Below are 49290 nucleotides of genomic sequence, written 5' to 3'. Positions count from 1 at the left end.
TGACGCCGATCTCGGCGGCGCCCGGCTGGCAGCCGGGACGCGCGCTGGGTGGCGTGGACGGCCGCATCCCCGACCTGGTGCGCTTCTGCGTGGAGCAGGGGACGCTGGCACCCTCCGCCGGCAATCGCCAGCCGTGGCGCTTCTCGTGGGACGGCGAGCGGCTGTGGGTGCTGCACGACCGCGGCCGCTCGGCCTCGCTGCTCGACCCCAACCACCGCGCGGCGCACCTGGCGCTCGGGGCGGCGGTCGAGAACGTGGCCGTGGCCGCCGCGCACCGCGGCATCCGCGCGCGCACCGAGACCTTCCCGCGCCCGCGCGACCCGTCGGTGGCCGCCGCCATCACCTTCGAGGCGGCGGACGAGGGGGTGGACGACGACGCCGCGCTCTTCCCGCTGCTCGCGGAGCGCCTCACCAACCGCCGCGTGGCGCGCCGCGTCCCGCTGAGTGCGGGCGCCATGACGCAGCTGGCCGACGCCGCCCGGGTGCGCGGCGCGCGGCTGGACCTGCTGACGGGCGACGAGGAGCTGGCCGAGCTGGCCCGCGTCGTGGGCGCGGGCGAGCGGATCCGCCACCTCACCCGCGAGCTGCACCGCGAGATGGTGGACGAGCTGCGCTGGAGCCGCGACGAGGCGCTCCGCGCGGGCGACGGCATTCCGGTCGACGCGCTGGAGATGACGGCGCGCGAGCGGGCGGCGCTGAGGGTGGCGGCGCGGCCGGAGGTTGCGGCGGCGCTGCGCGAGCTGGGCGGCGGGCGCGTGTTCCAGGAGCGCACGGAGCGGTCGGTGCTGCGCTCCTCGGCCGTGGGGCTGGTGACGGTGGGCGGCATCGCGCCGGCGTCGGCGCTGCGCGGCGGGCGCGCGGTGGAGCGGGTGTGGCTCACGGCGGCGGGGCTGGGGCTCGCCTTCCAGCCCGTCACGTCGCTGGTCTACATGTTCGAGATGCTGGACGGCAGCGCCGCCACCGTCTTCTCCGCGCGCGAGCGCGAGGAGCTGCGCGGCCTGCGGGCGCGCTTCGACGCGCTCTTCCGGGCGGCGGAGGGAAACACGCGGCTGATGCTCTTCCGCGTGGCGGTGGCCGGAGCGCCCAGCGCCCGCGCGCCACGCTTGCCGCTGGAGTCGGTGCTCACCTGGGGCCGCCCCGCCATGGCGGCCTGACCACGCGCGCCGGCGCGGCAGAACGCCCGCGCGCCGGCTCTGATCGCGATCACATTCGGGCTGATGGCATACATGAGCGAGCCGGACGCGGTGGGCGCGCCCGGCTCGTTCCAGTGGAGATCTGGCGGGACAGGGAGAGGGACGGAAGCGCGGTGGAAGGCGGCTGAAGCCGCATCAACAACTACGGAAAGCCTCGCAAACTGCGCGAGGCTTCAACAGCATATCGGACGGGCGCAGAAGCTCGTGCTCACGCGGATGCCAGCCTGCGCAGCAGGCTTCCCGTGGTTGTTGCCGTGGCTCCAACCGCCCTTGGGATCTCGTGGGCTGTCGAGATCTCCGGGCCTCGAGGAGAACTCGATCTCGGAAACTTCGGGGATCAGGGAATCCCCATCACCTTGTGCGTCTGCACGGACAGGCGCCACGGCGGACCTAGCTCCATCACCGCGCGCACCGTCTCGGCGTAGTTGGGCCCACCGTTGCCGGGGATGTCGATCGGCTGCAGGAAGTAGTGCCCGAAGCGTGTCCCCTCGGCGATGCGGCGCACCGCCTCCACGTTGGGGGTGATGCCGGGTGCGCTGGTGCCGGAGAAGAGCAGCTTCAGCTCGTCTCCCTCCTTCTGCGCGAACCCGGCCTGCTTGGGGCTGATGGTGAGCCAGTCGACGAGCGACCGGTCCACCGGCCGCGAGCCGTTGGATTCCATGGAGATGCGGTAGCCGCGCGCCCGCAGCGCGTCGGAGAGCGGCCGGTCCAGCTGCAGGCTCGGCTCGCCGCCCGTTGCCACGAGCAACAGCCCGGGCCGCTCGCCGCCGAACCCCTCGTCCGCGGCCTGCCGGACCAGCGCCAGCGTGCCCTCCACGTCCTCGGTGTAGACCGCCTTCACCCAGTCGGTGTCGCACCACGGGCACACGTCGTAGCCCAGGTTGCACCCCGCGAAGCGCAGGAAAACCGAGGGCGTCCCGGCCTGCGCGCCCTCGCCCTGCAGGGTGGCGAACACTTCCCTGATCCCGTACCGCTTAGCCATTCGTTTCCGCCACCGAGACCCGAATTCCACTCCGGAACAAGCCGGTTCCTGAAGATACACCCGCCCGAACGCCCACTCCATAGCGCTCCCGGGCGGATTTCGCACCACTTGGAGCCATCTCCCACGACCTGCAACGGGAGATGGGACGCCCATGTCCCATGAGGTGTCCTCCCCAGGTCCCATCGCCCCACCCGTGCCAAGCCCCACAAAAAGCCAAGTCATTGCTGCACAACGAGATGCCATCAGGGGAACGGATGGCCCCGCAGTTGCTTTCTCCCGTAGGCGAAGAACGGGGGGACAGCGTCCGCAGGACCCTGGCAGTATCAAAAACTCGAGAACCCGCAGTACCAGCCCGCCCAGTCTTACCGCAGCACTTCCCCGCCCCCGACGCCCTCGGCGCTGCCCGACCCCCGCTTGAAGGCCCGGAGCCACCCGGCTCCGGGCCTTCCCCTTTGGGGGTGCGAAAGTGCGGCTCCCCCGGCATCCGCGCCGCCCTCTCCCCGCGCCCGAGAGCGCTCGCCCTCTCCCGTACCGGGCGAGGGGGGCTGTCCGGCACGGGCGCACCCTGCAGCCCCTGCTCACGCCAAAGTTTCCCCATGCCGGTGATGCCTGATAGCTACCTCTCCCGGTACGGGAGAGGTGGACGGCCTAAGCCGGCCGGAGAGGGCGCGATGCCGCGGAGACGCGAAGAAGCCCGGGCTCGCACCCGGGCTCCGCATCGCCCCAACCTCGGCATCGCATGACCCCGCAGAGCGGGAGCAGTTCCGTACTCTCGTACTTTCATACTCCCGCACTGCGGTCGATCAGTTCGCCGCGCCGGCACCCGCGGTCTTGGCCGCCCGCGCTTCCGCGCGCTCGGCCTTGCGGCGCGCACGGCCGCTCTCGCGCGTGTCCTCCAGCTCGGCCAGGAACTTCTCGCTCGCCGTGGCGAAGGCACCCTCCTGGCGCAGCTCGGTCAGCAGCACGCCCGTGAACTCCTGCACCGCGCGGCGCAGCGAGCTGTCGCTGGCGTAGCCGCAGGTGTAGGCCACGGAGAGCACCGTCTGGCCGGGGTCGTCCAGCAGCTCGCAGGCAAGGAGCACGCGCATCCAGGCCAGCACGCGGCGTGGCGGCGGCAGGTCCGCCTGCTCGGCCCAGCGCAGCAGCGTGCGCTCGGAAAGGCGCAGGCTGGCGGCCAGGTCGCGCCCGTGGCCGCCCTCGGCCACCACCTCGGCGGCGGCCATCAGCAGCGTCCGCGCGCGCCCGCTCAGCGTGGGCGGCAGCGAGCGCTCCAGCAGGCTCTGCAGCGGCCGCCCCTGCGCCGAGCGAAGGCGGCGGCTGATCGCCTCGAGGGTGTCTTCCTCATCCAGCGCGATCACCTCCTTCACCCCCCACTCGCCCAGCGTGCGCAGGTCGCGCACGCGCTGGCGCTTCACCTCCAGCGCGGCGATCACGGTGGCCGTGGGGTACTCCCACAGCAGCGAGCGCAGGTCGGGCGCGAGCTCGGCCTCGGCGCCGTAGCTGTGGGTGTACGGGTCCACCACCACCAGCGCGGCGGGCGGGGCCTCCTTTAGCGCCGTGCGCAGTCCGTCCCAGTCGTTCACGAACTGGCTCTTGAAGCGCTGGCTCCCGATCCGGCGCAGGCGTTCCTTGAACACCGCGTCGGAGTGGAGGACGATGAGGGGGCGTAGAACGGGCTGCATATCCTGTCGTTCCTGGTTCCGGTCAACGTACCGGTGTCGGGTCGCGTCATACGCGAGACGTACATCAAGCTAACCGATCCGTCCCCCGCAGTCCAGAGCTTTCTCACGGAGAGCGCGGGGGACGGAGATCGCTCGGCGAGGTCCGCCGCGTCTCCGCACCTCCATGTGCGGACCGGGAGCGCCGTCCCGGTCGACAGGCTTGGAGCCGCGTTCCGATGCCCGGGCGAGCACGCGCGTCAGCCGGAAAAGCAGATGTTTTTCGGCGGAGCGTGCGCGCCTCAGAGGACCATCCATTCGCGCCTATCTCGTTGTGGCCACGACGTTTCGTCCCGCGGTGTATTCTGTGTATCAGTTTCCCGCGCGTCCCTTGCACTGTGCCAATCCGCTTGTTATTCTTGCCGACCGCGGCGGAGGGAGGGTGGTTCCCAGCCCCGTTTCCATCGCGCCATCGCAGGTACACCGGCCGCACGGACGCCCGCCGTCCATGCCCACCCCGCCCCGCGGCCGGGTTCCCAGAACGCGAATTCTTTCACGCGGCACTTCCACCCGCCGCCTGCCTCCGCCGTCAGTGGCGGGGATAGCAGAGGTCCATCGATGGCTCCCGATCCGTCTCCGTTCGCCTCGCGTTCCACCCCCGCGCCACCCGCGGCCGCCGATCCGGCGCTCGCCGCGCTGCCGCTGGCCGCCTGGACGCGCGACCTGCGCCCCTCCACCATCGCCGCCATGATGGGGCACATGGCGCGGCCCGGCGTCATCTCCTTCGCCCTGGGCCTTCCCGCGCCGGAGCTCTTTCCGGTCGACGACTACGTGGCCGCGGCGGAGCGCGTCCTCCGCTCCGACACCGGCGCGCTGCAGTACCGCGCGCAGCATCTCCCGCTGAAGGAGCAGGTGGTGGAGCTGATGGCGCGCCGCGGCGTGCGCTGCCGCGCGGAGCAGGTGTTCCTGACCACCGGCGCGCAGCAGGCGCTGGCGCTCCTCGCCCGGCTCTTCCTGGAGCCCCGCGGGCAGGTGATCTGCGAGCGGCTGGTCTACATGGGCTTCCAGCAGGTGATCGAGCCGTACCAGCCGCGCGTCCTCCCCGTTGCCAGCGACCTGGAGACGGGGCTGGACGTGGACCGCGTGGAGAAGCACCTGCGCGACGGCGCGCGGCCGGCGTTCATCTACTGCATCACCGACGGCCACAACCCGCTGGGGGTCAGCGTCAGCCTGGAGAAGCGCATCCGCCTGGCCGAGCTGGCGCGCACGTACCGCGTGCCGGTGATCGAGGACGACGCGTACGGGCTGCTGCACTACGGCGATCCGCTTCCGCCGCTGCGGGCGATGGAGGACCGCTGGGTCTTCCACGTGGGCTCGTTCAGCAAGGTGATGGCGCCCGGCTTCCGCTGCGGCTGGGCCGTGGTCCCCGAGGAGCTGGTGCCGATGCTGGGGTGCGCCAAGGACGGCGCCGACATCGACACCTCCACCTTCGCGCACCGCCTGGTTTCCGAGTACCTGCGCGCCGGCGGCTTCGACGCGCACCTGGAGCGCGTCCGCGGCGCCTACCGCGAGCGGCGCGACGCCATGCTGGCCGCGCTGGCCCGCCACTTCCCCGCGGGCACGCGGTGGAGCGTGCCCCGCCACGGCGCGCTGGTCTGGGCCGAGCTCCCCGAAGGCTTCGACACCGGCGCGCTGCTGATGCCCGCGCTGGAGGGCGAGGACGTGGCCTTCGTTCCCGGCACCGCCTTTTCGTTCGACGGGCGCGGCGGCACGCGGGGGATGCGGCTGAACTTCAGCTTTCCCCCGGTCGCGCAGATCGAGGACGGGATCGCGCGGCTGGGCCGCGTGATCCGCGACCACCGCCCGCGCGCGGCGGCCTGAGCTCTCCCCGCGCCGGGAGATCCGCATCTCCCGGCGCACGCAGTCTCCCCCTCAGCAGGTCCCCACCCGCGGCGCCGCCCACCGGCGCGCGGCCGATGCCCGAGCAGGCCTTTCAGCCCCCCGACGGCCGCCATCCACAACGGCGGGCGCGGCGCGGGCACCCCCGAAACGCCCCCTGCCGACGGATGGCCCGATGACCGCGACCGACCTTTCCACCAGCTGCATCCACCCGCTCTTCGAAACCCGGGCCGCGGCGCACCCCGCCCGCGACGCGCTGCGCTGGCGCGGCGAGACCCTCGCCTACGCGGAGCTGGACGCGCGCGCCAACCGCCTCGCCCACCACCTCCGCGCGCTCGGCGCCGGGCCGGAAGTCGCCGTCGGCGTCTTCCTTCCCCGCACCCCGGACCTCGTGGCCGCCCTCCTCGCCGTGCTGAAGGCGGGGGCGGCGTACGTCCCGCTCGACCCCGCGTATCCCCCGGAACGCGTGGAGTACATGCTGGGCGACACCCGCGTCCCCGTGCTGATCACCACCGCGGCGCTGGCCGAGCGCGTCCCCCACTTCGGCGGCGCGATCGTCCGCGTGGACGCGGACGCGGCGGAGATCGCGGCGCGCCCGGCCGAGTCCCCCGCCGCCGCCGTCCACCCCGAGAACCTGGCCTACGTCATCTACACCTCCGGGTCGACGGGACGGCCCAAGGGGGTGCAGATCGAGCACCGCAACACCGTGCCCGTGCTGCGCTGGCTGAAGGAAACGGTGTCGGACGACGAGCGCGCCTCGGTGCTGGCCTCCACCTCCGTCTGCTTCGACGTCTCCATCGCGGAGATCTTCGGCACGCTCTGCTGGGGCGGCACGCTCGTCCTGGTCGAGAACGCCCTCTCCCTCGCCGCCCTCGGCGAGCCGGTGACGACCGTGGCGATGGTGCCCAGCGCGGCGGCCGAGCTGCTGCGGATGGGCGCGATCCCCGACTGCACGCGCACCTTCCTGCTGGGCGGCGAGCCGCTGCGCAACGAGCTGGCGCAGCGGCTGTACGCGCTGGGCCACGTGGACCGCGTGCTGAACCTCTACGGGCCGACGGAGGACACGACCTACTCCACCTGCAAGGAGGTGGAGACGGGGCGCGAGCGGGCGATGACGGTCGGCCGCCCGGTCCGCGGCACCATGGCGCGCGTGCTGGACGAGGCCATGCGGCCGGTGTGGGACGGGGATACGGGCGAGGTGTGGATGGCCGGCGCCGGCGTCACCCGCGGCTACCTTGGCGCGCCGGCGATGACGGCGGAGCGCTATCGCCCCGACCCGCTGGGCGGCCCCGGCGCGCGGATGTACCGCACCGGCGACCTGGGGCGCGTGCTGCCCGACGGCGACCTGGAGTGCCTGGGGCGGATGGACCACCAGGTGAAGGTGCGCGGCTTCCGCGTGGAGCCGGGAGAGATCGAGACCGCGCTGGCCGCGCACCCCGCCGTGCGCGAGGCCGTGGTCACCGCGTGGGAGGACCGCGGCGAGAAGCGCCTGGCGGCCTACGTGGTTCCCGAGGGCGCCGCGCCGGGGACGGCCGAGCTGCGCGAGCACCTGCGCGGCCGCGTTCCCGAGTACATGGTGCCGGACGCGTTCACCTTCCTCTCGGACCTTCCACACACGCCCAACGGCAAGGTCGACCGGCTGGCGCTCCCCGCGCCGCGGCCCGACCGCGAGGGCTCGGGCGAGTACGTGGCACCGCGCACCCCCGAAGAGGCGGCGCTGGCGCGCATCTGGTGCGAGGTGCTGGGCATCGACCGGGTGGGCGTGCGCGACGACTTCTTCGAGCTGGGCGGCCACTCGCTGCTGGCCACGCAGATCGCCGCGCGGGTGCGGCAGCAGATGCAGCTGGAGCTGCCGCTGGGAACGCTCTTCGCCATGCCCACGGTGGAGGAGCTGGCGCGGCAATTGGCGGACGCGGCGGCGCCGGTCCCGTCCTCGACGCAGATCCCCCGGGCCCCGCGCGACCGGCCGCTCCCGCTGTCGTATCCGCAGGAGACCGTCTGGTTCTTCCAGCACCTGAAGCCGGACATGCGCTCCTACAACTTCCAGGCGACGGTGCGCATCCGCGGCGCGCTGGACGCGGAGGCGCTGCGGGCCGCGCTGGAGGAGATCGTCCGCCGCCACGAGATCTTCCGCACGGTCTTCCCCGCGGTCGACGGCGCCCCCGCGCAGGTCGTCCAGGAGCCGTGGCCCGTCCATCTCCCCGTCGAGGACCTCTCCCATCTCGAAGTGGACGAGCAGCGGGGGGAGATGGAGCGGCGAATGAAGGAGGAGTTCCGCCGCCCGTTCCACATCGACGCGCTGCCGCTGGTGCGGTGGACGCTCTTCAGGATGGACGAAGACGAGCACGTCCTTCTCGCCATCGAGCAGCACCTCGTCCACGACGGGTGGAGCTTCGGCGTCTTCCTGCGCGAGCTCACCGCGCTCTACCCCGCCTTCGCCCGCGGCGAATCTCCCGATCTCGCCCCGCCCGCCGTGCAGTTCGCCGACTACGCGGCCTGGCAGCGCGCATGGATGCAGACCGACGAGGCGCGCGAGCACCTGGAGTGGTGGAAGCACCGGCTCGCGGGCGTGGCGCCCGTGCTGGAGATCCCCGCCGACCGCCCGCGCCCGGCGGAGATGAGCTTCCGCGGCAGCAGCCACCGCGTGCGCCTCCCCAAGGAGCTCTACGAGGCGGCGGACGCGTTCAGCCGGCGGCACGGGGTCACGCTGTTCATGACGCTCTTCGCCGCCTTCGAGGCGCTGATGCACCGCTACACCGGCGAGACGGACTTCTGCGTGGGCAGCGGCGTGGCCGGGCGGCGGCTGCGGGAAACCGAGGACCTGATCGGGATGATGGTCAACACCATCCCCATCCGCGCCGACGTGAGCGGCGACCCCGCGTTCGAGGAGCTGGTGGAGCGCGTCCGCACCGCCGCGGTGGAGACCTACCAGCACCAGGACGTCCCCTTCGTGGAGATCGTGGGCGCCGTGCACCCCGAGCGCTCGCGCGGCCACCTTCCCGTCTTCCAGGTCGCCTTCAACTTCCACCACGCCCCGTACCCCGAGCTGCGGCTGGGAGGCGCGGAGATCGAGATCGAGGAGGGGCTGGGGAACGAGAGCGCCAAGTTCGACCTGAACATCATCGTCATCCCCCGCGCCCACCAGCACGCGGGAAGCGAGGTGGTGATGATCTGGGAGTTCGCCGAGGACCTGTTCGACGCGGCAACCGTGCGGCGGATGATCGGCCACTTCGAGGCCGTGCTGGGATCCGCGCTGGCCGACCCCTCCACCCGCGTCTCGCGGCTCCGCATGCTCCCCGTGGAGGAGGAGCGCGGCGTGCTGGCCCTCGCCGGGCGCGCGGCCCCCTTCCCGCGCGAGGCCACGCTGCACGGGCTGGTCGCCGGGCAGGCGCGGGAGCGGCCCGACGCGGCGGCGATCGAGCACGGCCCCCGCACCGTCACCTACGCCGAGCTGGAGACGGCGGGAGACGGGGTCGCCGCCGCGCTGCGGAAGCTGGGCGTGCGCGCGGAGGACCGCGTGGCCGTGGCCATGGAGCGCTCGGCGGAGCTGGTGATGGGGATCCTGGGCGCGCTGAAGGCGGGCGCCGCCTACGTCCCGCTCGACCCCGAGTACCCGGCGGAGCGGCTGGCCTTCATGCTGGCCGACTCCGGCGCGAAGGCGCTGGTCGTCCGCGACCGCGTTCCCGCCACCCTCGCCGGGTGGAGCGGCCCCGTGGTCTCCCTCGCCGCGCTGGGGAACAGGTCGGGAAAATCCGGCATGTCGCCCGATCTCGATTCGCAGGCGGCCGCGTACGTCGTCTACACCTCCGGGTCCACCGGGAAGCCGAAGGGGAGCGTGATCTCGCACCGCGCGGCCGTGCGCCTGGTCCGCGGCGCCGACTACCTGCAGCCGCGCGCGGGCGACCGGATGGGGCACGCCGCGGCGCCGTCGTTCGACGCGGCCGCGTGGGAGATCTGGGCGCCGCTCGCCAACGGCGGCACCCTGGTCGTCATCGACCGCGACGACCTGCTGTCGCCGCAGCGCCTGGGCGCGCTGATCCGCGCAAGGCGGGTGAACGCGCTGTTCCTGACCACCGCGCTCTTCAGCCAGGTGGCGCACGAGGCGCCCGGCACCTTCGCCCCGCTGCGCGACCTGCTCACCGGCGGCGAGGCGGCCGATCCGGCGGCCTTCCGGCGCGTGCTGGAGGCGTGCCGGGGAACGCGGCTGGTGAACATGTACGGCCCCAGCGAGAACTCCACCTACGCGTCGTGGCACGAGGTGAAGAGCGTCCCCGACGCGGCCGCGTCGGTCCCCATCGGCGGCCCGGTGGCCAACACCACGCTGTACGTGCTGGACGCCTCGCTCCGCCCTGTCCCCTCCGGCGTCCCCGGCGAGCTGTATGTGGGCGGCGAGGGACTGTCGCGCGGCTACCTGGGGCGGCCGGGGCTCACCGCGGCCGTCTTCCTCCCCAACCCGTTCGCCGCCGCGCCGGGCGCGCGGATGTACCGGACCGGCGACCGCGTGCGCTGGCACGGCGGCGCGCTGGAGTTCCTGGGGCGCGCCGACCACCAGGTGAAGATCCGCGGCTTCCGCGTGGAGCCGGGGGAGATCGAGGCGGTGCTGCAGCATCACCCCTCCGTGGGCGAGGCCGTCGTCGTCGCGCGCGAGGACGTGCCCGGCGAGCGCTACCTGGCCGCGTACGTGGCGCCCACGGCGTGGCGGGCCATCTCCGTCCCCGAGCTGCGCGAGCACCTGGGCGGGCGCCTTCCCGCGTGGATGGTTCCCGCGGCCTTCGTGGTGATGGACGCGCTGCCGAAGACGCCGGGCGGCAAGGTGGATCGCCGCGCCCTGCCGATGCCGGACGCCGCCGCCGCGCACGACGAGGGCACCGCCTTCGCCGCCCCGGAGACGGAGACGGAGCGCGCGGTGGCGGAGATCTGGCGCGAGGTGCTGGGGCTGGACCGCGTGGGGGCGACGGACGACTTCTTCGACCTGGGCGGGCACTCGCTGAAGGCCACGCGCATCCTCACCCGCGTGGGCGCGCGCCTCGGCGTGGAGCTCCCCGTCGGCGTGATCTTCGACCACCCCACCGTCCGCGGGATCGCCGCGCTGGTGGACGAGCGCCGCGCCGCCGCCGCCGAGCCCGACGACGAGCTGCTGGCCTGGCTGGAGAACCTGAGCGAGGAAGAAGCCGAGCGCCTGCTGGCCGACCGCGCCGGCGGCGGGTGATTCGGTCGATGGCGGATACGGAGCGGGCGCTTGTACCGGCGTCCTCTCCGTGTCCGTCCTCCCCGCTCCCCGGGCGACGCAAGGCGGCTTCGCATGCGTGCACTTCGTAACCAATTCCGTGGGCGGGCGGGGAGGTTTCAAAAAGCTCGCTAAACGTGTTAGATTGGTCGCCTCCCGCCGCCCCGTCGTGGAAACGGATGGCGGGAGGGAGGAACCGCCGCCGATCTCCCGGCCCGTCCGGGCGTGCGCCCGCCGGACGGGCTTCGCGACCCCTGGACCCCGATGAAGCCAGACGGCACCCCACCCCTGCGCCAGAGCCTCGGCGAGCTGCGCCCCTTCCTGATCGTGTGGGCGGGGCAGCTGGTGAGCGCGCTGGGTTCGGGGCTCACCGCGTTCGCCGTGGCGGTGGTGGTGTACCAGCGCACCGGCTCGGCCGAGGCGTTCGGGCTGCTGATGTTCGCCTGGATCTTCCCGGCGCTGGTCCTTTCCCCGGTGGCGGGAGCGCTGGTGGACCGCTGGGACCGGCGCCGCCTGCTGATCGTGGCCGACACCGGCTCGGGGCTGCTCACGCTGGCCACCGCCGCGCTGGTGCTGAACGGGCACTTCGAGGTCTGGTACCTGTTCGTGACCTCGGCGCTGGCCTCGGCCATCGCCTCGTTCCAGGACCCGGCGCTCACCGCCGCCGTGGCGGCCATCGTGCCGCGCAGCCAGTACGGCCGCGCCATCGGCCTGCTGCAGGTGATGCAGCCGGTGAGCATGATCGTGGCGCCCGTCATCGCCGGCGTGCTGATCGCCACCATCGGGCTGGGCGGGATCATGGCCATCGACGGCGCCACCTACCTGGCCGCCGTCGGCGGGCTGGTCTGGGTTGCCATTCCCTCGCCCCGGCAGGCGCCGTCCACGGAGGACGCGGCCGCCGGAGCGCGCGCGGCGCTGCGGCGCTTCGTGGCCGAGGCGGCGGTGGGGTGGCGCTTCGTGCGCGAGCGACCGGGGCTGCTGGGGTTGCTGGTGTGCATCGCCCTGGTGAACTTCTGGGTCTCGTTCGTGAACCCGCTGCTGGCGCCCATGGTGCTGAGCTTCACCACGCCGGTGCAGTTCGCCGCGGTGCAGGCGTCGGTGGGCGTGGGCGCGGTGCTGGGCGGCATCGCCATGGGCGCGTGGGGCGGCCCGCGCAACCGCATCGCCGGCGTGCTGGCCGCCATCGTGGTCATCGGCGTGACCATGGCGGGGCTGGGGATCCGCTCCATCCCCGTCATCGCCGGGCTCCTTTTCGTGTGGGCCGCGGTGTCGCCGCTGATGCTGACCAGCGGCATGTCGATCTGGATGACCAAGACGCCGCAGGAGCTGATGGGGCGCGTGGCGGCCGTGCGGCGGATGGTGCTGATGTCCATGATCCCCGTGGCGGTGCTGGTGGCCGGGCCGCTGGCCGAGCGCGTGTTCGAGCCGCTGATGATGCCGGGCGCCGCCCTGGCCGCGAGCGCCGGCGCGCTGATCGGCGTGGGGAAGGGGCGCGGCGTGGCGCTGATGTTCATCCTCCTGGGCGTGCTGGTGGTGCTCACCGCCGCCGGGGGATGGCTGGTGCCCTCCATCCGCCACGTGGAGCGCGACGTCCCCGACGCGCCGCACCCGCACCCCGACGGCGAGCCGGTGCCCGAGGCGCCGCCGGTTCCCGAGCTGGCCGCCGCCGACTGACGGCGGCCGCTGATGCAGTTCTCACCCCGATCCATCCGAAACCAGCAGGAGCGCGAGATGAGCGACGAACGCGAGGATACCACCATCTACATGGCGGTGGTGAACGACGAGGAGCAGTACTCCATCTGGCCGGCCGACCGCGAGCTGCCGCTGGGGTGGAAGGACACCGGGAAGCACGGGCTGAAGCCCGAGGTGCTGGCCTGGATCGAGGAAGTGTGGACCGACATGCGTCCCAAGTCGCTCCGCGACAAGATGCAGGCGGCGGGGCTGGAGTAAGCTCCGTGTGCGACGGGCGTTCCGGCCACGAGCCGGACGCCCGCGCGCCCCGCCCGCCCGACGGACTCCAAATCGAACGCAGAACGGAAGAGGAATGTCAGAGAACCAGGCGGCGCCGCGCACCGTGGGTGTGGTGGGCGCCGGGGTGATGGGCGTGGGGGTGGCGCAGAACCTGGCGCAGACCGGCCACCGCGTGATCCTGCTGGACGTGAGCGACGAGGTGCTGGCCCGCGCGCGCGCCGAGATCGAGAAGGGGCTGCGCTTCCACGGGATGTTCACGAAGCAGAAGACGGCCGGCCCCGCGCCCGCCGAGGTGCTGGCGCGCATCGACTTCACCACCAGCTACGACGGCTTCGCCGCGGCGGACTTCGTCATCGAGAACGTCACGGAGAAGTGGGAGCTGAAGAGCCCCGTCTACCCCGTGCTCGACCGCGTCTGCCCGCCGCACGCCTGCTTCGCGGCCAACACCTCCGCGTACTCCATCACCCGCATCGGCTCGCTGACGCAGCGGGCGGACCGGGTGCTGGGGATGCACTTCATGAACCCCGTTCCGCTGAAGCCCACGGTGGAGGTGATCCGCGCCTTCCACACGTCGCAGGCCACCATCGACACCGCGCAGGCGCTGCTCGGGGCCATGGGGAAGGAGGGGATCGTGGTCAACGACATGCCCGGCTTCGTCAGCAACCGCGTGCTGATGCTGACCATCAACGAGGCCGTGTGGCTGGTGCAGGACCAGGTGGCCGCCGCCGAGGACGTGGACCGCATCTTCAAGACCTGCTTCGGGCACAGGATGGGGCCGCTGGAAACGGCGGACCTGATCGGGCTGGACACCATCCTGTACAGCGTCGAGGTGCTCTACGAGAGCTACAACGACAGCAAGTACCGCCCCTGCCCGCTGCTGAAGAAGATGGTCGATGCCGGCCTGCACGGCCGCAAGAACGGCCGCGGCTTCTACGACTACGGTGTCTGAGCCGCGGTCCCCAAATCCCGGCGCGACTGTCGACGCGCCGGGATCGGCCGTGAGCGCCGATGCCGCATACCGAGCGGACCAGCCTCGCGCAGTTTGCGAGGCTTCCCGTAGTTGTTGCTGCGGCTTCAGCCGCCGGTGAGGGGTCCGGCCGCGATCGAATCTGCTCGTCCCGCCGATCGTCCGGGTGGCGGGGGCAACACCACAACACTTCGAGGAATGCAGGATGAACGACGAAGAGATCCGTACGAAGCTGCGCGCGTTCGTGGGCCGCTTCTTTCGCGGGCATGACCTTCAGGACGGGGAAGACTTCTTCGCCAGCGGCTTCGTGAACTCCATGTTCGCCATGCAGCTGGTGCAGTTCGTGGAGAGCGACTTCGGCGTCACGGTCGATTCCGACGATCTGGACATCGACAACTTCCGCTCGATCGACGCGCTCTCGGCGTTCGTGGAGCGCAAGCTGGGCGCGCCCGCGGCGTGACCGCCCTGTCCGCGCCGCCCGTGGACGCCGTCCCCGAGCCCGCGCTCCGCATGGACCTTGGACCCGCGCAGGAGGCGGCGCGCGCGGAGTTCGCCGCGTTCGCCGACGCGCACGTGGCGCCGCACGCCGGCGCGTGGGACCGCGCGGGCATCACCCCGCCCGACGCCATCCGCCGCCTCGCGGAATCCGGCTGGCTGGGCGCCGTCGTCCCGTGCGAGCAGGGCGGCGCGGGGATGGGCTGGGTGACGTTCGGGCTGCTGAACGAGGAGCTGGGCCGCGCCTGCTCGTCGCTGCGCTCGCTGCTGACCGTGCACAGCATGGCCTCGTACGCCGTGCTGCGCTGGGGCTCGCGCGCGCAGAAGGAGCGCTGGCTCGGCCCCCTCGCGCGCGGCGAGGCGATCGGCGCCTTCGCGCTCAGCGAGCCCAACGTGGGCAGCGACGCCTCCGCGGTGGAGACGGTCGCGACGGCGGATGGCGATGGGTACGTGCTGCGCGGCACGAAGAAGTGGACCACGTACGGGCAGATCGCCGACGTCTTCCTCCTCTTCGCCAAGCTGGAGGGGAAGCCCGTCGCCTTCCTGCTGGAGCGCGGCACGCCGGGGTTCCAGACGGTGCCGCTGGAGATCGCCGGGACGCGCGCGTCGATGCTGGCCGAGCTGCGCCTGGACGGCTGCCGCGTGCCCAGGGAGGCGCGCCTCGGCGGCGCCGGCTTCGGACTGGCGATCGCCGTGGCCACGCTGGAGGTGGGGCGCTACAGCGTGGCCTGCGGCTCGGCGGGGATCGTGCGCGCCTGCCTGGATGCGTCGCTGGCGTACGCGGCCACGCGCCAGCAGTTCGGCGCGGCGATCGGCGAGCACCAGCTGGTGCAGCGGATGCTGGCGAACATGACCGCCGATCAGCGCGCCGCGCACTCGCTGTGCATGCGCGCCGGCTGGCTCCGCGACCAGGTCGACCCCGCGGCCGCGCACGAGACCTTCATCGCCAAGTACTTCGCCAGCACGGCGGCCACCCGCGCCGCGCTGGACGCGGTGCAGATCCACGGCGCCAACGGCCTGACGGACGCGTACCCCGTCGAGCGCTACCTGCGCGATTCGCGGGTGATGGAGATCATCGAGGGAAGCACGCAGATCCAGCAGGTCGCCATCGCGCGCGGCGAGCTGGAGATGCACCGCCGCGCACGGTAGCCTCCGGCACGACGCTCACCCGGCGGCGGCGCGGATGCCGGTCGCGCGCCGGGATGCATGAAAGCAGTCCCGCAGGGACTTCGTGCCGTTGTTGCCGCGAATTCATTCGCCCGGCCAGATGCGGGTCCTCGCGACCGTCCTTCGCAGGCGCTGCGTGAGGGATGCGCGCCCGGAGGGCCGGGACCCGCCGCGCGCGCCATGATGCCGCGAATCCGCACCGCCGCCTGGCGCGGCGGGGCCCGGCGCCGTTGGGCAGCGTAGTTTGCTGCCCTACGGCGCGCGCAGCCCGTTTGGGCGTCTCGGCGCCCAACACGCCCAAAACCGCCGTTCGTCCGTTCGACCGAACCAGCACCACACCGAGCCCGGCCAGCCCCGTGACCCATTCGTCCCCGCCGCCCCGACCCGACCGCCCCAGCCCGTGGGTCGTGTTCCCGCGCCCCAACCCCGGCGCGCGGCTGCGGCTGTTCTGCTTTCCGTTCGCCGGCGGCGGCGCCTCGATCTTCGCGCCGTGGGCGCGGCTCCTTCCGCCCGAGGTGGAGCTGGTGGCCGTGCAGCTCCCCGGCCGCGAGAGCCGCCTCTCCGAGCCCGCGTTCAGCGACATCGACGCGCTGACGCCGCGGCTGGGCGCCGAGCTGGCGCCGTTCATGGACCGGCCGTTTGCGCTGTTCGGGCACAGCAACGGCGGGCTGATGGCGTTCGAGCTGGCGCGCCTGCTCCGCCGCGAGGGACGGCGCGGGCTGGTGCACCTGTTCGTTTCCGCGCGCCCGGCGCCGCAGCTGCCGCTCACCGACCCGCCGCTGCACGCGCTCCCGCACGACCAGTTCCTGGACGCGCTGCGGCGCTTCAACGGCACGCCCGAAGAGGTGCTGCAGAACCCGGAGATCATGGAGCTGATCGTCCCCATGCTCCGCGCCGACTTCTCGCTCGGCGAGACCTACCGCTACACCCCCGAGGCGCCGCTGGCCGTCCCGCTCTCCGCGTACGGCGGCGTGCGGGACCTGGAGGTGCCGCCGCACCAGGTGGAGCCCTGGCGCGAGCAGACCAGCGCCGCCTTCCAGCTCCGCATGATCGGCGGCGACCACTTCTTCATCGTGGGCGAGCGGGAGAAGTTCCTCCGCGAGCTGAACCTGGAGCTGCGCGGGGTGCTGGCCCGGCTGGTGGTGCATGCCTGAGCCGGCCTGGGAGCCGGCGCCGCCGCGCCCCGCGCTCGCCGCCGACGAGGTGCACGTCTGGCGCGCCTCCCTCGCCGCGACGCCGGACGAGCTGGCGCGGTACCACGCCGTACTCTCCGCCGACGAGCGCGAGCGCGCCGCGCGCTTCCGCTTCGAGGTGCACCGCGACCGCTTCATCGCCGGGCGCGGCATCCAGCGGCAGGTGCTGGCGCGCTATCTGGGCGCCGACCCGGCCGCGCTCCGCTACCGCCTGGCCGAGCACGGCAAGCCCGCGCTCGACGGCCCCGAGGCGGCGGGCGGCCTGCGCTTCAACGTCTCCAACTCCGGCGACGGGCTGCTGATCGCCCTTGCCCTCGGCCGCGAGCTGGGCGTGGACCTGGAGGCCGTCCTCCCCGTCGGCGACCGCGACGCCGTGGCCCGCCGCTTCTTCTCCGTCCCCGAGAACCAGGTCTACGACTCCATCCCCGACGAGGCGCGCGACCTGGCCTTCTTCACCTGCTGGACGCGCAAGGAAGCGTACATCAAGGCCATCGGCGAGGGGCTCACCATGCCGCTCGACCGCTTCGACGTCACCCTGCGCCCCGGCGAGCCCGCGCACCTGCTCTGCACCCGCGGCACCCCGGACGAGGCCGCGCGCTGGACGCTGCGCGAGCTGGACCCCGGCCCCGGCTGGCTCGGCGCCCTTGCCGTCGAGGGCGGCGGCTGGTCGCTCCGCCTCTTCGACTGGGACCCCGCCCGCCCGCTCGTCGTCTCCGAACGGCGGTAGAACGGCGGAACGACGGAACGCGGGTGTGGGCGTGTCCCTCCGCTGCGCTCCGGGCCGGCTGCGCGCGCGGTAGGCAACGATACGACCGTTGCCAACCGCGCCAGGCCCCCGCCGCGCCGGGCATCTTCCCGATCCCCCCGACCGTCCCCGCACGCGCGTCGGGTTCCCGGCCCTTCGGGCGCGCATCCCTCACGCATCCGCGCCCGCGCGCACCACACCTGTCGCGCGCGCACGACACATCCCCCGACACCATTTTCCACTCGCGGCCTCCGTGGACAGCCCGGCGCTCCCGTTCGGTATGCGACTCTTTTGCGACTTTCTTGGAGATTCTGGCGGTGGACGGACCGGCTGAAACGGACGCGGGGCCGAGCGCCCTCGCTCAGCCCCGCGGCTTCCGCCTGGCCTTCCGCCGGGTTCGCCGGCCCTCGTCGAACGCCTTCTGCTTCCAGGTTTCCTTCCCCCAGTTCTTCACCTCCGCCAGCTCGTCCAGGAACCGCCGCGCGGCGGCCGAGAACGCGCCCTCGCGGCGCAGCACGGTGGGCACCGTGCCCAGGAAGTCCTGCATCGCGCGCCGCAGGCTGCTGTCCGACGAGTAGCCGCACGCGTAGGCCACGCTCAGCACCGTGCGTCCGGGGTCGTCCAGCAGCGACGCGGCCAGCAGGATGCGCATCCACGCCATCAGCCGCCGCGGCGGCGGCAGCGCGGCGCGCTCGGACCAGCGCAGCACGGTGCGTTCGGAGAGGTGCATCGCCTTGGCCAGGTCCCGCCCCCGCCCCCCCATCGACACCACCTCGGCCGCCGTCATCAACAGCGTCCGCGCCCGGCCGGACATCGCCTGCGGCAGGCAGCGCTGCAGCAGGTTCTGCAGCGGCCGCCCCTGCGCCGACCGCAGCCGCCGCGTGATCGCCTCCTGCGTGTCCTCCTCGCCGATGGAGATGATGTCGGTGACGCCCCACTCGCCCAGCGTACGCACGTCGTGCGAGCGCCCCGGCCGCAGCTCCATGGCCGCCACCACCGTGGCCGAGGGGAACTCCCACAGCAGCGCCCGCAGCTCCTGCGCGAGCTGCAGCCCGTCCTTGCTCCCCGACGAGTACGGGTCCACCAGCAGCAGCGCCGCGGGCGGCGCGTCCGGCAGCGCGGCGCGCAGCGACTCCCAGTCGGCAAGAAAACTGCAGTCGAATGTCGCGCTCGTGTACCGCCGGACGTGCTCCCGGAACGCACCATTCGAGTGCATCACGATGAGCGGCCGCGGGCTGGTGACCATGGGTGGCGTGAATTATACGGTGTGAGGGGAAAGGAGGATGGGCGCGCGGGCGGCGATGTCGCCATCATTCACCGCGCGTGGACGCTGTCTACGTCCGTCAACTCGAGGTTCTCCCCCCACAAACTGGAACACCCATGAAGACCGCCCGGTTCCTCCTGGCCTGCGCTGCCGTTTCCGTGCTCGCCGCCTGCGGCAGCCAGACGATCACCGCTCCGGTCGAGCCCCCCGCCCGCCCTCACGCCGACGAAGCCGCCTGCGTGAAGGTTACCGTTCTCAACCCGGACGGCACCACCACCGAAGTCTGCGCCAGCACCAACAACAGCGGCATGATGGGTAGCGGATCGTAACCGCTCTGTCGATAGCAAGCAAATGGCCGGCCGGGGTGTCCAACCCCGGCCGGCCATTCGTATTCAACTCAACTCAGACACCGGCGTATGACTCGAGCGAACGCACCATCTCGTGCGCCAGCGAGTCAGCCTGGTCCGCTCCCCGGCCGGCACGCGCGGCAACCGCCTTCTCGACCGAGCGCCCGTTCCGGATCGACTCCAGGATCCCTTCACCGCGCACGAGCACGGTCGGCTCATTACGCTCCGTCGCCACGTCGAGTGCACGCTCCGCGACCTGCTCGGCGCGATCCCACTCACCCATGCTCGCCGCGCCGCGCGCCATCTCGAGCAGCGAGTCAGCCAGAACGGGAATCGCCGCGGCCTCACGGGTGAGCTTCATCGCTTCATTCCACGTCTTGCGGAACCTCTCGCGGTCCCCGGACCCACCTGCGGAGCGGATGATGTTCGCGCGGACCATCAGTTGGTGCTGCATGTCCGAGAAGAGCGGAAGCAGCGCCTCGAACACCTGCAGCGCGCGCGCGAAGTAGCCCTGGTTCATCCACGAGTACGCAATGTCGTGCGCCAGCGCCGGAAGCCGTTGGTGGTCAGGACCGTAAGCCCGGAACGCCTGCCGTGCAAAGTGCTCGGCCTGCTCGGTACGACCGGTTTCTGTGGCGATCACGAACAGATCGTGCGAAGCTCGGCCGACGATCTGCGCGATACCCTTTCGCTTCCCAGAGCGCAGCGCCTTGATGTGCATCCGCTGAGCCATGGGGAAGTTGCCGCGGTCGCGCGCCATGTTGCCGAGCGCCAGGTACGCGCGCCCATACGAGTCCCAGTCGCCGATCTGCCGGGCGATCATGATGGCGTGGCGGAACCAGGTCTCGGCACGGGGCATCTCGCCGCGCTGGCGGGCCTGCTGCCCCACGGCCAGCGCGAGCGTCGCGCTGCGCGGGGCGCCGAGGGCAGCGGTCTGGGTGAAGGCGAGCGAGGTGGCGTCGTAGCCCTGCTGCTCGGCCCATTCGGCGATGGTGCGGCACGCTTCGGCGAGCGTGTCGCCGTTCGTGGCCTCGGGGGCACCGAGGAGGCGGCCCACCGCGACCAGGGCGTCCACGATCCCGCTGGGAACGTCGGCCGAGAGGAGGTCCTCCAGCCGGCGCTGGCCCGCGTCCGCCGCGAAGAGCTTGCCGCGCTCCTGCGGCTCGGCGGTGGCCCAGAACATCACGTTCCGGTACGCCTGCCAGAGCAGCACGCCGGTTTCGCCCGGAACTTCGCGGAGGATCTCCATCCCCTCGAGGGTCTCGGCGGAACCGCGGATGAGCGGGGGCGGGGTGCGCCAGCGGCGGGGCGCGCGGGGTTGCGCGCTGCGGGTACGGGTGGCCTTCATCTATCGTCTCCTCGGGTCAGTCGATGCCAAATGCGGACCGGTTCTGTGCACTTTCTGTATACTATATGCGACCGGTGGGCAAAACGCCAACATTTTCGTGCGTCTGCTCCGGCCAGGAGTAGCAGGAACGGTGCCGTTTCCGCCACACCTCCGAACAATCGAGCACTCCTGCACTATTCTGGTATCGATCCGGCAGCGATCCTCTGCGGCCTCACCGCGACCGAGACCAGTCTACACTTCTTCGCCGCTTCCGGCAACTATGTCCACGCGGCGGGGCTGGGAGCGGAGCACAAGGCGGCCCTCCTCCACCTTCACCGTAACCGTCCCCCCGTGCTCGAGGCTGCCGAAGAGGATCTCGTCGCCGAGGGGGCGCAGGATCTGGTCCTGGATCAGGCGCGCGAGCGGGCGGGCACCCATCAGCGGATCCAGTCCCCGCTCGGCCAGCCAGGCCCGTGCTCCCTCGCCCAGTATCAGATTGACGCTCCGGGCGGCCAGCCGGTCACTCGTCTCGCCGACCAGGCGGTCGACGATGCGCTCCATCACCGGCAGCGACAGCGGGGCGAAGGCGATGCGGGCGTCCAGCCGGTTGCGGAACTCGGGGGGGAAGGTGCGCTCGAACGCCCGCTCGTCATCCCCACCCGTGGTGCCGGGGGTGAAGCCGGCGCGGCGGCGCGAGAGCTCCTCGGCACCCACGTTGCTGGTCATCACCAGGACCACGTTGCGGAAGTCGGCGTGCTTTCCGTTGTTGTCGGTCAGCTTCCCGTAGTCCATCACCTGCAGCAGCAGGTTGAAGACGTCGGGGTGCGCCTTCTCCACCTCGTCGAGCAGAAGGACGGCGTGCGGGGTGCGGGTGACGGCGTCGGTGAGGAGCCCGGCCTGGTCGAAGCCCACGTATCCCGGTGGCGCGCCGATCAGCCGCGAGACGGTGTGGCGCTCCATGTACTCGCTCATGTCGAAGCGGATCAGCTCGATCCCCATCACCTCGGCCAGCGAGCGGGCGACCTCCGTCTTCCCCACCCCCGTGGGCCCGGTGAAGAGGAAGGAGCCGATCGGCTTGCGCGGCTCGCGGAGCCCCGCGCGGGAAAGCTTGATGGCGGCGGCCAGCTGCTCCAGCGCGGCGTCCTGCCCGAAGACGCGGCGCTTCAGCTCCGCCTCCAGCGTCCGCAGCCGCTCGCGGTCGCTCCCCGCCACGGTCTTGGGGGGGATCTGCGCCATGGAGGCCAGGATGCGCTCCACCACCTCCTCGCCCACGGACGGCCAGTTATCGCCCTCGTCCGTCGTGGAGAGCCGGACGTCGGCGCCTGCCTCGTCGAGGACGTCGATGGCCTTGTCCGGCAGCCGGCGGTCGTGCAGGTAGCGCGCGGACAGCTCGGCGGCGGCGCGGACGGACTCGGGCGTGTAGCGGACGCGGTGGAACTCCTCGTAGCGGCCGCGGAGCCCGTCCAGGATGCGCACCGTCTCCTCGGCCGAGGGCTCGGGGACGTCGATCTTCTGGAAGCGGCGGGCGAGGGCGCGGTCCTTCTCGAAGTGCGAGCGGTGCTCCTCGTACGTGGTCGACCCGATGCAGCGCAGCCCCGCGGCCAGCGCGGGCTTCAGCAGGTTGGATGCGTCCATGCTGCCGCCCGAGGTGCTTCCCGCGCCGACGATGGTGTGGATCTCGTCGATGAAGAGGATGGCGCCCTCGCGCTCCTGCAGCTCGGCCAGCACGCCCTTCAGCCGCTCCTCGAAGTCGCCGCGGTAGCGCGTGCCGGCGAGGAGGGCGCCCATGTCCAGCGCGTAGATCTCGGCGCGGCGCAGGATGGAGGGCACGTCGCCGCCGTGGATCTTCAGCGCGAGCCCCTCCGCGAGCGCCGTCTTGCCAACGCCGGGGTCGCCGACGAAGAGCGGGTTGTTCTTGCGGCGGCGGGCCAGGACGTGGATGGCGCGGCCGATCTCCTTCTCCCTGCCGATCAGCGGGTCGAGCTTCCCCTCCGCGGCCTGGCGGGTGAGGGAGAGGGTGAAGCGCTTCAGCGCCTCGCCGGGCTCGCTGCGCTCCTCGTCTTCCTCGGCCACCTCGTCGTCCGCGCCGACCTCGACGCGGCGGGCGATGCCGGTGGAGGGGCGGCCGGGGCCGTGCGCGGCGGCGCGCATCATGGCCAGCCGGTCGACGCCTTCCTCCTGCAGGAAGTGCACGGCGAAGGACTCGTCCTCGGCGAAGAGGGCGACCAGCACGTTGGTGCCGGTGACCTCGTCGCGGCCCGAGCGGAGCACGTGCAGCGCGGCCTGCTGCACCACGCGGCGGAAGGCGAGCGTGGGGGTGGCGGAGTCCTGCGGGGCGTCGTGCGCGGCCTTCACCTGTTCGGCGAGGAAGCCGTCGACGCGCCGCTTCAGCCGCTCCACGTCGGCGCCCGCCGCGGAGACGGCGGCGGCGGTGGACTCGTCGTGGAGAAGCGCGAAGAGCAGGTGCTCCAGGCCGGCGTAGGCGTGCCCGCGGCGGGCCGCCTCCAGGACGGCCAGGTGCAGGCTGATTTCCAGCTCGGGGCGTAGCGCGGGGCTCGACATCGTTTGCAGGTCAGGTACAATACGGTCCGGAAACGAGCCGGTCTGTAGGAATTATTCCGGCTCCATCGTAAGCAGGAGCGGAAACCCGGCGGCCTCGGCCTCGGCGGTCACGCGCTCGATGCGGGTCTCGGCCTCGTCGCGCGTGAAGGTGCCGGCCACGCCCACGCCCAGGTGGTGCACCTGCAGCATCACGCGGGTGGCGTCGGTCGCCGTCAGGTCGAAGAAGCGCGTCAGCATCTCGACCACGAACTCCATGGTCGTGTAGTCGTCGTTGTGCAGAAGCACGCGGTACAGCGACGGCTTCTTCGTCTTCGGCCGCTCGGCCAGCGCGACGCCTTCCTCGCGCTCCGTCTCCCGGCCGCCGTCTTCCCGGCGCGGCGGCGGGGGCGGATCGCCCTCCCGCCGCGCGGCTCCGGAGGGATGATACACCGGCATCGGATGAACGTGGCTCATGCGGTGGCGGCTTCCGTCCGGCCCGCGCGGGCGCGCTCCACCTCCCAGTAGTGCTCCTCGGCCCAGCGGCAGAGGGCCGAGAGCGGCTCCACCAGCGTCTCGCCCAGCGGGCTTAGCGAATACTCCACGCGCGGGGGGATGACGGCGAAGACCTTCCGCTCCACCAGCCCGTCGCGCTCCAGCCCGCGCAGCGTCTGCGTCAGCATCTTCTGCGACACGCCCTCCACGCCGCGCTGCAGCTCTCCGAAGCGGCGGGTACCGCCGGACAGCACATAGATCACGATCACCGCCCACTTGTCGGCGATCAGGTCCAGCACCTGGCGCGAGCCGCACATCTCGCTGCACACGTTCCCGCGTGCGTCGGTCGATCCCATGGTTACCAGATGGTGGGTATAGAACGATCGGGTGCTTACTTGCTCACCCGCACCTTGCAGTATAACCATTCGCCACGCGCCGGCGGAAGGGTTCGCGCCGGGCGCAGCATCCACGGCGACGAATGGAGGGGCGGATGATCCTGGTGACGGGGGCCACGGGGAAGGTGGGGAGCGAGGTGGCGAGGCAGCTGGCCGCGAAGGGCGAGGCGGTGCGGGTGCTGGCGCGCTCGCCGGAGAAGGCGCGGGCGCTGTTCCCCGCCGGGGTGGAGATCGCGCGCGGCGACCTGACCGACGCGGCGTCGCTGGACGCGGCGCTCGCGGGCGCGGACCGGCTCTTCCTGCTGGCGCCGACGGACCGCGAGCAGGTGGCGATGGAGGTGAACGCGATCGAGGCGGCGAAGCGCGCGGGGGTGAAGCGCGTGGTGAAGCTCTCCGTCCTGGGCGCGGACGAGGAGTCGCCGGTGATCCTGGCGCGCTGGCACCGCGAGGTCGAGAAGGTGCTGGCGGGCTCGGGGATTCCCTTCACGCTGCTGCAGCCGACCTTCTTCATGCAGAACTTCCTGGGGTCGGCGGGGACCATCCAGGCGCAGGGGGCGATCTACGCGCCGGTGCGGGGGCGCACGTCGTTCGTGGATGCGCGCGACATCGCGTCGGTGGCGGTGGCGGCGCTGACGGAGGAGGGGCACGAGGGGAAGACGTACGTCGTCACCGGGCCGGAGGCGATCACCTACGGCCAGGCGGCGGAGCGGATCTCGGCGGTGATCGGGAATTCGGTCGGCTACGTGGAGGTGCCGGCGGAGGCGGCGCGGAGCGGGATGATCGAGGCGGGGATCCCGGACTGGTACGCCGACGACCTGATCGCCCTGTTCGGCATCATCAACGCCGGGTGGACGGAGGAGGTGGTGGACACCGTCCGGACCGTGGCGAAGAAGGAGCCCATCACCTTCGACCAGTTCGCGCGCGACCACGCGCAGGTGTTCGCGGGAACGGGCGAGCTCGCAGGCGTGTGACGCGAAGGGTGCCGCGCGCAGTGACTGAATGAATTCGCTCGCGTGAAAGAAGCGGCCCCGTCCAGCGATTGGACGGGGCCGCCTCGTTCGTCAGCCCGGGGGAGGGTACGGATCCTGTCCGTAGGTGCGCTCGTCCTCGATGGTGCCGTCGCGGCGCCTGATGATGAGCTGGCTCGGCTGGTTCGCCTTTGCCAGCTCCACTCCGCGATCGATCGCATCGGACTTCCTGTCCCACAGGCTGTCTGCCCGCTCCGCGCCTCGCTTCTTGACGCCCCATCGGTCACCGCTGGGGTAGACCTCATAGACGGTTCGCGCCATCCGATCCTCCTCGGGTGAAAGGTTCCATCACGATCCACCGTGGGACGGACCCGACCCGGGCATTTCCCAACTGAACGCGGCCCCGCTCCGGGATGGGAGCGAGGCCACGCGTGCATGGTCCTGCGAGGAAATTGCTTTACTGCGGCGGCAGCGGCGGGGGGACGGCGCCGAAGAGCTGCGACAGCTCGTCCACCTGGCCGGCGGGGGACCACGCGGCCATCCCCTGCTTCCACACCAGCGTCTCGCGGGTCAGGGCGCCGGAGCCGGCCTGCTGGCGGAGCGCGTCGAGGCCGTGCGGTCCGCTCTGCTGGCCGTTCACCGCGACGAAGTACGCGCCCTGCTGCGGGAGCGGCGGCGGCCCGCCGGCGGCCTGTGGCTGCGCGCCGCCCTGGCCCATGGCGTTGGCCATCTGCTGCGCCATCGCGAAGCCCATCCCCATGCCCATCCCCGCGCCGGCGGTGCCACCCGGGTTCTGCGCGGCCAGCGGGATGGACTCGGCGGTCTGGAACTGCGTGTACGCGCCCAGGTCGCCGATCACCCCCATGCTGCTGCGGCGGTCGAGCGCCTTCTCCACCTCTTCCGGAAGGGCGATGCTCTCGATCAGGAACTGCGTGAGCTCCAATCCCCAGGCCGCGAAGTCCGGCACCATCTTCTCGCGGATCAGCCCGCCGATCTCGTCGTAGCGGCTGGCCAGGTCCAGCATGGGGATCTTCGCCTCGCCCAGCGCGTCGATGAAGCGCGAGGTGACCAGCGAGCGCAGCTGCTCGCCGATGTCGCCGGTGGTGAAGACGCCGTTGGTGCCCACGATCTGCGCGATGAACTTGGCGGGCTCGACCACGCGCACCACGTAGGTGCCGAAGGCGCGCAGCCGCACCGGCCCGAACTCGGGGTCGCGCAGCATGATGGGCGCCTTGGTGCCCCACTTCTGGTCGGTGAACTGCTTGGTGGCGACGAAGAAGACCTCGGCCTTGAAGGGCGAGTTGAACCCGTACTTCCACCCGAGGATCGTCGACAGGATCGGCAGGTTCTCGGTGCGCAGCTCGTGGCGGCCGGGGCCGAAGACGTCGGCCACCTGCCCCTGGTTCACGAACACCGCGGCCTGGCCGGGGCGGACGATGAGCTGCGCGCCGTTCTTGATCTCGTTGTCGTGGCCGTCGAACCGGTGCACCATGGTGTCGCCGGTGTCGTCCAGCCACTGGATGATGTCGATCAGCTCGGTCTTGACGAAGTCCCAGAGGCCCATGGGGCGTCTCTCGTTCCGGAGGGGTTCGGGGCGGAGGGTCGCTCTCAAATACGCGCCGCCGCATCGTTTGCGCAAGCATCAGCGCCGCGCGGGAGAGTGGTACGGGCGGACGGGGGGTCCGGTTTCGGGCGCGGGATGGAAAGACGGACGCCCGGCCTTTGGGGGCCGGGCGCCCGAGCACCTTCCGCCGGGGTGCGAGCCCGCGGGTCAGTGCGTGCCGGGAGCGCGCGAGGTGCCGCCGTCGGCCACGTACTTCCAGGCGCCGTTCGGCTGGCGCTGCCAGATGGTGATGTACTTGCTGAAGCTGGCGCCGGCGGGCGAGCCGTCGGGGTTCAGCAGCTGCGTCTTCGCGTAGCCGATGGTGTAGCCCAGGTCGCCGCTGCCGGCGATGCCGCCCGCCACCGGGCCCCAGCTCAGCACGAAGCCGCCGCCGTCGCCGAAGCCCGCGCCGATGGCCTCGGGGCCGTAGTCCGGCGTCGCCACGGCGATGGCCGTGGGCGCGGCGAAGGTCACGAACGCGGTCTTCGCGTTCTGCGCCACCGACATCGCCGCGAAGTCGCGGTCGGCCTGCAGCACGTCGTCCACCGTGGCCGCCGACGCGGCGGCGCCCTGCACGCCGTTGTCGGTGGGGGTGCCGAAGCCGGCGGGGACCTCGCCCGCCGCGGGGACGGTGTAGAGCGCCGGGGTGCTGGCCTTCACCTTCCACGACCCGTCCGCCTGCTTCACCCAGTACGAGATGAGGCGCAGGTAGACGGTGGCGCCGTTGTCGCGCCGCGTGGTGGTGCCGTAGCCGATGGTGTAGCCCGCGCTGCCGTCGGCCGACACGTCGGCGCGGATGGTGGTCCACCGCATGGAGCCGATGAGCACCGCGGTCTGCAGGTAGTCGCGCGCGGCGGGGATGCCGACCAGCACGTCCACGCGCGAGGGAAGGAACTCGCCGTCCTCGGTCATCCAGCTGGTGTACCCGTTCACCACGTCGGCGGCGGTGGCCTGCTCGCGGGCGGCGTCGGCGGCCAGCAGCTCCTGCCGCGCCTGCTTCAGGTTCACGCGCCACGCGCTGGCGCTGGGCTGCGCGGCCACGGCCACGGGGGACTGCGACGCGTCGGCGCAACCGGCGGCCGCCACCAGGATCATCGCCATCACGGCATTCTTCTTCATCGTCGCCTCGCTCGCTCCATCTTGGGTGGATCGGGAACCTGCGCCGTCTCCGGCGCCGCGGGCATCTCCCGCGCTGGTCGCAGATGGAACGACGATGCTCCGGCGGATGTTGCGGACCGGCAGCGACCTGCGGGGATTTTGCGGCGGGATGCGGCGGCGGTGCGGCGAACGGTGGAGGAGATGGAGATTCGGCGGGGTGGCGAAGGGGCCAAGGGCGGCTGAAGCCGCAGCGCCGCAGCAACAACAACGGAAAGCCTCGCAAACTGCGCGAGGGTTCACCTGCAACAGCCGTGGGCGCAAACCGGAACCCCGTCTCGCACCGATGCCAGTCCGAGCGGTCCTATCTCAGCGCCGCTTCAATGATCTCCGCCGCACGCTCCAAGGTCTGGAGATCCGTATCGGGGAGCGCGGCGAGGCGGGCGGCGAGGTCGGTGATGCGGCGGGTGCGGGCGTCGGCGAGGATGCGGCGGCCCTTGTCCGTGGCGCGGACGCGGGCGATGCGGCGGTCGGCAGCGTCGGTCTCGCGCTCGACCAGGCCGTCCGCCTCCAGGTTGCGGACGATGCGCGTCATCGACGGCGGCGTCACCTGCTCCGCCGCGGCCAGCTCGCCCAGCGTCCGCGCGCCGCCGAACACGAGCACGGACAGCGCGGAGAGATGCGGCGCCGTCACCCCGCTCTCGTCGTCCTGGCGGCGGACGCGGCGCAGCAGGTGGATGCTGGCGGAGTGCAGCCGGTCCGCCACGCGCTCGACCCGCTCCCGATCCGAGTCTCCAATCATCATGCTTGACAATTTAGTTAGTCAAACTAAATAATCAAGGAAGATGATGGAGATGGGGCTTCTCACGCGGAGGTGGAGATGAGCGGCATGGGGATCGGGATCACGGACGTGGGGCAGATCGCCGTCAACGTCCACGACGTGCAGCGGGCGATCGGATTCTACCGCGACGTACTGGGGCTGCCGCTGCTGTTCGAGATCCCCAACGCGGCGTTCTTCCAGGCCGGCTCCGTGCGTCTGTATCTGGCGAAACCGGAGAAGCCGGAGCACGACCACCCTTCCTCCATCCTCTACTACAAGGTGCCGGACATCCGCGCCGCGTTCGAGTCGATCCGCACCGCCGGCGCGCAGGTGGAGGGCGAGCCGCACCTGCTCGCGCGGATGCCGGACCACGAGCTGTGGATGGCCTTCTTCCGCGACAGCGAGGGGAACATGGCCGCGCTGATGAGCGAGGTCCGCGACAGCTGAATCTCACGCGGAGACGCAGAGAACTCCGTTCGAGCGGTGAGTTCTCTGCGTCTCCGCGTCTCCGCGTGAGCCATCAGGACGGCCCGATCCGGCGCGGATGCTAGTGCGCCACTGCAATGGTGCGTAGGATGTCACGCTCGCGCCTCGCACTCACCCAGATTCGCACCGGATGCTGATCTCGCCCATCACGCTCGAGGGCCGCCACGTGCGCCTGGTGCCGCTCACGATCGAGCACGTTCCCGCGCTCTGGGCGGTGGCGGACGACGACGACATCTGGCGGTGGACGCTCAGCCATCCACGCTCCGAGGAGGACATGCGCCGCTACGTGCAGGCGGCGCTGGACGCGGAGGAGGAGGGCGCCGCGCTTCCGTTCGCCACGCTGGACGCGGCGTCGGGGCGGGTGATCGGGAGCACGCGCTACCACAACGTGGAGCCGCGGCACCGGCGTGTGGAGATCGGCTACACCTGGCTGGCGCGGCCCTGGCAGCGAACGCCGGCGAACACCGAGGCGAAGTATCTCATGCTCCGCCACGCCTTCGAATCGCTGGGCTGCGTGCGCGTGGAGCTGCGCACCGACGCGCTGAACGAGCGCAGCCGCAACGCCATCGCCCGCATTGGCGGAGTGCAGGAGGGCATCCTGCGCCGCCACATGGCCACGGACGACGGCCGCTTCCGCGATACCGTGTACTACAGCATTCTCGACGACGAATGGCCCGGGGTGAAGCAGCGCCTCGAGGCCCGGCTCGCGCGCCCCTGGACCCCGGCCGCCCCATGACGATGCATCTCCCGAAGCGCATCTCCACCCTGCTGTTCGCCCCCGCGCTCGCGTCGTGCGCGGCCGCGGCGGCGAGCACGCCTCCGCCCGCCCCGGCGCCGGCGCCCGTCCCCGCGCGGACGGGATTCGCGGCGGCGCTGGACTCCATCTTCGGCGACACCACCTTCGCGGGCGCCAACTGGGGCGTGGTGGTGAAGTCGCTGGAGACGGGCGCCACGCTGTACGAGCGCAACGGCGGGAAGATGTTCGTCCCCGCAAGCAACATGAAGCTGGTGACGGGGAGCACGGCGCTGGAGACGCTGGGGCCCGACTTCCGCTACCGCACCGTGGTCGCCGCCACGGGCCCGGTCGCGAACGGCGAGCTGCGCGGCGACCTGGTGGTGGTCGGCAGCGGGGATCCGACCATCGCCGCCGACTTCCACGGCGGCGACGCGCGCGCCGTGTTCCGCGCGTGGGCGGACTCGCTGCGCGCGCACGGCGTCCGCCGCATCACCGGCCGCGTGATCGGCGACGACGACGTGTTCGACGACGTGCCGTACGGCCGCGGCTGGGCGTGGGACGACATGAATGACGACTACTCGGCCGAGATCGGCGGGCTGGAGTTCAACCTCGGCGTCGCCGGCGTCACGGTCGCCCGCGGCGCGGCACCGGGCACGGCACCCGTCGTCACGCTCGACCCGGCGACGGCGTACATCCCCGCGACGGTGGCCGCGCGCACCGCCGCCCCCGGCGCGATGGAGCAGATCGAGGTGACGCGGCAGGACACCGGCCCCGGCATCGTCATCTCCGGCGAGATCCCCGCGGACACGCCGGCAGTGCGAACGCTCGTCGCCATCCGCAACAACACTGCGTACTTCTCCACCGTGCTGCGGGAGACGCTGATCGCCTCCGGCATCGCGGTCGGCGGCGCGGCGGTGGACCAGGACGAGCTGGCGCCGGCGATGCGGCCGTCTTCGCGCCAGACGCTGTTCACGCAGACGTCGCCGCCGCTCAGCGAGATCCTGCACGGATTTCTGAAGCCCAGCCAGAACCAGATCGGCGAGCTGCTGCTGAAGACGGAGGGCCGCGTGCTGCGCGGGCAGGGCACGGCGAGCGCGGGGATCGCCGCGGTGGACAGCGCCACGCGGGCGTGGGGTCTCCCGCCGCGGCGCCTGGCGCAGGCGGACGGGTCGGGGCTCTCGCGCTACAACCTGGTGGCGCCGTGGTTCCTGATCGGCATCCTGGAGCACATGCGCCGCAGCCCCAACTTCCAGACCTTCTACGACGCCCTCCCCGTAGCCGGAGTGGACGGAACGCTGGCGGGGCGGATGAAGGGGACGCCGCTGCAGGGCAACGTCCACGCGAAGACGGGCACGGTCAGCAACGTGCGCTCGCTCAGCGGCTACATGACCACGGCCGCGGGCGAGCCGATGGTGTTCAGCATGATCGTGAACCACCACACCGTCACCTCGCGCGACGCCGACCGCCTGGCCGAAGCCGCGCTGCTGCGCCTGTACAACCTGCCGCGCACGCGCTGACCGGGCGATTCCTATACGTCCGTCGATCTCACGCGGAGACGCGAAGGCGCGGAGAGCTCCCTCCGGGCGATGAGTTCTCTGCGTCTCCGCGTCTCCGCGTGAGATCCCTGGTGAGCTTGTAAAACGCGGGCGCGGCGCGTACCATGCGTTCCCGATCTCCATCCTCCCGAAGCACCGACCGCCGCCGATCCCCTCGCCGGAGCGCGCGATGCCCGACCCCATGCCCGACCGTCGTCCGCAGCCCGCGCTGGACTGGCCCGCGATCGAGGCGGAGCCCGCGTTCCGCGACCTGGTGGCGGCCAAGCGCCGGTTCATGATCCCCGCCACGGTGTTCTTCGTCGTCTACTACTTCGCCCTTCCCATCCTGGTGGGCTACTTCCCGCGGGTGATGGAGCGGGACGTGATCGGCAAGATCAACCTGGCGTATCTCTTCGCGCTGTCGCAGTTCGTGATGGCGTGGGTGCTGATGGCGATGTACGTCCGCCGCGCGCGCGACTTCGACGCACGCGAGCACGAGATCGTGTCGCGCCACACCGGGAGGCCGTCGTGAACACCGCGCTCGTGATGTTCATCGGCTTCATCGCCGTCACGCTGGTCATCACCTACTGGGCGTCGCGCCGGACGAAGACGACGGCCGAGTTCTACAGCGCCGGGCGCAGCATCACCGGCTTCCAGAACGGGTGGGCGGTGGCGGGCGACTACATGTCGGCCGCGTCGTTCCTGGGGATCGCGGGGCTGATCGCGTTCTACGGCTACGACGGGTTCATGTACTCGGTCGGCTGGCTGGTCGCCTATCTCACGGTCCTGCTCCTGGTGGCCGAGCCGCTCCGCAACACGGGGCGGTACACGATGGCCGACGTGCTGGCCTTCCGCTTCCGCCAGCCCGCGGTGCGCACCGTCGCCGCCATCAGCACGCTCGTCGTCTCGCTGGTCTACATGATCGCGCAGATGGTGGGCGCGGGATCGATCGTCTCGCTGCTGATCCCGCAGATCGGCTTCAGCACCGCCATCGTCATCGTGGGCGTGCTGATGCTGGTGTACGTGATCTTCGGGGGGATGCTGGCGACCACGTGGGTGCAGATCATCAAGGCGGCGCTGCTGATGGGCGGCACCATCCTGCTGTCGATCCTGGTGCTGGCGAAGTTCGGCTTCTCGCTGACGGAGTTCTTCGCCGCGGTGGCGAAGGTGACGGGGAAGTACTGCGAGGTGGGAACGCTGAAGGACGGCGCCTGCCCGGGCGGCGCGGCGCCGGTGGCGCGCGACTTCACGCAGCCGGGGCTGTACTACCACGGGAAGTGGGGCGCGCTCTCGCTGATGTCGCTGGGGGTGGCGCTGATCTTCGGCACCGCGGGGCTGCCGCACATCCTGGTGCGCTTCTACACCGTGCCCGACAGCAAGGCCGCGCGCAAGTCGGTGGTCTGGGCGATGATCCTGATCGGCGCGTTCTACATCATGACCACGTTCCTCGGCTTCGGCGCCGCTACGCTGGTGGGCAAGGGGAACATCGGGGTGATGAAGGACGGCGCGCTGGTGCCCAACCAGAACCTGGCCGCGCCGCTGCTGGCCGAGAAGCTGGGCGGAGAGGTGTTCCTCTCCTTCGTCGCGGCGATCGCGTTCGCCACGATCCTGGCCGTCGTCGCGGGACTGACCATCGCCAGCTCGTCGGCGTTCGCGCACGACATCTGGTTCAACGTGGTGAAGCGCGGCCGCGCCGTGGTGGACCGCGAGCAGGTGCTGGTGGCCCGCATCGCCGCCGCGGGGATCGGCGCGCTGTCGATCGTGCTGGCGATCTCGCTCAGGACGCTGAACGTGGCCTTCCTCGTGGGCCTCGCCTTCGCGGTCGCGGCGAGCGCCAACGTCCCCGCGATCCTGCTGACGCTGTACTGGCGCCGCTTCAACACCAACGGCATGGTCGCGGGGATGGTGGTCGGCCTGCTCGCGTCGGTGATCCTGATCATCCTGAGCCCCGCCGTGATGGGGATCGACGCACCGACCGCGGCGACGAAGCACCTGATCCAGGCCGCCCCCATCTTCCCGCTCGACAACCCGGCGATCGTCTCGGTGCCGCTCGGCTTCCTCGCCGCGATCCTCGGCTCGCTCCTCACCCGCGCCCGCGCCGACGGCGAGCAGCTGTACAGCGAGCTCAACGTCCGCGCGAACACGGGGCTGGGGGCGGTGTGAAGTGTCGGCCGACGGGTTCCAAGTGGGCTAGAAGTGGCCGTGAACCGCGAAGAACGGGTGCAAGACGCGCTGTCGAGTGGCGCGGCTCAGGACGTTCGGATCGGTCGTGCGGTTCTGTGAGTCGAGGCCGGGGATTGCGCTGATCTCCGATGCGTACGCACCTCCGAATGTTAGCCGGAACCATTCCAGGCCGATGGTGATTCCCCCCAGGAGGTCGGTCGAGTTCTCGATCTGGCTGAGGTCCTTCACGCCGACTCCGAAGGTGGGGCCCAGCGTGACCGTCCCTCCCGGGTGCCACAGATAGCTCAGAAAGAGGGACGGTGGCACCGACAGGTCGTGCACGGTGTCGGCCTGCACTCGCAGCGTATCACCGGTCAGCTTCGAGACGCTGAAGTTCGCGCGATCTCCGAACACGAAGGCAAGGCCAGTGGAGAACTCGAATCCGTGCGCAACGGGCTTGATCACGGCGAGCGCGATGCCTTCCGTCGATGTGGGCCGGAGAGGCGTGTAAGCGTCGCCGAGCCGGTTTTGTATGCGCAGGCGGATCAGCTCATCAGTTCCGCTGTTGTAATTGTAGACCCGGGTAATCGGACCGAGGTACAGTCGCTCCAACTCGTGCCAGAAACGCACGACGCCGCCGGCTGCGTCGCGGACGGCCTTGTAGCGCGCCTGCTGGTCCGGCGTTGGCGACGTGATCGCCTGGAATCGGGCGTCCAGCTCTGCGATAAGCGCCGCATCCGATGCCAGGAACGGACGAATGGGGTTTTCGACGCCCCTCAGGGTTTCGCGAATGCTGTTGGTGACCTCACGTCCCTCTTCCGCAGTCGTACCGTTGAAGAGGTCGGTTTCGCGAATGAGGGCCAGCAGAAGCTCGGCGGCGCTTTCGATTCCGCCAGCGAAGCAGGTGAAATCCGCAGTGGGATCTCCCCTGCGCGCCTCGCACGTCTCTCTCGCTTCCCGGGCAGCCGCGAGAGTGGGATGCTGCACCTGAGCGGGGGCAGCTGACCGAAGCGCGAACAAGGTGCGAAAGGCGTCTCGCGCACTCTGGTCCTCGACAAATTGCTCGCCAGTCAGGTCATAGCTGTAGATGAGCGGATTCGCGTCCAGCACCGTCACGCGCAGCGTTTCCTTGGGATACAACGCGGTCGTGTGGCGACGCCGCAAGTCCCAGTGACATAACTGAACCACGTCCGCATCCGTCCGTGGGGCGCAATCGCCCGACGACGAACTCCCGGAGCCGTTCTGCTGCTGTTGCTGCTGCTGTCGGTTCCGCTGCTGAGCTCCTCCCTTGGAGGAATTGGCGAAGCTCGTCACGCACAGCAGCAATACCAGGGGGAGGCGGCGCATCATGGCAGGAACTCCAGAGCACGTGGAAAACGATCATGGAGATGGCGGCACAAAGAAGCATTCCCACTATTGGATGGACTAAACCGGAGGATTTACATCCATAAAACGAATGGAGACGCTCCCGCTGATCCGCGGGACGCCTCCACTCAGGTTGCATTTTTCCTTGGCGGTGGGACTTACCCCTTACGCGCCATGGCGCCGATCTTTCAGACCACGTAGTCGCTCAGCTCTAGCGGTCCTCCATCGGCTCCTTGGCCCGGGCTACCGGCTTTCCGCTTTCTTCTTGAGCGTCTCCAGATACGCCGCCAGCGTGCTCGTGAGGTGATTGAAGCCGTCCGCTCCGCCGCCCAGCAAGCCCGCGGTGAGCAGGACGTCGAGCGCAATCCAGTGGCGCGGAATCGGCGAGCCGAACTTCACGATGATCCCCAGCATCCGGGCACCGGCGAGCGCAACGAGCAGCCCCAGGCTTCCGCCGAGCAGAAACGCGACTCGCGTCTTCATCTCCTTGATGTCCGCGGCCTTGTCGCTCGCTTCCTGAAGCTGGGTCTTCGCCGCGTGGCGAAGCGCAGCCGGTTCACCCGCCTCGTGCTTCAGAAGCGCGGCGGCCGCGTTCCGGCTCGCGACGGTGTCTTCCGCGTCGAGCGTGGCCAATGCCACCCGCGCCCGTTCCGCCTGCATGTCGAGGGCATGCTCTTCGGGTTCGATCCAGAGACCAAAGAACACCTGGATTGTCCGCTCGATCAGGACGGCAATCACGAGGAATGGGGCCAGCTTGGTCCCGATCGTGGCCGGAGTGAGGTCGGGCTGGAAGACGATCGGTCCGGGCAGTTCGGTGGTTTTCCAGAACAGAAGCGCATAAAGCGTCCAGAGCCCTGCAGCCAGCAGCGCGACCATTCCGATCGTTCTCGTATTTTTTTCCTGCTGCGCGATGTCCATGGCGGCCTCCTGTAACTTGGGGTGGGTGATCGAAAGGTTGAGCCACGCTCTAATTCGAGTGTGAAGGTGTCAGGATATGAGTTGGACGAGTGATGCCGTTTTACACGTCGCAAGCGACAGCTAAAAGAGCGCCCCTGTGCAGGAGCGCCCTTCCGTAGTGGACCGCGTGTCAACGTCAGCCCTCCCGCGCCTCGTACTCCCCCTTCAGCCGCGCCACCACGCTCGGGTCCGCGAGCGTCGTCGTATCCCCCAGTGCCCGGCCCTCCGCGATGTCCTTCAGCAACCGCCGCATGATCTTGCCGCTTCTCGTCTTCGGCAGGTCGCCGGCGAAGAGGATGGCGTCGGGGCGGGCGATGGCGCCGATCTTCTTCACCACGTGGTCGCTCAGCTCGCGCTTCAGCTCCTCCGTGGGCTCCTGGCCCTCCTTCAGCGTGACGAACGCGGCGACGGCCTGGCCCTTCAGCTCGTGCGCCTTGCCCACCACCGCGGCCTCGGCCACGGCGGGGTGGTCGACGAGGGCCGACTCGACCTCCATGGTGCCGATGCGGTGGCCTGCCACGTTCAGCACGTCGTCGATGCGCCCGATCACCCAGTAGTAGCCGCGCTCGTCGCGCTTGGCCCCGTCGCCGGGGAAGTAGACGCTCTCGCCGGGCTGCTCGTCGTCGCCCGAACTGACCGTCTTCCCCTCCCACTTGGTCCAGTAGGTGTTGCGGTAGCGCTCGGGGTCGCCCCAGATGCCGCGCAGCATCGACGGCCAGGGGCGGCGGATGGCCAGGAATCCCCCGCCCCGCGGCACCACCTGGCCGTCCAGCGTCAGGATCTCGGCGCGGATGCCGGGGAACGGCGTGGTGGCGGAGCCCGGCACCGTCTCGGTGATGCCGGGGAGCGGGGTGATCATGATCGCCCCCGTCTCCGTCTGCCACCACGTGTCCACGATGGGGCAGTGCTCGTGGCCGATGGTCTTGTGATACCAGACCCACGCCTCGGGGTTGATGGGCTCGCCCACCGTGCCCAGGAGGCGGAGCGAAGAAAGGTCGTGCTGCGCGGGGAACTCCGTTCCCCACTTCATGAACGCGCGGATCGCGGTGGGCGCGGTGTAGAAGATGGTGACGCGGTAGTCCTCGATCAGCTTCCAGAAGCGCGCGCGGTCCGGCCAGTCCGGGGCGCCCTCGTACATCAGCACGGTGGCGCCGTTGGCCAGCGGGCCGTAGACGATGTACGAGTGCCCCGTCACCCAGCCGACGTCGGCGGTGCACCAGTAGACGTCGTCGTCCTTCAGGTCGAACACCAGCTTCGTGGTCGCGTAGCACTGCGTGAGGTAGCCGCCGGTGGTGTGCATGATCCCCTTCGGCTTCCCCGTGGTCCCCGAGGTGTAGAGGATGTAGAGCAGATCCTCGCTCTCCATCTCCTCCGCGGGGCACTCGCCGGGCTCGCCGTCCACCAGGTCGTGCCACCAGACGTCGCGGCCCTCCGCCATCCTCGCATCGCCCAGCGTCTCGCCGTCCGCGCCGTGGCGGCGGACGACGACCACGTGGGCGATGGTGGGGCAGCCGCCTTCCTCCTCAATGGCCTCGTCGGCCGCGCGCTTGAGCGCCACGGTGCCGCCACGCCGGTATCCCGCGTCGGCGGTGATCAGCACGCGGGCCTCGGCGTCGCGGATGCGGTCGCGCAGGCTCTCGGCGCTGAATCCCCCGAACACCACGCTGTGCGCGGCGCCGATGCGGGCGCAGGCGAGCATGGCGACGGCCGCCTCGGGGATCATCGGCAGATAGATCGCGACGCGGTCGCCCTTCTTCACCCCCAGCTTCTTCAGCGCGTTGGCGGCGCGGCCGACCTCGGATTGAAGCTCGGCGTAGGTGAAGGCGCGCTTGTCCCCGGGCTCGCCCTCCCACAGCATCGCGGTCTTGCCGCCGCGGCCGGCCTCGACGTGGCGGTCCAGGCAGTTGTACGCGGCGTTCAGCTTTCCGCCGGTGAACCACCTGCTGTACGGCGGCTCCCACTCGAGAACCCGGTCCCACTTGCGGAACCAGTGGAGCTGCTCGGCCCACCCGGCCCAGTACGCCTCGGGGTCCCGGTCCGCCTGCGCGTAGATGCCGGGGTCGCGCGCGTTGGCCTGCGCGGCGAACCCGGCCGGCGGCGCAAAGGTGCGGTCTTCCTGGAGCAGGGAGTCGAGCGTGGGTTCGGTCGATGCCATCCGTGGATTCTCCTGCGGCCGGGCGCGTGGCGAATGGGCGTTCGTTCGGGATTCAGGGGGACGGATGATGCGTCCCGCGCGAGCCACGCCGCAAGTCCCCGGCCCGGGCCGGGACAAGGATCAGGAGATAGCGGCGGAGCGGGATGAGGATTGAGATGGGGATGGAGGATGGGGGATGCAGATGGTGGGGAAGATGCCACTGAAGTGGGGGCTACAACGGCACGCAGTCCGCCTTCGCGGCGCCTTCGCGGACTTCATATCGGCGCGGGAGAGCTCCGGTGCGCCACCCCACGCCTGTCATCTCGAGTGCCGCCGGGCATCTGCGCGAGACTTCCCGGCCTGATCAATCCGCGAAGGTGCGGAAGAAGTCATCGAGGCGACGGCGGCCGTAGGATGGTGCGACGCAGTCGACCTGGCTGACTGCGGCGCCGAAGGCGAGGAGCGCGGCCATGCGGCGGTTGAACGGGCGCATCACCGTGGCGGAGGCGCGGAAGATGGCTGGCGGAACGCGCGTCAGCCGCGGCTCGCGGCCGAAGGCGCGGAAGGCGAGCTCGACGATCTGCGCGCGCGTCATCACGTCCGGGCCGCCGACGGAGATCTCGCGCGCGTCACCGGCGACAGCGGCGGCGCAGACCTCGGCCAGGTCGGCCTCGTGGATGGGGTTCGTGTACGCCTCGCCGGTGCCGATCACGATGCCGCGGCCCTGCTTCGCCATCTTCGCGATCTCGCCGAAGAAGGAGAAGAAGCCGGTCGGGCGGATGATGGCGTGGTCCATCCCCGACGTTTTCAGCTCGTCCGCGATGCGCTCGTGGGCGTCGGCGTACTCCAGCCCGCGCATCCCCCGCGCGCCGAAGACGGAGACGTACACGAACTTGCGCGCGCCGGCGCCGCGCGCCGCCGCCAGCAGGTTGCGGTTGCCGCCCCAGTCCACCTCCAGCGGGCCGCGGCGGTCGCGCAGGCTGCTCAGGCTCATGGATGCGCCCGCGCAGGAGAACACGACGTCCGCGCCCGCGCACGCGGCGGCGAGCGACGGCGGGTCGAGCAGGTCGCTACGGACCGTCTCGTCCGCGGCGCCAACGGAGCGCGCGGGGTCGCGCACCAGCGCGCGGACGCGGTAGCCGCGCGCCCTCAGCTCCGTCACCACGCATCGCCCGAGATGCCCTGACGCTCCCGCCACCAGCACCGTCTCCATCTCCGTCTCCCGTCGTCGTCGGTTGGGTGATCTCGATCCCGGCGCGAATCTCAAGTCGATGACGAGCGTGGATGATCAGAAGATCCCCGCATCTCCATCGCCCCTTCTCCCGACCCGTTCGTGGGGAGATGCCGGACGCGCGGGACTCGCGGGCCGCGCATCGCCCGCCTACCTTGCGCGACCGATCTTCATCCACCGAACGACGGAATCCCATGCCCGACGCCGTGACCGTCCGCCCCGCCACGCCCGCGGACGGCGACACCTGGCTGGCGCTGGTCGACGCGCTGGCCGACTACGAGAAGCTGGACCGCCCCACGCCCGACGCGCGCGGGCGCCTGCTGAACGACGCGTTCGGCCCCGATCCGCACCGCATCCAGGTGTACATCGCCGAGGTGGACGGGCGCGCCGTGGCGTACGCCATCACCTGCGAGACGTACTCGTCGTTCCTGGCGCTGCCAACGCTGTACCTGGAGGACATTTTCGTGCTCCCCGACGCGCGGCGGCACGGCATCGGCCGCACGATGTTCCGCTACCTCGCCGGCGAGGCGGTGCGGCGCGGGTGCGGGCGGATGGAGTGGGTGGTGCTCGACTGGAACCAGCTCGCGATCGACTTCTACGACAAGCTGGGCGCCCGGCGGATGACGGAGTGGTACACGTATCGGCTGACGGCGGAGCAGCTTCGGGAGGTCGCAGAGGGATAGGTGCGGAAGTGCGTGAGTGCGGAAGTGCGGAAGTGCGGAAAGGTGTGTACGATGGCCGATGGCGATGGTGGTGGTGGCGGCGAAAATGCGGCTGAAGCCGCGGCTACAACGGCGCACACTCCGCCTGCGCGGAGTTCGTGGCGAGGAACCGCACGTGCGCCGGAACGCGCGCCGATGAAGTCCGCGAAGGCGTCGCGAAGGCGGGCTGCGTGATGTTGTAGCCGCGAGCTCACTCGCATTTTTCGCGCACCCATCTCCGCCGCCCGCAACACCATTCCCTTGTCGCGCACCGCCCATCTCCGCATCACTCACAGATCGGTCGCGCCGGTGTCCCGAATCGGGCGTCCGCGAACCGGCGGGAGGTGCGGGGGTAATCAGCGGGTGAGCGATGGGGATGACGAACCACCAGCGATGACGACGATGCCCGCGACGACCTTCGACCGTATGCCCGACGACGCCCGGCTGTTTGTGTTCGCCGCGCCGCGCCCGCTGAACGACGGCGAGGCGGCCGCGCTGCTGCAGCGCGTGGACGGCTTCCTGGAGCGCTGGGCCGCGCACGGTGCGCCGGTGCTGGGCGCGCGCGACTTCCGCGACGGACGCTTCCTCCTGGTGGCCGCGGACGAGCGGGCGACCGGCGTCTCCGGGTGCAGCATCGACTCGCTGCAGCACGCGCTGGCCGACGCCGAGGGCGTGCTGGGCACCGACCTCCGCCGCGGCGCGTCGCTCGTCTACTGGCGCGACGCGTCGGGCGAGGTGAAGTCGGCCGAGCGCGGGGAATTCCGGCGCCTGGCCCAGGCCGGCGAGGTCGCCGACGACACCGTCGTCTTCGACAACACCGTCACCGATGTCGGCGCCATCCGCGCCGGGCGCTGGGAGACGCGCCTCCGCGATGCCTGGCACGCGCGGGCCTTCCCCATCGGCGCCGCCGCCGCCGGCTGACGATTCGCATCGCCCCAACACGGCGCCCCTTCCGATCGCGATCGGAGGGGGCGTTCTGCTTCGTTCGGAGTGAATCCGCGGCTGACGTGCTGGACCGGTTATGGATCCTTCGGCCTGCAACCGTCTGCGCAGGCAAAGCTTACCGCGTGGTCGGCCTCAGGATGACGTCTTTCTCTGGGGACGGACGTGGTGTCCCGTCGATGATCAACGGCGGGCGGCGCGGGCGGCGAAGTAGATGAGCGCGGCGGCGGCGAGGACGCCGGCCACGACGGCCCACTCGAGCGGCTTCACGGACGTGACCATGTAGGCGATGGCGGCGAGGGCGAGGAACGGCACCACGCCCGCCGCGGGGACGCGGAAGGGGATGCCGCCCGCGCGCACGTCGCGGCGGCGGAGCTCCCACGCGGCCAGGCAGCACCCCGCGTACAGCAGCAGCGTGGACAGGTTCGCCAGGATCGCCAGCTTCTCGAAGCCGCTGGTGACGGCGAGGATGCACACGATCACCCCCTGCACCACGATGGCCACCCACGGCGTGTGCCAGCGCGGGTGCACCGCCGCCAGCTGCCTCGGCAGAAAGCCGTCGCGGCCCAGCGCGAAGAGCGCGCGCGGCACCGCCAGCGTCATCCCACCCACGTAGCCGAACATCGACACGGCGGCGCCGGCCAGCATCATCGCGCGGCCGGCGGGGCCGAGCGCGACGGCCGCCGCGTCCGCCAGCGGCGTGCTGGACGTGGCCAGCGCGTCGCCCAGCAGCCCCTGCGACACCAGGTGCAGGCCGATGTACAGCAGCGTGATCCCGATCATCGCCAGCGCGATGGCGCGGGGGATGGTCCGGGCCACGTCGCGCACCTCGCCGCTCGGCACCAGTGCCGTCTCGATCCCCGCGAACGCGAAGATCAGCAGCACCGACGTCCGCGCCACCTGGCCGCCCGACGGAGCGCCGTGCCACGCCAGGTTCCCCGCCTTCACCGCGAACGCGCCGGCGACCAGCAACAGGAGCAGAGGCAGGAGCTTGGCGATGGTGAAGACGACGTTCACCGCCGTCCCCTGCCGCACACCGCGCACGTTCACCGCCGACAGCAGCGCGAAGGTGGCCACGAGCACCGCCGCGCGCGCCGCCGGTCCGCCCAGCGCCGGCACCAGCGCGCCGACCGCGTCCGCGAAGAGCGTCGCCACCGCGGCGAGGGCGAGCGTGCCGACGGCCCACAGCAGCACGCCGGAGAGGAAGCCCGCCAGCGATCCGAACGCGACTTCCACGTACGCGTACGGCCCGCCGGTGAGGGCCACGCGGCTTCCCGCCTCGGCGAAGCAGAGGACGATCAGTCCCATCGCCACCGCGCACACGAGGTAGGCGATCGGCGCGGCCGAGCCGAGCTGCCCCGCCACGAACGCGGGGAGCCGGAAGATGCCGCCGCCCACCGTGATGTTGACGATGCTCGCGGCCAGGCCCCAGATCCCCACCACGCGAACCAGGCGGCTGTCCGCGGCGGGCGCTTCTTCAGGAATCATCGTGGGGCGGGAGATCGAGGGGCGGCGGAGGGATGACCGGGAGCGCGCGAAGGATCGTCCCCGCGCATCGACTCCGCAAGCGCGGCGTGCGCCCGCGGCGTGCGATGCGGTTCGGCCATGCGGAAAGTCTTACCTTTCACGACTGTGCTTGCGATCAAATCAAACGCTCATCATCTTCATAGTCCCACATGCGCCGTGGTGTTCGGGCGCGCGGACACGCTGGACTCCGGAGGACTTCATGAGGCACGGAAGACGGTGGATGGGCGCGATCGTGCTGGCCGCCATGGCCGGTGCGTGCGGCGAAGGCGCGGGCACGCGGAACGGCGGGCTCAGTCCCACCGCGCCGCGGCTCTCCGGCGCGACCACGCACGTGGCGGTGAGCTGCCCGGTGAAGATGGACTTCGGCGCGTCGGCTACGTGCGCCGCGTACGGCTACGACTCGAACAACGTGTTCACCAACAGCGGCGTCACGTCGTGGTCGTCCTCGAACACCTCGCTCGCGACCATCACCTCCGGCGGCACGGTGACGGCGGGCTCCACCGGCGGAACGGTGACCATCACCGCCGTGATCGACGGCATCCCGGGGTCGACGACCATCCAGATCGTGCCACCGCTCTCCGTGAGCATCGGCGGCCGCAGCACGGTGCGCACGAACGCGGAGTGCTACTTCTGGGCGACCCCGTCCGGCGGAACGGCCCCGTACACGTACACGTGGAGCCAGACGTGGGGGACTGGCTACAGCGACGGCTTCGACGGCTACTACGCGCGGAGCTCCACCAGCTACACGCTGTACGTGACCGTCCACGACGCCAACAACGTCACCGCGACGGCCGCCAAGAACGTGACGGTGAGCTCCAGCGCCGCGCTCTGCCCGTTTTGACCTCTCCGCGGCACGGCCGAACGCCCCGGACGCGAACTGCGTCCGGGGCGTTCGTGTCAGCCGGTCCGCGCCTACTCCGGCGGACGCACCTTCTTCACGCGGTAGCGCGGCTTGATGCGCTTGTTCAGGTACCGGCCGAGCGATTCGGACCGGCGCAGGCGCTCGGCCTCGGTGGCGGGAACGTCCAGGTAGTCGTACACCCCGCCGTTGATGAACTCCACCTCGAGCGTGTGGCTGCTTTCTTCATAGCCCACGCTGCGGACGCTGCTGGAATCGACACGCTGCCTGTCCACGAATCACCTCCTCCATTCAGATCATCCCTTGCTTTTGCGCCCGTAAACGGTGTACACTAATCGTGCCATAGTAAACGTAGTTAATGACGAGACGGCAAGACGGCGGATCTGGCAGGTCACGCGAACCCTGCCAGGGCCCCTGCCGATGCTTCGGCACCTCGGCGATGCCCGCGGCCGCAGTCCCGCAGGGACTTTGTGCAGTTGTTGCCCCCGAATTCATTCGGGGCCGGAGCGAGGGATTGGAGGGTAGACCGATGGGGAAGATGAAGATGAAGATGAAGATGAAGGAGGATCCCGCCGCATGAGCTCGCCCGACCCCGTTGCCGAGGAGCACGCGCCGCTGGAGGCGTGGGACGATGCCGCGGATGCGTGGGCCGCCGCCGTCCGCGGCGGCACCGACCCGCGCCGCGCGCTGACCGACCGCGCCATCCTCGACCTGGTGCGCCAGGTGCCCACCGGCCCGGTGCTGGACCTGGGCTGCGGCGAGGGGTGGCTGGCGCGCGAGCTGGCGTCGCGGCGGCACGAGGTCACCGCGCTGGACGGCTCCGCGCGGATGATCGCGCTGGCCGAGGCCGCGGGCGGCAAGATCGAGTACGGGCATACCCCCTTCGCCGAGGCGGGCGAGAACCCGCGCAAGCTGCGGGGCGCCTACGGCACCATCATCTTCAACTTCTCGCTGCTGGACGCGCGCATCACCCCCGTCCTGGCCGCGGCGGGGGCGGTGCTCTTCCCCTACGGCCGCATCCTCATCCAGGCCGCGCACCCGGCCGCCATGATCGGCGACGCCTCCGGCTACCGCGACGGCTGGCGGATGATGGAGGAGGCCGCGCCCGGGGTGAAGCTCATCCGCCCCATCCCCTGGTACTTCCGCACCTTCACCACCTGGGTGCTGGAGCTGCGCCGCGCCGGCCTCCTGCTCGTGGAAACGTACGAGCCGCTGGATCCCGAGACCGGCCGCCCCGTCTCGCTCCTCCTGCACGTCACCATCCCCGAGCGGCGGCCGAAGCGGAGTGCGGAACCGCGATAATGCGGAAGTGCGGGAGTGCGGAAGTGCGGGAGTGCGCTGGTTCAGCGCGAGCAACGAAATCGGGGCGGCGTCCCGGCGTGGACCCTCACCCGAAAAGATGAAGGGCGAGACAGAACTGCCGTCTCGCCCTTCATCTTTTCGCCCTCTCCCGACAGCAGGAGAGGTGGACGGCAACAGCAGTTCAGCGCACGCGAAGTCGCAGTTCCCCCTCTCCCAGCCGGTTTTGGGAGAGGGGTGGCGAGCGGAGCGAGCCGGGGAGAGGGCCGGGAAACTTTCGCTCCCCGCCGGCGTACTGTGGCGGGGCCGGGCGGCTTGTGGAAGCACGCCGCGCGGCGGATATTCGTACGGCCCGCACCCACCCCTCCAGAGTGCCGCACGGCAGGCCCGGACGCCTGCTCGATGGCCGGGCCGCATCCACCGCACGCGTGAGCACAGTGCCGACCTCTCAGACCCGGGCGGGGGCTCGCTCCAGGGCCGCCGCCAAGGACAAGCCGGACGCGAAGAAGAAGAACGAGACGCTCGAATGGATCAAGTCCATCGGGGCGGCCGTCGTGCTTTTCCTCATCATCCGCACCTTCCTGGTCCAGGCGTACAACATCCCCTCCAACAGCATGGAGCAGACGCTGCTGGTGGGCGACTACCTGATGGCCAACAACGCGGTGTTCGGCGCGCACATCCCGTTCACCGGGTGGCGCGTGCCCGGATTCCGCGACCCGCGCCACGGCGAGATCGTCGTCTTCCGCCCCACCTATAACCGCCCCGAGGAAGACGTGGTGAAGCGGGTGATCGGGCTTCCCGGCGACACGCTGCAGGGGCGCGACGGGGCCGTGTACCGCAACGGGAAGAAGCTGGACGAGCCGTACGTGCAGCACAGCGGGCGGCAGGCCGACGGCCCCATCGGCTTCGACGGCTCGCAGGGCGGCCCGCCGCCGGAGACGGACCCGGCGCGCTACGGCTACCACAACCACATCCCCGCGCTGCTGCCGGCCGTCAACCGGGCCACCTACCAGCCCACGCGCGACAACTGGGGCCCGCTCGTCGTCCCCAAAGGCAGCTACTGGGTGATGGGCGACAACCGCGACGAGTCGCTGGACTCGCGCTTCATGGGCTTCATCCCCCGCGACGTGATCCGCGGCAAGCCGCTGTTCATCTACTTCAGCGTGGACCAGGAGAAGGATTCGCCCTTCCCGCACTTCCTGACCGCCGCGCGCTGGGGCCGCATCGGCACCGGCATCCACTCCTGCTGCGAGAAGTAGCCGCGTGAGCACCGGGGCCGCTTCCCGCGCGGGGGCCGGCCCCGCCGCCCTCCCCGAGCCGCCCGGCCCGGGGCGCGGCCTCCCCTTCAGGCAGCTGGCGGACTTCCGCCGCGACCCGCTGGCCTTCCTAGAGCGCGTCCACCGCCGCTGGGGCGACGTGGCGCGCTTTCGCTTCGGCCCGCGCAGCGTGTACCTCCTCGCGCACCCCGACCAGATCCGCGACGTGCTGGTCACCCGGCACCGCAACTTCATCAAGAGCCGCGCGCTGCAGCGCGCCCGCGTCATCCTGGGCGAGGGGCTGCTGACCAGCGAGGGCGAGCACCACCTCCGCCAGCGGCGGCTGGCGCAGCCCGCCTTCCACCGCGAGCGCATCGCCGCGCTGGGCCGCACCATGGTGCGGTACGCCGCGCGGACGGCGGGCGAGTGGCAGGGCGGGCGGGAGATGGAGGTCACGCGGGAGATGAACCGCCTGACGCTGGCCATCGCCGGGAAGACGCTCTTCGGCGCCGACGTCGAGGCCGAGGCGGACGAGATCGGCGGCGCGCTGAGCACGGCGCTGCTGGCGTTCAAGCGGCTGACGAATCCGCTCGGCCCCATCCTGGACCGCCTTCCGCTGCCGCAGACGATCCGCGTGCGCCGCGCGGCGGAGCGGCTGGACGCCACCATCTACCGCATGATCGACGAGCGGCGCCGGAGCGGCGAGGACCGCGGCGACCTGCTGTCCATGCTCCTGGCCGCGCGCGACGAGGAAGGCGACGGCGGGGGGATGACGGACCTGCAGCTGCGCGACGAGGCGCTCACGCTCTTCCTGGCCGGGCACGAGACCACGGCCAACGCGCTGGCGTGGACCTGGCATCTGCTGGCGCGGAACCCGGAGGCCGAGGCCGCGCTCCACGCCGAGCTGGACGCCGCGCTCGCCGGCCGCGCCCCCGCGGTGAACGACCTGCCGCGCCTCCCGTACACCCGCGCCGTCCTGGCAGAGTCGATGCGCATGCGCCCGCCCGCGTGGGTCATCGGCCGCGAGCCGAAGGAGGACTTCGAGGCGGGGGGATTCCGCATCCGCGCGCGGTCGGTGGTGATGCTGAGCCCGTGGATCACGCACCACGACCCGCGCTGGTGGCCCGAGCCCGAGCGCTTCGACCCCGCCCGATGGACGCCGGAGATGGAGGCGGCGCTCCCGCGCTTCGCCTACTTTCCCTTCGGCGGCGGCCCGCGCAAGTGCATCGGCGAGGGCTTCGCGTGGACGGAAGGCATCCTCGTGCTGGCCACGCTGGCCCAGCGCTGGCGCCTCCGCCCCGCCCCCGGCGCCGAGGTGGGCCGCGAGCCCCTCATCACCCTGCGCCCCACGGGCCTCCGGATGATCGCGGAGCCGCGGTAGGGCACGAGTTTCGGTATCCCGGAGGAGGGCTACCAACCCTTTTCCGGATCGGGATCGAATCCTCGATTCGCCGCATGGATGCGGACTTGACGTTCGGGACAGGCGTGGCTAACTTGAACAGAGCAACGCGCAACTTGGAGACGAACATGGATCCCTACCGACGCACACCGGAACTCTCGCCGGAAGGAACGCGGGAGATTCTGGAGGAGATGGCGAATCCTCCCAAGGACACGCCCGAGCGCCGCGCGACCTTCGAGCGGGGACGCTTGATGGCCGAAGTGAGAAAGCGGTCCAACGTTTCCACTGAGGCGCTGGAGAAATTGTTGAAGTGATCGAGTGAACGACGCTGTTGTGCAAACAAGGCGGGTCGACTGGCGGCCCGCCTCTTTCTTTGCCCATCAACCTCGTCGCGTGGATGCCTGCCTCCCCGGAATTCCCTCTGGACGAGCTGGTGGTCCGGGCCATGGATGGATCTCCCGACAGCGGATTCGACTGCGGCCGCGCGGACCAGACGGATTTCCTTTACGAGCGCGCCTGGGAAGATCACCAGGCGCAGCTCTCCGTCACCTACCTGTACTACTTCGGCGGAATCCTGGCCGCCTACGCCACGGTCGGCATGGACGCGCTTCCGCTCGCCCGGAGCGAGCGCGATCCTGCCATGCGGTACCGGGATGTCAGCGCAATGAAGCTGGCGCAGCTCGGGGTGCACCGACCTTTTCAGGGAATGGGACTCGGGAGAGTCGTGGTCGGCGACATCGTCGAGCTCGCGCGCGACGAAGCATTGCGTGTGGGGTGCAGATACCTCACGCTGGATGCGCAGCCGGACCTCGTCGGATGGTACGAATCGATGGGCTTCGAGCGTAACGTGCTTCGGCAGGCTCAACGGATCCGGGACGCCATCGAGCACCGCCGCGATCCCGACACCATCGCGGTCAGCATGCGGTTCGATCTTCGCAAGCACATCCGAGGCTGAGGACTGCGCCTGCCTAACGAATCTCGGGAGATGGGAGATGGAAGCCGACCGTGAATACTTCGTCGACACGCTGGGCGCGCTCGTCCGCATCAACTCGATCAACCCGGCGTTCAGCGACGGGTCGACGAACGAAAGCGAGGCCGCCGGGTGGACGGCGAAGGAGATGGAGCGGCTGGGGATGAGCGTGCGGCGCTTCGAGGCGGAGCCGGGGCGGGCGAGCGTGGTCGGCGTGCTTCCCGGCTCCGGCGGCGGGCGCTCGCTGATGCTGTACGCGCACCTCGACACCGTGGGGATCGAGGGGATGCCTGAGCCGTTCGCGGCCGAGGTGCGCGACGGGAAGATGTACGGCCGCGGCGCCTACGACATGAAGGCCGGCCTGGCCGCGGCGCTCGCGGCGGTGAAGGCACTGCGCGACGCCGGCGCGAGCCTCGCCGGCGACGTGCTGATCGCCGCGGTGGCGGACGAGGAGGTGGCGAGCATCGGGATGCAGGAGGTGCTGCGCCACGTGACCGCCGACGCGGCGATCGTGACCGAGCCGACGGAGTTGGAAGTCGGCCTGGCACACAAGGGGTTCAGCTGGATCGAGGTGGAGACGTTCGGACGCGCAGCGCACGGGAGCCAGTTCGGGGTGGGGATCGACGCGAACCTGCGGATGGGGCGGTTCCTGGCGCGGCTGGACGCGCTGGAGCAGGAGCTGCGCAACTCCGAGCCGCACCCGCTGGTCGGCCCGCCGTCGCTGCACGCCGCGGTGCTGAACGGCGGCACCGGCGCCAGCACCTACGCCGCGCACTGCAGGCTGACCGTCGAGCGGCGGATGGTTCCCGGGGAGACGGAGGAGCTCGTCGTCGGCCAGCTCCGGGCCATCGCCGACGCGCTGGCGGAGGAGGACTCGACCTTCCGCGCCGAGGTCCGCGCCACGCTCACCCGCGACTCGTTCGAGGTGCCCGCGGACGCGGCGATCGTGCGCAGGGTGCTCGCCGCCGCTGCGGAGGTGCTCGGCCGCACGCCGGTGACGCGCGGATTTCCGTTCTGGATGGACGCCGCCTTCCTCGCCGCCGCCGGCGTGGAGACGGTGGTGATCGGCGGCTCCGGCGCGGGCGCGCACGAGACCGAGGAGTGGGTCGACATCGAATCGCACGTGCAGCTCGCCACCATCCTCGCCCGCACCGCCGCATCCTACTGCGCGGCGGGGTGATGGAGATGCGGGGCGAAGGCTCGCATCGGCTGTCTCCGTGTCTGACGTGCGGGACCGGCAATAGATCCTTGATAGCAATCTTTTTCGTTGACATCAGGAAAGAGGCACCAGTTGGAAGCTGGCTTTCCGCGCGTTGCTCCAGACGCGCTCGAAGTCGTCGGGGTTGAGGCGCTTCGAGTGACGCAGCCGCAGGAGATGGTC

Annotated in this window: 42 protein-coding genes and 1 pseudogene; 26 read left to right on the top strand and 17 right to left on the bottom strand. The window is 70.9% G+C overall.

All coding sequences use genetic code 11. The features are described from left to right. Positions 1 to 1154: pseudogene (locus tag VLK66_RS10345) on the top strand (hypothetical protein); the annotation flags it as partial. 376 nt (positions 1155 to 1530) lie between these two features. Here VLK66_RS10345 and VLK66_RS10340 read toward each other — a convergent pair. Continuing rightward, complete coding sequence (locus VLK66_RS10340; protein WP_325309328.1) at positions 1531 to 2175, bottom strand: hypothetical protein; 645 nt, start codon at positions 2173 to 2175, stop codon at positions 1531 to 1533. A gap of 803 nt (positions 2176 to 2978) precedes the next feature. Further along, positions 2979 to 3857 carry a helix-turn-helix domain-containing protein gene (locus VLK66_RS10335; protein WP_325309327.1) on the bottom strand — a complete coding sequence of 293 codons (879 nt, stop codon included), beginning with the start codon at positions 3855 to 3857 and terminating at the stop codon, positions 2979 to 2981. Positions 3858 to 4451: 594 nt separating this feature from the next. On the opposite strand from VLK66_RS10335, the gene VLK66_RS10330 reads away from it, so the two are divergent. The 9 genes from VLK66_RS10330 (at position 4452) to VLK66_RS10290 (ending at position 17479) form a co-directional block, all read left to right on the top strand. Next, on the top strand, positions 4452 to 5714 hold the full coding sequence (locus VLK66_RS10330) for a PLP-dependent aminotransferase family protein (protein WP_325309326.1): 1263 nt from the start codon (positions 4452 to 4454) through the stop codon (positions 5712 to 5714). A 193-nt stretch (positions 5715 to 5907) separates the two neighbouring features. After that, positions 5908 to 10941 carry a non-ribosomal peptide synthetase gene (locus VLK66_RS10325; protein WP_325309325.1) on the top strand — a complete coding sequence of 1678 codons (5034 nt, stop codon included), beginning with the start codon at positions 5908 to 5910 and terminating at the stop codon, positions 10939 to 10941. A 282-nt stretch (positions 10942 to 11223) separates the two neighbouring features. Then, the gene (locus VLK66_RS10320; RefSeq protein ID WP_325309324.1) at positions 11224 to 12633 is read left to right on the top strand and encodes an MFS transporter; all 1410 of its coding nucleotides are present in this window, start codon (positions 11224 to 11226) and stop codon (positions 12631 to 12633) included. 57 nt (positions 12634 to 12690) lie between these two features. Next, entirely contained in the window at positions 12691 to 12909 is a 219-nt protein-coding gene (locus VLK66_RS10315; RefSeq protein ID WP_325309323.1) for an MbtH family protein, read from the top strand. A 94-nt stretch (positions 12910 to 13003) separates the two neighbouring features. After that, the gene (locus tag VLK66_RS10310) at positions 13004 to 13879 is read left to right on the top strand and encodes a 3-hydroxyacyl-CoA dehydrogenase family protein (RefSeq protein WP_325309322.1); all 876 of its coding nucleotides are present in this window, start codon (positions 13004 to 13006) and stop codon (positions 13877 to 13879) included. A gap of 223 nt (positions 13880 to 14102) precedes the next feature. Beyond that, positions 14103 to 14357 (top strand): acyl carrier protein, encoded by a 255-nt coding sequence (locus tag VLK66_RS10305; RefSeq protein WP_325309321.1) that lies wholly within the window; start codon positions 14103 to 14105, stop codon positions 14355 to 14357. Further along, positions 14354 to 15541 (top strand): acyl-CoA dehydrogenase family protein, encoded by a 1188-nt coding sequence (locus tag VLK66_RS10300; RefSeq protein WP_325309320.1) that lies wholly within the window; start codon positions 14354 to 14356, stop codon positions 15539 to 15541. Before VLK66_RS10305 ends, VLK66_RS10300 begins: the two co-directional genes overlap by 4 nt. 374 nt (positions 15542 to 15915) lie before the next feature. Further along, complete coding sequence (locus tag VLK66_RS10295) at positions 15916 to 16713, top strand: thioesterase II family protein (RefSeq protein ID WP_325309319.1); 798 nt, start codon at positions 15916 to 15918, stop codon at positions 16711 to 16713. Beyond that, the gene (locus tag VLK66_RS10290) at positions 16706 to 17479 is read left to right on the top strand and encodes a 4'-phosphopantetheinyl transferase family protein (RefSeq protein ID WP_325309318.1); all 774 of its coding nucleotides are present in this window, start codon (positions 16706 to 16708) and stop codon (positions 17477 to 17479) included. Before VLK66_RS10295 ends, VLK66_RS10290 begins: the two co-directional genes overlap by 8 nt. A 379-nt stretch (positions 17480 to 17858) precedes the next feature. Here VLK66_RS10290 and VLK66_RS10285 read toward each other — a convergent pair whose 3' ends face one another. Beyond that, positions 17859 to 18743, bottom strand: a complete 885-nt coding sequence (locus VLK66_RS10285) for a helix-turn-helix domain-containing protein (protein ID WP_325309317.1) — start codon at positions 18741 to 18743, stop codon at positions 17859 to 17861. Between the two features lie 134 nt (positions 18744 to 18877). On the opposite strand from VLK66_RS10285, the gene VLK66_RS10280 reads away from it, so the two are divergent. Next, the gene (locus VLK66_RS10280) at positions 18878 to 19090 is read left to right on the top strand and encodes a hypothetical protein (RefSeq protein WP_325309316.1); all 213 of its coding nucleotides are present in this window, start codon (positions 18878 to 18880) and stop codon (positions 19088 to 19090) included. Between the two features lie 73 nt (positions 19091 to 19163). Here the strand turns inward: VLK66_RS10280 and VLK66_RS10275 are convergent, their stop codons facing one another. From VLK66_RS10275 to VLK66_RS10260, 4 genes are all read right to left on the bottom strand, one after another. Then, positions 19164 to 20456, bottom strand: a complete 1293-nt coding sequence (locus tag VLK66_RS10275; RefSeq protein WP_325309315.1) for a tetratricopeptide repeat protein — start codon at positions 20454 to 20456, stop codon at positions 19164 to 19166. 231 nt (positions 20457 to 20687) lie between these two features. Then, the gene (gene clpA, locus VLK66_RS10270; protein ID WP_325309314.1) at positions 20688 to 22997 is read right to left on the bottom strand and encodes an ATP-dependent Clp protease ATP-binding subunit ClpA; all 2310 of its coding nucleotides are present in this window, start codon (positions 22995 to 22997) and stop codon (positions 20688 to 20690) included. Positions 22998 to 23048: 51 nt separating this feature from the next. Further along, complete coding sequence (locus VLK66_RS10265) at positions 23049 to 23450, bottom strand: ATP-dependent Clp protease adaptor ClpS (RefSeq protein WP_325309313.1); 402 nt, start codon at positions 23448 to 23450, stop codon at positions 23049 to 23051. Continuing rightward, positions 23447 to 23824 carry a helix-turn-helix domain-containing protein gene (locus tag VLK66_RS10260; RefSeq protein ID WP_325309312.1) on the bottom strand — a complete coding sequence of 126 codons (378 nt, stop codon included), beginning with the start codon at positions 23822 to 23824 and terminating at the stop codon, positions 23447 to 23449. Before VLK66_RS10260 ends, VLK66_RS10265 begins: the two co-directional genes overlap by 4 nt. A 134-nt stretch (positions 23825 to 23958) precedes the next feature. Here VLK66_RS10260 and VLK66_RS10255 point away from each other — a divergent pair, with 134 nt between their 5' ends. Then, the gene (locus VLK66_RS10255; RefSeq protein ID WP_325309311.1) at positions 23959 to 24834 is read left to right on the top strand and encodes an SDR family oxidoreductase; all 876 of its coding nucleotides are present in this window, start codon (positions 23959 to 23961) and stop codon (positions 24832 to 24834) included. A gap of 90 nt (positions 24835 to 24924) precedes the next feature. Here the strand turns inward: VLK66_RS10255 and VLK66_RS10250 are convergent, their stop codons facing one another. The 4 genes from VLK66_RS10250 to VLK66_RS10235 all read right to left on the bottom strand — a co-directional run bounded on the left by VLK66_RS10250 (position 24925) and on the right by VLK66_RS10235 (position 28334). After that, positions 24925 to 25152, bottom strand: a complete 228-nt coding sequence (locus tag VLK66_RS10250; RefSeq protein WP_325309310.1) for a DUF2188 domain-containing protein — start codon at positions 25150 to 25152, stop codon at positions 24925 to 24927. Positions 25153 to 25288: 136 nt separating this feature from the next. Continuing rightward, a complete protein-coding gene (locus VLK66_RS10245; protein ID WP_325309309.1) occupies positions 25289 to 26395 on the bottom strand; it encodes an SPFH domain-containing protein in 1107 nt (368 codons plus the stop codon). Between the two features lie 207 nt (positions 26396 to 26602). Continuing rightward, positions 26603 to 27553 carry a DUF4440 domain-containing protein gene (locus VLK66_RS10240; RefSeq protein WP_325309308.1) on the bottom strand — a complete coding sequence of 317 codons (951 nt, stop codon included), beginning with the start codon at positions 27551 to 27553 and terminating at the stop codon, positions 26603 to 26605. A gap of 340 nt (positions 27554 to 27893) precedes the next feature. After that, a complete protein-coding gene (locus tag VLK66_RS10235) occupies positions 27894 to 28334 on the bottom strand; it encodes a MarR family winged helix-turn-helix transcriptional regulator (protein ID WP_325309307.1) in 441 nt (146 codons plus the stop codon). Positions 28335 to 28409: 75 nt separating this feature from the next. Here VLK66_RS10235 and VLK66_RS10230 point away from each other — a divergent pair, with 75 nt between their 5' ends. From VLK66_RS10230 to VLK66_RS10210, 5 genes are all read left to right on the top strand, one after another. After that, entirely contained in the window at positions 28410 to 28796 is a 387-nt protein-coding gene (locus tag VLK66_RS10230) for a VOC family protein (RefSeq protein WP_325309306.1), read from the top strand. Between the two features lie 169 nt (positions 28797 to 28965). Next, positions 28966 to 29571 (top strand): GNAT family protein, encoded by a 606-nt coding sequence (locus VLK66_RS10225; RefSeq protein ID WP_325309305.1) that lies wholly within the window; start codon positions 28966 to 28968, stop codon positions 29569 to 29571. Beyond that, positions 29568 to 31088: a D-alanyl-D-alanine carboxypeptidase/D-alanyl-D-alanine endopeptidase gene (dacB, locus tag VLK66_RS10220; protein ID WP_325309304.1), complete on the top strand. Its 1521-nt coding sequence runs from the start codon at positions 29568 to 29570 to the stop codon at positions 31086 to 31088. The genes VLK66_RS10225 and dacB overlap by 4 nt, the downstream gene beginning before the upstream one ends. A gap of 208 nt (positions 31089 to 31296) precedes the next feature. Then, positions 31297 to 31638, top strand: coding sequence for a DUF485 domain-containing protein (locus tag VLK66_RS10215; protein ID WP_325309303.1), 342 nt, complete (start codon positions 31297 to 31299; stop codon positions 31636 to 31638). Positions 31639 to 31652: 14 nt separating this feature from the next. Continuing rightward, entirely contained in the window at positions 31653 to 33269 is a 1617-nt protein-coding gene (locus tag VLK66_RS10210) for a solute symporter family protein (protein WP_414676465.1), read from the top strand. 27 nt (positions 33270 to 33296) lie between these two features. On the opposite strand, the gene VLK66_RS10205 is transcribed toward VLK66_RS10210, so the two are convergent. From VLK66_RS10205 to VLK66_RS10190, 4 genes are all read right to left on the bottom strand, one after another. After that, complete coding sequence (locus VLK66_RS10205; RefSeq protein ID WP_325309301.1) at positions 33297 to 34619, bottom strand: hypothetical protein; 1323 nt, start codon at positions 34617 to 34619, stop codon at positions 33297 to 33299. Positions 34620 to 34877: 258 nt separating this feature from the next. Continuing rightward, positions 34878 to 35552, bottom strand: coding sequence for a hypothetical protein (locus VLK66_RS10200; RefSeq protein WP_325309300.1), 675 nt, complete (start codon positions 35550 to 35552; stop codon positions 34878 to 34880). 175 nt (positions 35553 to 35727) lie between these two features. Continuing rightward, complete coding sequence (gene acs / locus VLK66_RS10195) at positions 35728 to 37746, bottom strand: acetate--CoA ligase (protein ID WP_325309299.1); 2019 nt, start codon at positions 37744 to 37746, stop codon at positions 35728 to 35730. A gap of 343 nt (positions 37747 to 38089) precedes the next feature. Further along, positions 38090 to 38887 carry an SDR family oxidoreductase gene (locus tag VLK66_RS10190; RefSeq protein ID WP_414676464.1) on the bottom strand — a complete coding sequence of 266 codons (798 nt, stop codon included), beginning with the start codon at positions 38885 to 38887 and terminating at the stop codon, positions 38090 to 38092. 263 nt (positions 38888 to 39150) lie between these two features. Between VLK66_RS10190 and VLK66_RS10185 the strand changes: the two genes are divergently transcribed. Then, a complete protein-coding gene (locus VLK66_RS10185) occupies positions 39151 to 39639 on the top strand; it encodes a GNAT family N-acetyltransferase (protein ID WP_325309297.1) in 489 nt (162 codons plus the stop codon). A gap of 411 nt (positions 39640 to 40050) precedes the next feature. Further along, entirely contained in the window at positions 40051 to 40578 is a 528-nt protein-coding gene (locus VLK66_RS10180; protein WP_325309296.1) for a hypothetical protein, read from the top strand. Between the two features lie 204 nt (positions 40579 to 40782). Here VLK66_RS10180 and VLK66_RS10175 read toward each other — a convergent pair whose 3' ends face one another. Then, positions 40783 to 42087 (bottom strand): APC family permease, encoded by a 1305-nt coding sequence (locus VLK66_RS10175; RefSeq protein WP_325309295.1) that lies wholly within the window; start codon positions 42085 to 42087, stop codon positions 40783 to 40785. 238 nt (positions 42088 to 42325) lie between these two features. Between VLK66_RS10175 and VLK66_RS10170 the strand changes: the two genes are divergently transcribed. Further along, on the top strand, positions 42326 to 42967 hold the full coding sequence (locus VLK66_RS10170) for an Ig-like domain-containing protein (RefSeq protein ID WP_325309294.1): 642 nt from the start codon (positions 42326 to 42328) through the stop codon (positions 42965 to 42967). Positions 42968 to 43038: 71 nt separating this feature from the next. Here the strand turns inward: VLK66_RS10170 and VLK66_RS10165 are convergent, their stop codons facing one another. Continuing rightward, the gene (locus VLK66_RS10165) at positions 43039 to 43260 is read right to left on the bottom strand and encodes a KTSC domain-containing protein (protein ID WP_325309293.1); all 222 of its coding nucleotides are present in this window, start codon (positions 43258 to 43260) and stop codon (positions 43039 to 43041) included. 301 nt (positions 43261 to 43561) lie between these two features. Here VLK66_RS10165 and VLK66_RS10160 point away from each other — a divergent pair, with 301 nt between their 5' ends. The 6 genes from VLK66_RS10160 (at position 43562) to VLK66_RS10135 (ending at position 49089) form a co-directional block, all read left to right on the top strand. Next, positions 43562 to 44287 (top strand): class I SAM-dependent methyltransferase, encoded by a 726-nt coding sequence (locus VLK66_RS10160; protein WP_325309292.1) that lies wholly within the window; start codon positions 43562 to 43564, stop codon positions 44285 to 44287. Between the two features lie 434 nt (positions 44288 to 44721). After that, positions 44722 to 45543 carry a signal peptidase I gene (gene lepB / locus VLK66_RS10155; protein WP_325309291.1) on the top strand — a complete coding sequence of 274 codons (822 nt, stop codon included), beginning with the start codon at positions 44722 to 44724 and terminating at the stop codon, positions 45541 to 45543. 4 nt (positions 45544 to 45547) lie between these two features. Then, complete coding sequence (locus tag VLK66_RS10150) at positions 45548 to 46921, top strand: cytochrome P450 (RefSeq protein WP_325309290.1); 1374 nt, start codon at positions 45548 to 45550, stop codon at positions 46919 to 46921. A gap of 146 nt (positions 46922 to 47067) precedes the next feature. Then, positions 47068 to 47253 (top strand): hypothetical protein, encoded by a 186-nt coding sequence (locus VLK66_RS10145; protein ID WP_325309289.1) that lies wholly within the window; start codon positions 47068 to 47070, stop codon positions 47251 to 47253. Positions 47254 to 47312: 59 nt separating this feature from the next. After that, a complete protein-coding gene (locus VLK66_RS10140; RefSeq protein ID WP_325309288.1) occupies positions 47313 to 47894 on the top strand; it encodes a GNAT family N-acetyltransferase in 582 nt (193 codons plus the stop codon). Positions 47895 to 47931: 37 nt separating this feature from the next. Continuing rightward, on the top strand, positions 47932 to 49089 hold the full coding sequence (locus VLK66_RS10135) for a M20/M25/M40 family metallo-hydrolase (RefSeq protein ID WP_325309287.1): 1158 nt from the start codon (positions 47932 to 47934) through the stop codon (positions 49087 to 49089). The last annotated feature ends 201 nt before the right edge of the window (positions 49090 to 49290 follow it).

It is taken from the genome of Longimicrobium sp. (genome assembly GCF_035474595.1).
Lineage (GTDB): Bacteria > Gemmatimonadota > Gemmatimonadetes > Longimicrobiales > Longimicrobiaceae > Longimicrobium.
This window is presented reverse-complemented; position numbering and strand designations above follow the sequence as displayed.

What these genes read in the sequence shown, in the direction of transcription:
- dacB (WP_325309304.1), top strand. Translation starts at nt 29,568, where the DNA reads ATGACGATGCATCTCCCGAAGCGCATCTCCACCCTGCTGTTCGCCCCC.
- VLK66_RS10180 (WP_325309296.1), top strand. Translation starts at nt 40,051, where the DNA reads ATGACGACGATGCCCGCGACGACCTTCGACCGTATGCCCGACGACGCC.
- VLK66_RS10285 (WP_325309317.1), bottom strand. Translation starts at nt 18,743, where the DNA reads ATGGTCACCAGCCCGCGGCCGCTCATCGTGATGCACTCGAATGGTGCG.
- VLK66_RS10290 (WP_325309318.1), top strand. Translation starts at nt 16,706, where the DNA reads ATGCCTGAGCCGGCCTGGGAGCCGGCGCCGCCGCGCCCCGCGCTCGCC.
- VLK66_RS10145 (WP_325309289.1), top strand. Translation starts at nt 47,068, where the DNA reads ATGGATCCCTACCGACGCACACCGGAACTCTCGCCGGAAGGAACGCGG.
- VLK66_RS10280 (WP_325309316.1), top strand. Translation starts at nt 18,878, where the DNA reads ATGAAGACCGCCCGGTTCCTCCTGGCCTGCGCTGCCGTTTCCGTGCTC.
- VLK66_RS10210 (WP_414676465.1), top strand. Translation starts at nt 31,653, where the DNA reads ATGTTCATCGGCTTCATCGCCGTCACGCTGGTCATCACCTACTGGGCG.
- VLK66_RS10175 (WP_325309295.1), bottom strand. Translation starts at nt 42,087, where the DNA reads ATGATTCCTGAAGAAGCGCCCGCCGCGGACAGCCGCCTGGTTCGCGTG.
- clpA (WP_325309314.1), bottom strand. Translation starts at nt 22,997, where the DNA reads ATGTCGAGCCCCGCGCTACGCCCCGAGCTGGAAATCAGCCTGCACCTG.
- VLK66_RS10275 (WP_325309315.1), bottom strand. Translation starts at nt 20,456, where the DNA reads ATGAAGGCCACCCGTACCCGCAGCGCGCAACCCCGCGCGCCCCGCCGC.
- VLK66_RS10325 (WP_325309325.1), top strand. Translation starts at nt 5,908, where the DNA reads ATGACCGCGACCGACCTTTCCACCAGCTGCATCCACCCGCTCTTCGAA.
- VLK66_RS10230 (WP_325309306.1), top strand. Translation starts at nt 28,410, where the DNA reads ATGAGCGGCATGGGGATCGGGATCACGGACGTGGGGCAGATCGCCGTC.
- VLK66_RS10260 (WP_325309312.1), bottom strand. Translation starts at nt 23,824, where the DNA reads ATGGGATCGACCGACGCACGCGGGAACGTGTGCAGCGAGATGTGCGGC.
- VLK66_RS10315 (WP_325309323.1), top strand. Translation starts at nt 12,691, where the DNA reads ATGAGCGACGAACGCGAGGATACCACCATCTACATGGCGGTGGTGAAC.
- VLK66_RS10215 (WP_325309303.1), top strand. Translation starts at nt 31,297, where the DNA reads ATGCCCGACCCCATGCCCGACCGTCGTCCGCAGCCCGCGCTGGACTGG.
- VLK66_RS10265 (WP_325309313.1), bottom strand. Translation starts at nt 23,450, where the DNA reads ATGAGCCACGTTCATCCGATGCCGGTGTATCATCCCTCCGGAGCCGCG.
- VLK66_RS10160 (WP_325309292.1), top strand. Translation starts at nt 43,562, where the DNA reads ATGAGCTCGCCCGACCCCGTTGCCGAGGAGCACGCGCCGCTGGAGGCG.
- VLK66_RS10185 (WP_325309297.1), top strand. Translation starts at nt 39,151, where the DNA reads ATGCCCGACGCCGTGACCGTCCGCCCCGCCACGCCCGCGGACGGCGAC.
- acs (WP_325309299.1), bottom strand. Translation starts at nt 37,746, where the DNA reads ATGGCATCGACCGAACCCACGCTCGACTCCCTGCTCCAGGAAGACCGC.
- VLK66_RS10135 (WP_325309287.1), top strand. Translation starts at nt 47,932, where the DNA reads ATGGAAGCCGACCGTGAATACTTCGTCGACACGCTGGGCGCGCTCGTC.
- VLK66_RS10235 (WP_325309307.1), bottom strand. Translation starts at nt 28,334, where the DNA reads ATGATGATTGGAGACTCGGATCGGGAGCGGGTCGAGCGCGTGGCGGAC.
- VLK66_RS10335 (WP_325309327.1), bottom strand. Translation starts at nt 3,857, where the DNA reads ATGCAGCCCGTTCTACGCCCCCTCATCGTCCTCCACTCCGACGCGGTG.
- VLK66_RS10240 (WP_325309308.1), bottom strand. Translation starts at nt 27,553, where the DNA reads ATGAAGAAGAATGCCGTGATGGCGATGATCCTGGTGGCGGCCGCCGGT.
- VLK66_RS10255 (WP_325309311.1), top strand. Translation starts at nt 23,959, where the DNA reads ATGATCCTGGTGACGGGGGCCACGGGGAAGGTGGGGAGCGAGGTGGCG.
- VLK66_RS10225 (WP_325309305.1), top strand. Translation starts at nt 28,966, where the DNA reads ATGCTGATCTCGCCCATCACGCTCGAGGGCCGCCACGTGCGCCTGGTG.
- VLK66_RS10205 (WP_325309301.1), bottom strand. Translation starts at nt 34,619, where the DNA reads ATGATGCGCCGCCTCCCCCTGGTATTGCTGCTGTGCGTGACGAGCTTC.
- VLK66_RS10320 (WP_325309324.1), top strand. Translation starts at nt 11,224, where the DNA reads ATGAAGCCAGACGGCACCCCACCCCTGCGCCAGAGCCTCGGCGAGCTG.
- VLK66_RS10305 (WP_325309321.1), top strand. Translation starts at nt 14,103, where the DNA reads ATGAACGACGAAGAGATCCGTACGAAGCTGCGCGCGTTCGTGGGCCGC.
- VLK66_RS10310 (WP_325309322.1), top strand. Translation starts at nt 13,004, where the DNA reads ATGTCAGAGAACCAGGCGGCGCCGCGCACCGTGGGTGTGGTGGGCGCC.
- VLK66_RS10245 (WP_325309309.1), bottom strand. Translation starts at nt 26,395, where the DNA reads ATGGGCCTCTGGGACTTCGTCAAGACCGAGCTGATCGACATCATCCAG.
- VLK66_RS10340 (WP_325309328.1), bottom strand. Translation starts at nt 2,175, where the DNA reads ATGGCTAAGCGGTACGGGATCAGGGAAGTGTTCGCCACCCTGCAGGGC.
- VLK66_RS10330 (WP_325309326.1), top strand. Translation starts at nt 4,452, where the DNA reads ATGGCTCCCGATCCGTCTCCGTTCGCCTCGCGTTCCACCCCCGCGCCA.
- VLK66_RS10170 (WP_325309294.1), top strand. Translation starts at nt 42,326, where the DNA reads ATGAGGCACGGAAGACGGTGGATGGGCGCGATCGTGCTGGCCGCCATG.
- VLK66_RS10250 (WP_325309310.1), bottom strand. Translation starts at nt 25,152, where the DNA reads ATGGCGCGAACCGTCTATGAGGTCTACCCCAGCGGTGACCGATGGGGC.
- VLK66_RS10200 (WP_325309300.1), bottom strand. Translation starts at nt 35,552, where the DNA reads ATGGACATCGCGCAGCAGGAAAAAAATACGAGAACGATCGGAATGGTC.